Source organism: Streptomyces sp. NPDC003247 (genome assembly GCF_042888135.1).
In the GTDB taxonomy this organism is placed as follows: domain Bacteria; phylum Actinomycetota; class Actinomycetes; order Streptomycetales; family Streptomycetaceae; genus Streptomyces.
Genome location: NZ_JBIAPF010000003.1, coordinates 416,168 through 464,363, shown reverse-complemented (window position 1 = coordinate 464,363; position 48,196 = coordinate 416,168). Strand labels below are relative to the sequence as shown.

The following is a 48,196-nucleotide window of genomic DNA, read 5'->3' as shown; positions in this document are numbered from 1 at the left end:
CCGGGGGCCGTGACCGCCCCCACTGACCGCCCGGCGGCCGTGACCGCCGCCACTGACCGCCGCCGCGCCTATCCCGCCGCCAGCGTCCGCGCGATCGACGTGATCGCCTCCGGGCCCACCCGGCAGCAGCCGCCGATCAGCCGGGCGCCCGTGTCCCGCCACCCGAGGACCTCGTCCGGGGCGAAGGTGGAGCGGCCGTTCCAGGCGCGGGCCCCGGCGTCCCAGGTCTCGCCGCTGTTGGGGTAGACGACGACCGGTTTGCCGGTCACCCGGGCGGCGGTCCCGATCGCGCCGTCGACGTCCTCGGGCGCGCAGCAGTTCACGCCGACGGCGATGACCTCCTCCGCGTCCGCGGCCAGGGCGAACGCCTCCTCCAGGGGCTGCCCGGCACGGGTGCGGTCGCCCGCGACGGAGTACGACAGCCAGGCCGGCACGTCGAGCCCGCGCACCGCCCGCAGCAGCGCCTCCGCCTCGTCGGTGTCCGGGATCGTCTCCAGGGCCAGCACGTCGGGTCCGGCGGCGGCCAGCACCTCCAGGCGGGGCCGGTGGAAGGCCTCCAGCTCCGCGACGCCCAGCCCGTACCCGCCCCGGTACTCGGAGCCGTCCGCGAGCATCGCGCCGTACGGCCCGACCGAGGCGGCCACGTACAGCGGCCGCCGCACGCCCCGCGCCCACGCCTCCCGCGCGGCGTCCCGTGCCAGCCCGACGCTCAGGGCGATGAGTCCGGCCGCCTTCTCGCGCTCGATCCCGCGCCTGGCGAAGCCCTCGAAGGTGGCCTGGTAGCTGGCGGTGATCGCCACGTCCGCGCCGGCGAGGAAGTACGCGAGGTGCGCCTCGGTGATCGCCTCGGGCCGCTCCGCCAGCAGCCGCGCCGACCACAGCTCGTCACTCAGGTCGTGCCCCGCGGAGGCCAGCTGGTTGGACAGGCCGCCGTCCAGGACGACCGGCCCGGCCGCGAGGGCCTCGGTGAGAGGGGCGGAGAATTCGGGGATGTCGCTGGTCATATGACGACGCTAGTCGACGCGGCCGAGCGCGACCTGCGGCGTCCGTCGTACGAACAGGCCGCCCATCATGCGGACGGGGCGGCCGCCCGCGCGGCTCCCGCCCATCCCGCCCGTCCCGCGCACACGACCCCCGTCGTACCCGTTGACCCGCTCCCACCCCGCCCTTACGTTTTCGGCGTTCGTCATCCCACATGCCGTTCGCAGTACCGAACGGCACTTCGGCGAGAGGTCACCCCGTGCACCCCAACCCCCTCGTCCCGCACCGCGCCGACCCGCAGGTCCACCGCCACACCGACGGCCACTACTACTTCACGGCGACCCACCCGGACTACGACCGCATCGTCCTGCGCCGCTCCCGCACCCTGGCCGGTCTCGCCACCGCCGCCGAGTCGGTGATCTGGCGGGCCCACCCCACCGGCGACATGGGCGCGCACATCTGGGCGCCGGAGCTCCACCACATCGACGGCGCCTGGTACGTCTACTTCGCCGCCGCGCCCGCCGACGACGAGTGGGCGATCCGCGTCTGGGTGCTGGAGAACACCGCCGCCGACCCGTTCGAGGGCACCTGGACGGAGAAGGGCCGCGTCGAGACGGCCTGGGACACCTTCTCCCTGGACGCCACCACCTTCACCCACCGCGGCACCCGGTACCTGGCGTGGGCCCAGCAGGACCCCTCCCTCGGCGGCCACAACACCGTGATCCTCCTCTCGGCGATGGCCGACCCCTGGACGCTCACCGGACCCCAGGTGCGCCTGTCCGCGCCGGAGTACGACTGGGAGTGCGCGGGCCACCGGGTCAACGAGGGCCCGTACGTCCTGAAGCGCCACGGCCGGGTCTTCCTCACCTACTCGGCGAGCGCCACCGACCACCGCTACTGCCTCGGTCTGCTCACCGCCGACGCCGACGGCGACCTCCTCGACCCCGCCGCCTGGACCAAGTCCCCGGTCCCGGTGTTCAGCACCAGCGAGGCCAACGGCGTCTACGGCCCGGGCCACAACGCGTTCACGGTCGCCGAGGACGGCGAGACCGACGTCCTGATCTACCACGCCCGCTCGTACCGGGAGATCGACGGCGAACCCCTGGACGACCCCCATCGCCACACCCGGTTCCAGGCGCTCGGCTGGAACCCGGACGGCACCCCGCATTTCGGCGTCCCCGTGGCGGACACGGCCGCCGACACCGTGAAGGAGAGTGCGTGACATGAGACGTGCGTACGCGATCCTGCTCGCCCTCTGTCTGGCGCTGGCCGGCGCCCTCGCCACCGCCGGACCGGCCCAGGCCGCACCGCAGACGATCGCCAACGGCACGCAGTTCACCGACACGACCGGCAGCCCCGTGCACGCCCACGGCGGCGGCGTCCTCAAGTCCGGCTCGTACTACTACTGGTTCGGCGAGCACCGCAACGCCGACAACACCTTCCGGTACGTGGACGCCTACCGGTCCACCGACCTGAAGACCTGGGAGTTCCGCAACCACGTCCTGACCCAGGCGAGCGACCCGGAGCTGGCCACCGCCAACATCGAGCGCCCGAAGGTCGTGTACAACGCCTCCACCGGTAAGTACGTGATGTGGATGCACAAGGAGAACGGCACCGACTACAGCGAGGCCCGTGCCGCCGTCGCCGTCTCCGACACCGTCGACGGGGACTACACCTACCAGGGCAGCTTCCGGCCGTTCGGCACCTACATGTCCCGTGACATCACGACGTTCGTCGACACGGACGGCACCGGCTACATGGTCTCGGCGGCCAACGAGAACTACGACCTGCACCTGTACAAGCTGACCGCCGACTACCTCGGCGTCGACAGCCTGGTCGCCAACCCCTGGGCGGGCGGCCACCGGGAGGCCCCGGCCCTCTTCAAGCGGGGCGGTGTCTACTTCATGCTGACCTCGGGCGCCACCGGCTGGAGCGCCAACCAGCAGCAGTACGCCACCGCCACCTCCCTCGCCGGCCCGTGGAGCTCGATGACGAACGTCGGCGACTCGACGGCGTACGGGTCGCAGACCGCGTACGTGCTGCCGGTGACGGGATCCTCGGGCACCTCCTACCTCTACCTGGGCGACCGCTGGGGCAACTCCTTCGGCGGCACCGTCGACGACTCCCGGTACGTGTGGCTGCCGCTGGCCTTCCCGACCACGACCACGATGTCGATGTCCTGGTACCCGGAGGTCACGGTCGACGCCACCGCCGGGACGGTCGGCGGGACGAGCGCCACCTACAACACGCTGATCGCCCGGAACAGCTCCAAGTGCGCGGACGTGCCGAACCAGTCCCTGTGGCAGGCCGTCGCGATCAGCCAGTACACCTGCAACGGCGGCACCAACCAGAAGTGGTGGTTCAAGGACCTCGGCACCGGCTACTACCAGCTGGTCGGCCGCGGCAGTTCCCTGTGCCTCCAGGAGAATTCCACCGACGTCACCCAGGAGGACTGCGCCGCCGGCACCACCGCCCAGCAGTGGAGTCTGACCGCCTCCGGCAGCTACTGGCTGGTCAAGGCCCGCACCACCGGCGAGTGCCTGGACGTGAACGGCGCGTCCACCGCCAACTCCGCCGCGGTCATCACCTACACCTGCAACGGAGCGGCCAACCAGCAGTGGACGCGCGGTACATGACGCCCGTCCCGATCAGACCAGCAGGTCGATCGCGTCGATCGAGGTGCCCGCGCTGAGATAGGCCGTCGTCCCCGAACCGCTCACCACGTCGATCCTCAGCACGTTGTACTGGCTGGTGTCCGTGAGCCAGGCACTCGCCGGAACGCTGTAGGTGAACGTGTAGTTGTTGCCCCGGTAGGACCCGTTGGTCAGCGACCGGGTGCTCGGCTGCGTGGGCGGGGAGGGGATCGACGACGTCCAGGTGTCGTTGACGACGACCTGGGGACGGCCGTTGGCGTAGGCCGTCGTCACTCCGATGCGCAGCGTGTGCGCGGCGGCGGCCTGGGCCGCGGTCAGCTTGAAGTACACCAGCAGTCCGCTGTTGACGTCCTTCCAGAGGTAGCAGGGGAAGGCCGAGGTCTCGGTGCCGCTGCCGATGACGACGTTGCCGGTCCAGGCCGAGGCGCGCACGTCGGAGGGATGGGCGTACGTCATCAGGTCGGCGTTCTTGAAGCCGCTGGGCGTGCCGTTCCAGTCGTTGATCCGCCAGATGGCGCTCGCGTTGCTCGGATCGTTCGAGGAGGGGATCGCGATCGTGTTGAGGGTGGTCGTTCCGCCGGCGGACACCGTCACCGACGTGGTGTACACCGCCAGTTCGCCCTTGAAGACGGTCAGCGTGTACGTCCCCGGCAGGACGCCGGTGACCGAGAAGTAGCCGTCCGAGGAGCGTGCCGAACCCCAGTACTGCGCGGCGGAGTTGGCGAGCCCCACCGTGTACGCGTACGCCGTGTTCCGCCCGGTGATCCCGACGCCCGCGACCCGGCCGCGGCCGGCCGAGGCCACGTAGCCGGACAGGCCGAGCGAGTCGGCCCACGACGTGGTGAGGGTCCCCGGGTACAGCGAGGAGGAGGGCGCGCCGCCGTCCGTGAAGGCGATGACGTACGGGCCCTGGAGGCCGTAGCGCTCGGACTCGGTCTGGTTCTGGCCGTAGTACAGGATCTCGTACAGGCCGCCGCCGTCCGCGCTCTGGTGACGCAGCAGCGAGCGGTAGAAGGGCCCGCCGGACGCCTTCTCGTGGTTGCTGCGCACGATCCACAGGCCGACGCCGCCGGTCGTCCAGCCGATGTAGTCGTAGTCCATCACCCGCAGCTTCGAGTAGTGCTTCGAGCGGGTCTGGCCGTCGGACTTCGCGAACACGTCCGAGGCCTCGATGGTGGTGGGCGCGTAGGTGTAGGAGTCGGGCTCGTCGTTGAGGAACAGGCCCGCCTTGACGCGCACGATGTAACGGGTGGCGCTGACCGAGCTGTCGGCCTTGTTGGTCCACAGGTAGATGTTGTTCTCGCCGCTGCGGGCCGCGTAGTAGTGCTTGAGCGTGCCGTACGTGACGGAGATCAGGATCGTCGAGCCGGACTGGGTGATGGTCACCGTCGATGTGCCGAGGCCGGACTCGATGTGCGAGTTCTTGCCGTCGTAGCCCTGGTACTCGGTGCCCTTGTAGACCAGCGAGGTGAGGTCGCCGTTGGTCTTGCTGACCTTGAAGACGAGGCTGGCGCCGGTGTCGACGACGTAGTTCGAGCCGTCGTCGGTGTAGCCGAAGCTCGCCGCGGCGGCGGGGGCGGCGAGGGGACCGGCGAGCGCGGCCGAGCCGGCGGCGGCAGCGGCGCCGAGGACGAAGGCGCGACGTCGGACCGGCCGGTGGCTCTCGGATCCGGACATGGGGGTGCCTCCTTCGGGAGGTGTGGGGGTACGGGGGTGCGGGTGAGGGGTCAGCGTGGCAGTTGAATCGATTTCGCGAAAGGGCTTTCACGCGCGCGGAGTTGGCGATTGTTGGATTTGAGTCAAGGGTCTAGAAAGCGCTTGCCGAAGGCGGTACCGTCCAGCCGCCAGCCCTGTCACCCGTGACCGAGGAGCCGCAGTGAGACGTTTCACCCCAGCCGTGCTGGCGGCGCTGACCCTGACCACCGCCCTGACGGCCGTCCCCGCCGCCCAGGCCCATGACGGCGGCCCGGGCCTCGGCATCGAGAACTGCGCCGCCACCGCCTGCCACTTCGACGTCCCGCCCGGCACCTACGACGTGACCGTCCTCCTCGGCGGCGAGGCGGCGTCGAGCACCGCCGTCAGCGGGGAGACCCGGCGCTCCCTCCTGCCCGAGACCGCGGTCCCGGCCGGCGAACGCGTCGCCCGCAGCTTCACGGTGAACGTCCGCACCCCCGAGGGCGAACCCACCGGTGCCGACGGCACCGCCGGCCTGGACCTCGTCCTCGGCGGTTCGGCCCCCGCGCTCGCGGACATCCGCGTCACCCCGGCCCGCCTCGCCGGCGCCTCCCGCGGCGGGACCTCCGCCACCCGCCAGATCTTCCTGGTCGGCGACTCCACCGTCTGCGACCAGCCCGGCGACCCCTACTCCGGCTGGGGCCAGCAGCTGCCGCAGTACCTGCGCAAGGGCGTCTCGGTCGCCAACTACGCGGACTCCGGGGAGAGTACGGTCACCTACCTGGGGAACCCGCAGCTGTGGGCCACCGTGCAGCCCCAGATCCGCCGGGGCGACCTGGTGCTGATCCAGCTGGCCCACAACGACAAGACGACCGACGAGGCGACCTACCGGGCGAACCTGGAGGCACTGGTGGCGGGAGTCCGCGAGAAGGGCGGCGAGCCGGTCCTCGTCACCCCGATCGTGCGCCGCTGGTTCAACGCCGACGGCACGCTGAACAACGGCACGGCCCTGCTGGTCAACGGCCTCGGCGTCGACCACCCGGCGGTGATCCGCGAGGTCGCCGCCGCCCAGGACGTCCCGCTGATCGACCTCACCGCCCTGACGAAGGCGCTGGTCGAGTCCCTGGGCGTCGAGGGCTCCAAGGCGCTGTACCTCTACAACGAGAAACGGGACAACACCCACACCTCCGCGTACGGCGCCACCGTGTACGCGGGCCTGGTCCGCGACGCGCTCCTCGACCTGCGTCTGGTGCCCAGGGGCAAGGTGCGGGTGGGATGAGCCCCTGGGGGCGCCCCGACCGGAACCGGGACGCCCCCAGGCCCTGACCGCGCCGGGACCGGGATGTCTCCGGGCCCCGGCCCCGCCACGGCCCCCGCCCTGGCACCGGGCCGCCCCCCCCGCGGGGGGCCGGTCCGCCCCGGCCCCCGACGAAAAGAGCGCCGATGCACCTGCCCCCGCCCGACCACGTCCTCAGCCCCCGCACCGGCTACACCCGCGCCCACTGGGAGGCGGCCGCCGACGGCCTGCTCGCCGCCGTGGAGCCGTACGCCACCGCGGACCGCGCCCTCTACCACCTTCCCGGCGACCGCGAGAGCTGGTCCGGCCGGCTCTCCGACGGTCTGGAGGGCTACGCCCGCACCTTCCTCCTCGCCGCCTTCCGCCGTGACGAGACGGTCCTGGAACGCTACGCGGAGGGCCTCGAAGCCGGCGTGTCCGGCGTCTGGCCGCGCATCGAGGACCACGGCCAGCCGCTCGTCGAGGCGGCCTCGATCGCGCTCGCCCTGCGGCTGACCCGGCCCCTGCTGTGGGACCGCCTGGACGACCGCGTACGGCAGCGGGCGGCCGGCTGGCTCGCCGACGCGCTCACCGCCAAGCCGTACCCGTGCAACTGGGAGCTGTTCCCGGTGACGGTCGGCGGTTTCCTGGACGCGGCCGGCTGCGCGACGGACGCCGCGCGCGCGGCCGTCGAGCGCGGCCTGGACCGCATCGAGCAGTGGTACGTCGCCGACGGCTGGTACACGGACGGCGAGCGCCGCGCCTTCGACTACTACAACGGCTGGGCGATGCACCTCTACCCGGTCCTGCACGCCTGGCTCGCCGACGACCCCCGCCTGCTCGACCTCTACGGCGGCCGGCTCGCACGCCACCTCGCCGACCACGCCCGCCTGTTCGGCGGCGACGGCGCCCCGGTGCGCCAGGGCCGTTCCCTCACCTACCGGTTCGCCACGACGGCCCCCCTCTGGCTCGGCGCCCTGACCGGACACACCCCGCTGCCGCCCGGCGAGACCCGCCGGCTGGCCTCCGGCGCCCTGAAGTACTTCCTGGAGCGGGGCGCCGTCGACGGACGGGGCCTGCTGACCCTCGGCTGGCACGGCCCCGACCCCTCCGTGCTCCAGGGCTACTCGGGCCCGGCCTCCCCGTACTGGGCGAGCAAGGGCTTCCTCGGGCTGCTGCTCCCGCCCGAGCACCCCGTGTGGACGGCGCCGGAGACGCCGGGCCCGGCCGAGCGCGCGGACGCGTCCACCCCGATCGCCGCGCCCAACTGGCTGCTCCAGTCGACGCGTTCGGACGGCGTGGTGCGCCTCCACAACCACGGCAGCGAGGACGTCCGCTACGACCCGTACTACACGCGGCTCGCCTACTCGACGGTGACGGCGCCCTCCTCGTCGTACGACAACAGCGTGATCGTCGGGGACGACCCGAGCCGTACCGGCATCGAGCCGCTGGGGGTGGGCGAGGGCTGGGCGGCCTCCCGGCACACGGCGGGCGGCGGGGCGCGGGTGACGAGCGTGGTGCTCGTGCACGGGGCGGCCGAGGTGCGGGCCCATCTGGTGACGGGGGCCGCGCCGGGCACGCCGGTACGGGTGACCGGGTGGGCGGCGGAGGGGGAGGCGCGCGCCGAGATCCTGCCCGTCCTCGGGCTGGGGGAGTCGCCGGCCGGGACGACCGGCGACGGCGACAGCCTCTTCGTCGCCCTCGCCCGGCTGACCGCCGAGCCGGATCCCGTGCCGCTGGCGGAGACCGTGTCGGTGCGGGGGGAGGGGGCCCACGGGCTCCGGGTCCGCTGGAGCGGGGGCCCCGAGGTCCGGGTGGACCTCTCGGGGGACACCGTACGGGTGGTCGTCGAGAAGCCCTGATGCCGGTGCCGACGCCGCTGCCGAAGCCGTTCGAATCTTGTTGCCCGGCGTCGGGGCCTGCATGAGAATCCCCGCATGACTTCCACGATCCGCCATGTGACGATCGACAGTTCCGACGCCCACGCGCTCGCCGGTTTCTGGTCGCGGGTCCTCGACCGGCCCCTCCACACGGACGGCGAGCCCGGCGACGAGTGGGCGCTGATCGAGGGCGCGGGCCTGCTCTTCGTCACCGTCCCGGAGGGCAAGAAGGCCAAGAACCGCATCCACTTCGACCTCGAACCGCAGGACCGCACGCGCGACGCGGAGGTCGAACGGCTGATCGCCCTCGGCGCCACCCTGGCCGACGACCGCCGCAACCCCGACGGCACCGGCTGGGCGGTCCTCACCGACCCGGAGGGCAACGAGTTCTGCGTGGAGCGGAGCGCGGGGGAGCGGGGGGAGGACTGAGGGAGCCGGACTCAGAAGGGAAAGCCCGCACGTCCGCCACGGGGAACGATGCATGTGCGGGCTGCTCATACTCGGTGGCAGAGGGGCCAGGACTCGTTCGCCGGATCGTCCAGCCATGCGTGCTGGCCGTACGCGTCGACCGTGACACCGAAGCGGGTCACGCCGGGAGATCCCCGGTCCTTCCACCATCGAAAGGCGTCGGTTGCCTCGTCCCACAGACGCCGGGGTCCCGACTGCCAGACGGAGGCATGCCGCTCCCCGTCCCTGAACATCACGCACGCCCAGGACTTGTCCGTCAGACCGTAGAACCAGACGGGCCGCGCACCCTCCCGCTTCTCCGCCACGGCCTGGAGACACCGGAACATCCGGAGGCCGAGCACGAACGGCAGGTCCGTGAAACGGTCGGCGACGAACATCTCCTCCGTGACGTCCGTGGTGCTGTGCTCCGCCTCCTCCAGGGGACCCGCCGACATGTAGTCGCTGTGGCGGACGGTGGGACCTCGCTGTGCACGGAGCTTCATGAACTCCACGGAGCGGATGAAGGGTCCCGTGGCCACCTCCCCCTGGACCTCCAGACGGAGCACGGCGTCCGCGTTGCTGTAGGTCGTGCCCCACGGTGCGAGGATCACCCCGCCGGGCCGGGTCTGTTCGATCCACGCCGTGGGCACGCGTCGGATGCCGACGGTCGCCAGGATGCGGTCGTAGGGAGCCGTGTCCGGGTATCCCTCGACCCCGTCGCCTACGACCATGTGGGGGTGGAGGCCGTGTCGGCGCAGTCGCTCGCGGGCCGTCGCGGACACGATCCCGTCCACTTCGATGGTCGTCACGTTCTCGCGCCCCAGCCGATGGGTCAGCGCGCCGGCCGTCTCGCCCGTGCCCGTGCCGACGTCCAGCACACGCATTCCGTCCTCCACCGCCAGGTCCTGGAGCAGCGAGTAGACGACGGACGGCATGGACGATGAGCTGGTGGACAGCTCACCCGGGACCAGGCCGACGTGCGCTCCGTCGTCCCACTGGGTGACGATGGGGACGTTGCTGTCCGCCGCGGCGTACCAGGCGTCAGGGTTCTCCCGCCGGTCGATGAGGACACTCGCGCGGGCCTCCATGTCGTAGGGCCACATGAGCTCCGGGAGGAACGCGGCCCGGTCGACGGTCGCGAACGTCGGCGCCCAGTCGGAGGACAGCGCGCCGGATTCCATGAGGACCCGCCCCAGCTCCTTGCGGCCGGGGCGGTCCATACGCAGGGCGTCGCGCGTCACTTGCGGTGCTTCCCGTCGCCTTCCGGGCTGGAGCCGTCAGGGCTCGGGGGATCCTGCGGGGGTTGCCAGGGCTGGCCGGGGTGGCCGTCGTCGCCGTTTTGGGCGCACAGGTCGATACGTACCCTCATGCTCATCTCTCCTTGATGGCGGTGGGTGGTGCGTGACCGGCCCGGTGGTCCGCGGTCCGTGTGCCACCGGGCCGGGGCCTGGTTCGGGCGCCGTGACGTGAGTCAGGGCGCTTCCGGCGCTGTTACTGGTGGAGCTTGCCCAGGGGCTGGAGATCGTGGACCCGTTCGCCGGCGGGACGGAGCGGCGCCCTGTGCCCGGACCAGTCGACCGAGCTCCGGCGATCCGCCACCAGCCGTCGCTTCTCGGGCTCTCTCGGTAGTCGCCATGATGACAACGCTAGAAGCGCACGCGCTCCGGCTCCCAGTCGATTGCACGGGATTGCAGGCTGATCACCCGAGCGAGTCCATAGCCGCCGTGATCAGCGCGCGGGCCTTCGCGCCGTAGACCGCTGCCTCAGCCAGCATGGCGAACGTGTCGGCGTATGCCCCCACCTCGCTGGGCTGCGTGAGCGTGAGATAGCCGGAGACCAACTCGACGTTGACCTGTGCCTTGTCGTAAATCCAGAACCCCTCTACCGGCATGCGTGGACGACTCAGCTTCATGGGCACCACGCCCAGACTGACATGGGGCAGCGAACCGACCGCGAGCAAGTGCTCAAGCTGTTCGACCTGTGTCTCCGCCTCACCCAACGCGTTCCGCAGCACCGACTCCTCCATCAGGAACGCGAAACGCCGGTCTCCCTCGTAGAGCACGTGTTGACGCTCCATGCGCGCGGCCACCGCGTCCGCCACATCGTCGATCGCAACCCGCCTGCGCCGGACCGCGCGCAACACGTCTTCCGTGTAGCCGTATGTCTGGATGAGTCCGGGAACGAGCCCTGGCGAGTACGAGCGGAACCAGCGGGTTCGCTCGTACAGGGGCAAGCGGGCTTCTTGCGCCTGCCGGAGCCCGGCACGCTCCATCCGGCGCCATTCCACGAACATGCCCTCTACGGCCCGGAGAGAGGCGATCAGGTCATCTGTTCGGTCCTCCGCGCCGCAGGCCCGGCACCAGGCCCGAATGTCGTCGGCGGACGGTTGGGTCTTCGCAGTCGAGATCCGAGACACCTTGGACGGGTGCCAGCCACATGCCGCCGCGAGTCCCCTGCCGTCCAGCCCGGAGTCCTCACAGATCTCACGGAGACGATCGGCAAGGACTTGCCGGGCTGCCTGAACACTTGATGATCGTGATGCGGGCATGAGTCGGACCGGTCAGACCGGCTTGTACTCCTCGTGCGGCGTGGCCCGCTCCCAGACCGTTTCGAAGGCCGTGCTGACCATTTCCACGACGGCCGGTTCCGTGCGCCATTCCCGGTCGACCACTTCTCCGATTCCGGAGAAGTACGTGAACAGCACCGAGGAGTTGTCGAACATCCACAGGTCGGTGCCGGGGAGTGGGATGTCCCCCGCCTCGCGCCGGGGCAACCACCGGACCAGCTCGCCGACCGCGACGTTGGGGAACGTCATGTCGTACTCGTATCTGATGTAGTCCGTCACCGGCTCCGAGACGATCCGGGCCCGCCTCATCACGACTCTGCGCGCCGTCGTCGCGGTCACCACATCCAAGAACGGACGCCACCACGTCGATCGGTCCGCCGTGGGGTCGAGGCGCTTGCCGTTCTGCCACGCGATGAATTCGGGGTCGCTGGGCTGGTAGGCATCGCGCATTTCGAGGTGAACGGCTGAGCGCTCGGCCTTGGCCAGGCCCTCAAGGACGGGGTTCGTCACCGGCGCTGTCCTCCGGGCGTGGAATGAACTGCAACATGACTTCAGGGAGCCGGATGATGGTCTCGTGATCCGGCACGTCCGTCGAGTGGCCGGGAACAGAGCCGATCTGCTGGCACGCCTTCACCTCGGTGTCCGTGGCCCTGTACGACTGGATCAACAGGTCACCTGTTTCGTCGTCCAGCCAGATCGTCGGCGAGTCCGTGTCGGGCGTGTTCGGGATGATCCCGAGGAAGCGTAGCCGCATGCTCTCTCCCTGTGCGGAGGCGATTGCGTCCGATCGCATGACCTTCACCCGGACGACGGAAGGCGTCAAGAGGGCACATGTGTACGGCACTTGGCCGGTGTGATCACCTTGGTCGGACGGTCGGCTGAAGCGGTCCGCAACCGGCCCGGGTACGCGAGGTGGGCCGGGCGGAGGCGCTGCTCAAGCGCCGGTGCGGAGCTGGGACCCAGCAGTCCTCGGGCTCTGGTGTCGAGGGCGAGGAGACAGGCTCAGTCCTCCTCCTCGCGCGGCCAGTGGACGAGGGCCGTGTGCAGGGCGTCGATCGCCTTCTCCCATGAGCGCCGCACGTCCCGGGGTGCGCCGAAGGCGCCGCCGGCCTCCAGGGCGCAGTAGCCGTGGAAGGTGCTGCGCAGCAGGCGGACGGCGTCGGTGAGGTCGGGTTCCTCCAGGCCGTAGGCGCGGAGCATGCCGTAGGTGATCTCGGTGGTGCGACGGAAGGCGGGGGCGTCGGCGACGAGGTCCCGGTCGGCCTGGTCGACGGGGAGCTGCGTCGCGGCGTACCGTCCCGGATGCCGGAGCGCGTACTCCCGGTAGGCCCCGGCGAACCCGGCGAGCGCCTGCCGTCCGGCGCGTCCGGCGACGGCCTCGGCGATGGCGTCGATCATCTCGCCCCCGGCGAGGAGCGCGACGCGGGTGCGCAGGTCCTGGAGGTTCTTGACGTGCGAGTAGAGACTCGCGTCCTTGACGCCGAAGCGGCGGGCCAGCGCGGAGAGCGTGACGTTGTCGAACCCGACCTCGTCGGCGAGGTCGGCGGCGGCCGCGACCAGGCGGTCGACGGTGAGGCCGGCTCGGGGCATGGGGTCGCCTCACGGGTAGGGGAACGGGGTCTCTAGGCAGGTCAGGGGAATCCTAGAGGGTGCCGGGAAGCTGTCGCTTCGCGGCAGTTGTGACGTGATCATGCTCACTTCGTCTGGAGCGGACCTGTGAACGTCTTGTGCTTCCGCCGGGAGATCCCTTAGATCTTCCCCACTCGTGATCGTTTCGGGGTGGGCGGTTCTTCCCGGTCTCGCGCCCGGTCGCATGGAATCCGGCCGGAGGAAGCCGACCGGAGGAAGCCGACCGGTGGAATCCGGTCGCAGGAATCCGGCCGGAGGAACCCTGCCGGAGGAATCCGGCCCGAGGAAGGAAACCAGCAGCGTGGCCAGCAGATCCCCCGAAGAGCCCGAGGGCGGTTCGTCCCTGTCCGACGACGCGTTGCGCGCGTTCCTGGAGGAGAGCGAACACGGCGCGGCGTCCGCCCCGAAGGAGCCGTCGGCGCGCGCCCGGATGGTCACCGAGCGGCTGCGGCGGCAGGGTGAGCCGGAGGGATGGCGTACCGGGCCCGCCTGGCGGGAGCTGGACGGACGGGCCGCCCGGCGGCGGAGGGTCTGGTCCGTCCTCGGCATGGCCGCGGCGCTCGGTCTGCTCGCCGTGGCGCTGAAGCCGTCGTTGCTGCCCGGCGATCTCTTCGGCGCGGGGGAGCCGGAGGCCGTCGCGGCCTCGCCCCTGCCCCCGGAGACGGCCGCGCCGACCGGTGCGCCCGCCGAGGCCCCGGAGGAGACCCCCACCCTCGACCGGCCGTTCGCCGGCTCCCCGGCCCTCGACTGGGCCGACGGCGAGGCCGGTGTCGTCCTGCCGGCCGCGCGGGCGGTGGGCTCCGTCTCCGCGGAGCGGGTCGGACAGGCGCTGCGCCTGACCAGGCAACTGCTGGTCGGCGCCAACCTCGACGGGAAGACGCTGCGCGGCGGACGCCCCACGGCCGCGTTCGCGGTGCTCGACCCCTTGCAGCCGGAACTCGTCGAGCACCTGGACACCTCCCTGCGCGTCCCCGACGAGGAGCACGACCCGCTGGAGCTGTTCAGCCGCTTCGACCCCGAGGAGGTCCGGCTCGTCGGCGACGTGGTCAAGACCCGCGGCCGCATGACCTTCGCGAAGGGGGAGTACGGCGGCGTCGCCGTGCACGCCGACTACACCTTCGTCTATCCGGTCGTCCGCGCCGACGGCTCGACCGAGGTCACCCGCACGATCGTGCGCCGCGTGATCGACGCGGAACTCGCCGACCCGGCGCGCTACCGGGTGACGTCCGGCCGGCTGCTCGTCCGCCATTACGACCAGGAGCTCGCCAACTCGGCCTGTGAGGTCCACGACGGCTTCCTGCACCCGCAGTTCGCCACCGCCGAGCCGACGGGTCCCCAGCCCTCCGGCCCGGCCACCGACCCGTACGACCGCAGTAAGGAGGTCGGCGCCGACGCCTTCGAGGGCTGCGGAACGGTGTCCCGCGTCTGACCGCGGGCGCCCGTGCGGCGGGCTCCGTCCGGACGGCGCCCGCACCGGGGCGGTCCGGACGGAATGCCCGTGTACGCGCGCGGACGGGCTCAGCCGATCGGCGCGTACACCACGCCCAGCTTGTCCACCTCGTCGCCCGCGCGGCCCGTGAAGCCGACGATCTGCCGGCCCGCCGGAGCGGTGAAGGTCCTGGTGTCCGTGGTGGCCGTGCCGGCCGACAGGGTGCGGCCCCGGTCCGTGGTGAAGGACGCCGAGAAGATCCGTGTCCGGCCGTCCTTCTGGCCCTGGGTCAGCTGGACGCTCGTGAGGTGTTCACCCGCCCCGAGGGTGAGGGACGACGCCGTGCCGCCGGTGCCGCCGTGGGTCAGGGTGGTGCCGCCGTCGTGCGTCAGGGACACCGCGTCCAGGCGTGCGCCGCCCCTCAGGGTCAGGGTGCGGGGGGAGACGGCCGCCGGCAGGTCGTCCGCGTCGTTGAACGCCGTGCCGTACGGGCCGCCGAAGAAGTCGCTCGCGGTCAGCTCCGGGTCGAGCGTGTACGAGAAGCCGGCCGTGTGCGGGAAGTGGTCGGAGAGGTTGCCGCCCGCGGAGTCCAGGAAGGCCGCCCACTCGTTGTGGTAGCCGGTCGCCGTCAGGGAGAGCAGCGCACCGCTCCGGTAGAGGATCTTGTCCACGACCTCGCAGTCGTCCGGCGGCGCGGTGGCCGGGCAGAGCAGCGCGTCCGCGCCCTGGGCCGGCGCGGTGCCGCCCTTCACCAGGTCCACCCACGCGTCCGTCAGGCCGTTCTCGGTGACGAGGGTGCGGATGGTGTCGCCGGCGCGGGTGTAGCGGGTGTTCGTGTCCCCCATCACGATCACCGCGTTGCCGGCGGAGTTGTCCTGGACGAAGTCCGACAGCTGCTGGACGTTGGCGCGGCGGGCGGCCAGCGCCTCGTCCGTGTCACCGGCGTTGGTGTGGACGTTGTAGAGGTCCACGAACGCGCCCTCCGCCAGGCGGACCCGGGCCAGGGTGAAGCCCTTGGGGGTCAGGCAGTCGGTGCCGGTGCAGTCGTTCCAGCGGACGCGCTCGAAGTCCTCGAAGGGGAGGTCCGACAGGGTGTTCAGGCCGTCGCCGATGCCGGCGCCGCCGCTGGTGGCCGTACGGTACGGGTGGTCGTCGCCCGCGTACAGCGCCGCGTGGTAGTTGAAGTCCTCCTGGACGTTGACGAGGTCGTAGGCGCCCAACCGGGGCGATATCAGCGGGGTGTTGGTCGCCGGGTGACCGGAACTCAGGCCTTCGGGCAGGCCGGCCACGTTGTACGTCAGGACGGTGAACGTGCCGCCGGCGGCGGCCGCGGCGGGTGTCGCGCCGGTGCCGGCGAGGCCGGTGAGGGCCAGGGCGGCGGCCGCGAGGGTGCCGAGGAGTCGTCTCATGGGGGGAGCTCCGGGGGGGCGCGGGGAACGGACGGGAAGATGAACACTGCTCGCGTGTGATGGCCAACAGTGTGAGCGCCAGGGGCAGTTGAGGGAACAGTGGAGGACGGGGCGAGCCGGACGCGTCCGCGCCGGTCGCCGCTCACCCGAAAGCCGTTCCAGGTTCATCTTCTGGCTCGATCCTCCCCACGCGGCGCACTCGCGCCGCGCGGACACCGGCCGCGGACGGCAGCGGCAACCAGGAGGGCACCATGGGGCACGGTCACGGTCACGGCCACGCGCACGGGCATCACCATCACCACCACGGACACGACCACGGACACGGTCACGACCACGACAGCCCGGGCGCCTCGGCGCTGCCCGCCGCCTTCGACGCCTCCGTGCCCGACGACGCCCTCAGCCCGGAACAGCAGTCGCGCCGCACCCTGCTGCGCCGCGCCGGTCTGCTCGGCGCCGGCCTGACCGCCGCCGGCGTCCTCGGCCGCGCGGCCACGGCGCCCGCGTACGCCGCCACCGACGGCCGCCGCAGCAACGGCTTCCTCTGGCTGGCCGGCGACCACCACATCCACACCCAGTACAGCAGCGACGGCAAGTACCGCGTCGTGGACCAGGTCCGGCAGGGCGCCCGGCACGGCATGGACTGGCTGGTCATCACCGACCACGGCAGCGCCACGCACGCCAGGATCGGCGTGGAGAAGGTCAACCCGGACATCCAGGAGGCCCGTTCCGCCCACCAGGACACCCTCGTCTTCCAGGGCCTGGAGTGGAACATCCCGGGCGCCGAGCACGGCACCGTCTTCGTGCACCCCGGCAAGAACGAGGTCTCCGTCCTCAAGCAGTTCGAGACCGACTACGACGGCAGCGTGAAGAACGCCTCCGACTCCACGCCCGCCAACGAGGCCCTCGCCGTCGCGGGCCTGGCCTTCCTCGGCGAGCAGGTCCGCCGCCGCAAGGTCAAGGACGCGCTGATGCTCGCCAACCACCCGGCGCGGCGCGGTGTCGACTCCCCGCACGAGATCCGCGCCTGGCGGGACGCGACCGACCCGGGCCACCAGATCGCCGTCGGCTTCGAGGGCGCCCCCGGCCACCAGGCCGCCGGACTCCCCGCCCCCCTCGGCCCGGCCCGCGCCCGCGGCATCTACGACAACAGCCCCAGCGCCAACTCCTTCGCCGGCTACCCGCTGGAGAGCTACCGCACCTGGGGCGGCTTCGACTGGATGACCGCCACCGTCGGCGGCCTGTGGGACAGCCTCCTCGCCGAGGGCAAGCCCTGGTGGATCACCGCCAACTCCGACTCCCACCAGGTGTACGCCGACACCGCCGTGCGCGGCACGGGCGGCGACTTCACCACCGACGGCAGGTACGCGGACCCGGTCTACGGCGGCCGGATCGACATCACCCAGGGCGACTACTGGCCCGGCCAGTACAGCCGCACCCACGTCGGCGCCGACGGCTTCTCCTACGCCGCCGTCATGGACGGCATCCGCGCCGGCCGCGTCTGGGTCGACCACGGGCAGCTGGTCGGCGGCCTCGACGTCCGGGTGACCGGCGGCAGCCGCTGGGCCACGCTCGGCGGCGCCCTGCACGTCAAGAAGGGCACCGACGTGACGCTGACGGTCGACGTCGCCCTCGCCGGCGGCCCCAACTGGGCGGGCTTCGTCCCGCGGCTCGCGCGGGTCGACGTCATCCAGGGCGACGTCACGGGCACGGTCACCGACCGGGACACCTTCACCGCGCCGACGGCCAGGGTCGTGAAGTCCTACGAGGTGGACAGGTCCACCGGCACCGTCCGGCTCACCTACCGGCTCGGGCGCGTGGAGGAGCCGCTGTACGTCCGTCTGCGCGGCACCGACGGCAACCGCTCCGCCGTCGGCGCGATGGGCGCGGCCGTGGACCCGGCGGGCCCGGCGATGGACGTCGTCGGCGACGCCGACCCGTGGCGCGACCTGTGGTTCTACTCCAACCCCGTGTGGGTCCTGCCGTCGTGACCCGGTACGTGCTCACGGTGGACGCCGGTCCGCGCGACCTGCGCGCGGCCGATCACCTGCTCCACACGCTGGCAACCGAACTCGCCCTCGACGGGGGCGTGTTCGGCTGCACCCACCTCGTGCGGGGCGACCGGCCGCGCGTCTCCGTCTCCCTCGCGCTGCCGACGGAAGCGGCCGCGGCGACGGTGCGCGGGCAGCTCGCGGACCGCGGGTACGAGCCGGCGGACGGCGCCCCTGACCCCGTCGGCCGGGCGGTCCTCTACCCCGGGGCGGACGCCCTCCGGGGCACGATGACGGTCGCGGAGGTCCTGTCCGTCTCCGCGATCGACCGGGTGACGGTGCTCGGAGCCGCGGAACGGCCGGCGCCGGACGCCCGGCTGGTGACCCGGGACCATGTGCGGCCCCAGTGGCACGACGGGGAACTGGTCCTCACCGCCATGCCCGCCGTCGGCGGCACCCTCGTGCCCTTCGAGGTGCCCGACCCGACACCCTGCTGCGCGGACCACTGACCCTCACGGCCGCTCGCGTCGGCCCCCGCGCGGGCGGTGCGGCGCGTCCAGCCCGCCCACCGGGGCCCGCGCATGGGCCGGGTCCCGCTCGCCCCCCGCGCACCACCACACCGCGCGGTCCTCGTCCTGGCTCACGTGCAGGCCGAGGCGGTGTTCGGCGCAGACCGGCCAGACCTGCCACAGGACCTCCATGACCGTCTCCTGAGCGGCCTCCGCCACCTCGGCGCTCGCGGCCGTGACGGAGGCCGTGGAGCCGTGCCACAGGTCGTCGCCGTGCCACCGCCCGTCGGGCAGGGCCACGTACACGTGCTCGCGCGTGTCCTCCTCCTCCGCCCAGGGCGGCAGGGCCAGCAGGCGCAGCGGTCCGGCGTCCGGCAGCAGTGCGGCCAGGTCGCGGTTGACGAGGTCCAGCGCCCGGTCCCACAGCGGGTGTTCGCCGGGCCGTACCTCACGGGGGCGCGGGGCGCCGTCGTAGCCGTCCATGGCCGTCATCCTCCACCACCGGCGGAGGCCACCGCGTGGCCGGTCCACCCGCGCGGCCGGTCCACCCGCGCGGCCGGTCCGCCCGGTCGGTGCGGTCCCGCCCGTCCTACAGCCCGTGGACCGCCGAACGGGCCCGGGTGACGAAGTCCGTCAGCGACAGCCAGAAGGGGTCGTAGTACTGGTCGAACGAGGAGAGGGCGGTGGGGTCTCCGGTGATGGCCGCCTCGAGCGCCCGGTAGGGCGGCCGGGTCGCCAGCCGCAGGTTCTCCGCGGCCTCGGCCACGTCGTCGGGCCCTTCCAGGGTGATGACCCAGATGAAGTGCCGCAGCTTCGGGTACTCCACGCGCAGACCGGCCCGGACCTCCTTCAGGGCGGGCAGCTGTTCGCTCCGCGGGGCCGCCGACTTGTGGATGTCCGAAATTCTCCAGTACAACTCTGCCATTCTGTGGGCCTGTTCGATGAGGCTGACATAGGCGGTCCGGCGTGCCTCGCTCACCCGGACCGCACGCTGGGTCCGTTCGGCCGTGTGCGCCTGGATCTGTGCCGCGCGGGCGGTGCCACGGCTGGTGACCCAGCTCGCCAGCACGGCGGTACCCGCGGTCAACGAGGAGATCCACAGGGCGGAATCGGTCATGCGGTCGATCCTTCCCCGGACCGCCGGGCGTGATGGCTCCACCGGGGACCGGCGCACGGCGACCCCCATGGTTTCGGCCATCCCCCGACGGCCGGGACGGCGGGCGACGGCCGGGCGGGGAAGCCGGGGCCGGCCGGGCGGTGCGCGGCCGGCCCCGGGACCGGGTCAGGCGCGCACGTCCGGGCCGGTCTCCGAGAACACGAAGGAGAACGCGGCGGGCGCGACGTCCAGGAAGTACCGGGGCAGCGGGCCCGGACCGCAGGACTGCGAGCCGATGCCGTGCTGGCCGTGGTCGAGGTGGACCCACACCGTTTCGCCCGGCACCAGGTCGGTGAGGTGCCGCGCCGCGTCCAGCTGCTCGCTCGTCCAGCGCCGGGCGCTGAACCAGAACTCCGGCTCGCCCTCGATCCGCAGCCCGCCGAGCTCGGCCCAGCGCACGTCGGCGCGGGCGCCGTTCTCCTGCGGACGGACGTACGGCGTCTGGAGGCCGTCGACGGTCGACCGCCAGCGGCCGATCCGCGACGCCGACCGGGTGTCCGGGTACGCCTCGCCGGGGCCGCCGCCGAACCAGGTCACCGCGTCGGCCTCGGACAGCCCGAGGCGCACCCCCAGCCGGGGCAGGGGCACGGTCCAGCCGCCCTCGGGGGTCACGGAGACGTCCAGCCGCACCCGGGTGCCGTCCGTCGTCCACCGGTGGACCACCGACAGACCCACCTCCCACGCGGCGGGCGCCACCCGGGTCCGCACCGTCAGCGCGTCCTCGCCCGGCTCGACCGCGTCCACCCGGTGCCGCATGCGGTGCAGCCCCAGCTTGCGCCACAGCTCGCCGTACCGGACGTCGGACTGCCACGCCGCGCCCTCGTCGTTGTCGGTGAGCGCCCGCCACACGTCCAGCCGCAGTCCGGTCACCGCCACGGAGCCGATGGCGCGCGGCTCGCCCGTGCGGGCGTCGAAGACGGCCGGGCCCAGGGTGATCAGGCGGTCGCCGGCCACCGGTGCCCCGGTCGCGGCCACCGTCGGCCGGGCCCGCGGCGCGACCGGCACCTGGCCCCACGCCACCACGTGGCCGCGCGGCGCCCACGCCGTGTCCTCGGCCAGGACGGCCCGCACCGTCCACCCGGTCTCCGCTCCGGCCCGGACGTCCTCCGGCGGCTGACCCAGCTTCACCTCCGCCGACTCGCCCGCCGCGAGCGCCGGCACCGCCAGCGGGCCCGACGCCACCGTCTCGCCGTCCGCCTGGAACGCCCACTCGAAGGACAGCGCCGACAGGTCGGCGAAGTCGTGCCGGTTGGTGACGCGCACGGTGCCGCCCGCGCCGTCGCCCGCGATCGCGACCGGCTCGATCACCCTCTTGTACTCGACGAGGCCGGGGGAGGGGGTGCGGTCGGGGAAGAGCAGGCCGTCGCAGACGAAGTTCCCGTCGTGCAGCTCCTCGCCGAAGTCGCCGCCGTAGGCGTAGCCGTACCGCTCGTCCTCGATGCCGTGGTCGATCCACTCCCAGATGAAGCCGCCCTGGATCCGCTCGTGCGCCTCGAACAGCCGCTGGTAGTCGGCGAGGCCGCCGGGCCCGTTGCCCATGGCGTGGCCGTACTCGCACAGGAGGAAGGGCAGCGCGCGCCGCTTGAGGGTGCCGCCGTCGAGGCCGCGGCCGATCCGCTCGACCTCCTCGTGGAAGGCGTACATGCGGGAGTAGACGTCCGTGTCGCGGCAGTCGATGTCGCCCTCGTAGTGCACGAGGCGCGAGGTGTCACGGGCGTGGATCCACTCGGCCATCGCGGTCAGGCCGCGTCCGGTGCCGGCCTCGTTGCCCAGGGACCACATCACCACCGACGGGTGGTTCTTGTCCCGTTCGACCATGCGGGCGGCGCGGTCCAGCAGGGCCGGGGTCCAGCGGTCGTCGTCGACGGGGTTGTCCCGCCAGTCCTGCTCGACGAAGCCGTGCGTCTCCAGGTCGCACTCGTCGATCACCCACAGGCCGTACTCGTCGCACAGGTCCAGGAAGGCCGGGTGCGGCGGGTAGTGGGAGGTGCGGACGGCGTTGACGTTGTGCCGCTTCATCAGCAGCACGTCCTCGCGCATGGTCTCCAGGTCGAGCGCACGGCCCGTGCGGGGGTGCCACTCGTGCCGGTTGACCCCCTTGAACAGGACGGGCCTGCCGTTCACCTTGATCAGACCGTCCGCCAGGACGACCGTACGGAACCCGATCCGCAACGGGACCCGCTCGCCCGCCGTGACCAGCTCACCGTCGTACAGCCGGGGCGTCTCGGCGCTCCACGGTTCGACCGGCACCGTGACCGTCGCGCCCGTCACGACATCGATGTCCAGCGCGGGCACGGTCACCCGTCCGTCGACGTCGGAGTCGACGCGCAGGGTGCCCTCGCCCGTGACGTGGTCGTAGGAGGCGTGCACGAAGAAGTCGCGCACGCTGCCCGCGGGCCGGTGCAGCAGCGTCACGTCACGGAAGATGCCCGGCAGCCACCACTGGTCCTGGTCCTCCAGGTAGGAGCCGGCCGACCACTGGTGCACCCGGACCGCCAGCACGTTGCCCGAGGCCTTCAGCAGCTCGCCGACCGCGAGCTCGTGCGGCAGCCGCGAGCCCTTGAACTCGCCGATCTCCGTGCCGTTCAGCCACACCCGGGCACAGGACTCCACACCGTCGAAGCGCAGGACGGCGCCGCCGTCGGCGAGGTCGGGCCAGTCGTCGGGCAGGTCGAAGACCCGCAGGTGGTCGCCGGTCGGGTTCTCGGTGGGGACGCGGGGCGGGTCGACCGGGAAGGGGTAGAGGTGGTTGGTGTAGATCGGGGCGCCGTGCCCCTGGAGGACCCAGTGCCCGGGGACCGTGACCTCGGCCCAGCCGTCGGCGTCGTACCCCTCCGCGGCGAACGAGTCGTCCTCGGCGTCGGCCGTCGCCGACAGGCGGAACCGCCAGCTGCCGTTCAGGGACAGGGATTTGGCGTCCGACGAGGCGTACCAGGCGCGGGGCGCGAGGGCGCCGCGGCCCGGCGAGACGTCCTCGACGTAGCCGGCGGACGGGAAGGTGGTGCGCAAAGACATCGGTCTCCAGGTCGTGAGTCGTGAGGTGTCAGTGGTGAGGTGTGGGTCGGGGGGCTGTGTGGTGTGGGTCGTGGGCGGAGGGCGTCAGCCCTTGATGCCCGTCCGGGCGATCCCCTGCACCAGCCAGCGCTGGAGGAAGAGGAACACGAGCGGCAGGGGCAGGAGGGAGAGGGCCGTGGCCATGAAGATCAGGTGGTAGTTGACGGTCTGGTTGGTCATGTACGACGACAGCGCCACCTGCACCGTCCAGGCGCCGGGGTCCTGGCCGATGACCAGCGGCCACAGGAAGGAGTTCCAGCCGTTGATGAAGGTGATCGTCGCGATGGCCGCGAAGAAGTTGAGCGAGTTCGGGAACTGCGGGTCGTCGATCATACGGACGCCGTAGACCTTGCCGTCGACCGTGTGCGACCGGATGTCGGCCTGGTTGAAGTCGTCCCGGACCGGCTCGACGAGGTCGGTGAGGTCCGCCACCTGACCGCTCCTGACGAGCTGGATCTGCGGGTGGAACTCGAAGACGTCGGGCGCGTTGTCCGGGAGCAGGCTCGCGAAGAGCTTGCTCTCGAAGTTCGACCCGGTGATCCACTGGGTCGTCACCTTCGCCCCGTCGTACGCGGCCGCGTACTTCTTGATCGCCTGCTCGGTGCCCGCCTCGCCGTACGCGTGGAAGTACTGCACGAGTCCGCCGCCCGCACTCCCCGCCGCCCCGGCCGTTGTTGCTCCCGCAGGCGGCCAGCGCGCCGGCGGCGGCCAGGCCCGTGGCGGACCGGAGGAGTGATCGGCGGGACCGGTTGCTGTTGCTCGGTGCCGACATGGTGACGTCCTTGTCTCGAGTACGGCTGCGGCTCGCTACTACGGCATCAGCGCCAGGTGTCTCGGAAAGGCGTTGCGGTGCGGGACGTTAACCTTCGGCTAAGGCTTCGGCAAGGGGTTGGACGAAGCCCGTTCGAAGCGTTGTGTGACGTTCGGGATACCGGACGTGACGGGGTGGGGACGGGAGGCCGGACAACGGGACCCGGTGCCGGGGAACCGTCCGGGTCGCCGCTGCCGGGTCAGGGACCGGGCCTGCCGCGGCCCTTCGGGCCGGCGTCGGCGGTGCGCTGCGCGCTCCGCTGCCCGACGGACTGCAACGCCCCTTCGAGCGCGAACGTCGCCGCGCCCAGGCAGACCGGGTCGCCGGGGATCGGGGAGAGGACGATGGCGGTCGCGGCCAGCGGCCGGCGCAGCGCGTGCCGGGCGACGGCCTCGCGCACCTCGTCGAGCAGGGGCTCGCCGAGCCGGGCGGCGACCCAGCTGCTCAGTACGACGACCTCGGGGTTGAGCAGGTTGACCAGGTCGGCGATGCCCGCCGCCAGGTAACGGGCGGTGTCCCGGACCACCTTGACGGCCACCGGGTCCCCCGCGGCGACCGCACGGGCCAGCGCGTCCACCGTGGCGGTCTGGTCCTCGGGGTGCAGCAGCGGGCTGCGCGGGCCGATCTCGCGCAGGTTCTGCATGATGCCCGGCGCGCCGACGTACGTCTCCACGCAGCCGTGGTTGCCGCAGTGGCACAGCCGTCCGTCGAGGACGAGCGTGGTGTGCCCCCACTCGCCGGCGCTGTTGCTGACCCCCCGGTGCACCCCGCCGCTCAGCACCAGGCCCGCGCCGACCCCGGTCCCGAGGTTGACGACCACGGCGTCGCCGTGCCCGCGCGCGGCCCCGAACCACAGCTCGGCGACGGCGCAGGCGCGCAGCGGGTTGTCCAGGTGGAGCGGGTGGGCGATGTGCGCGGAGAGCAGGTCGAGCAGCGGCACATCGTGCCAGTCCCAGTTGGGCGCGTACTCGCAGACGCCGGTGTCGCGGTCCACCTGCCCCGGCACGCTCACCCCGACGCCCAGCACCCGGGCCGGCTCCACGCCGGCCCGCGCGGCCACAGCCCCGACGGCCGCCGCGACATGGCCGACCACCTGTTCCGGCCGGCTCTTCCCGGGGCGCATGTCCTCCTCGGCGCGGGCCAGGACGTTCAGCGCGAGGTCGAACAGCTCGACGTGGACGTACGTCTCCGCGATGTCCACGCCGATCAGCGTGCCCCCGGACGTGTCGACGGCGACGAGGCCCCGCGGGCGGCCGCCGGCCGAGTCCTCGAACCCGACCTCGGTGATCATGCGCAGGTCGAGCAGCTCGCCGACGAGGGTGGCGACGGTGGCGAGGCTGAGGCCGGTGGCGGCGGCCAGCTCCTGCCGGGAGGTGGGCGACCGGGCGATGATCTGGCGCAGCACCTCGTAGCGGTTCGCGGTGCGGATGTCGCGTGACGTGCGCTTCACCGGGGAGCCCCCCTCCCGTCCGTGCGGCCGCGCCGGGGCGGTCGGGCACCGGCGCGGCGTCAGGCTATGGCGTGCGACACGGTTCGACAAGGCCTTAGGAAAGGGGCTGTACGAAGTCCGGCGCGCCCGTTCCCCGGCAGCGTTCCCCAGCAGCGTTCCTCAGCCGCCGAGGACGTCCGCGACGAACGCGTTGGTGAAGGCCCCCGCCGGGTCCAGCTCCCGTACCAGGGACCGGAAGTCGCCGATCCGCGGATACCGCCCGCGCACCACGCCGGCCGGCACGGCGTAGACCTTGCCCCAGTGCGGGCGCGGCGCGAAGGGCTCCAGCGCGGCCTCCAGCTCCCGCACGACCGGCAGCACGGCCCGCGTGTCCTCGACCCAGGTGAAGTGCACGGCGACGCTGTCGTGTCCGTACGCCGGACTCAGCCACTGGTCGTCCGCGGCGACGGTGCGCACCTCACACGTCTGGAGCACGGGGGCGACCGCCGCCCGTATCCCGTCGATCGCGCGCAGCACGTCGACGGCGTGCTCCCGCGCCATCAGGTACTCGCTCTGCAACTCGCTGCCGCTGCTCGGGGTGAACTCGGCGCGGAAGTGCGGCAGCCGCTCGTGCCACGGCCCCGGCACCCCGAACTGCTCGGTGCAGTTGACCGCGGGCATCCCCGGCACCGGGTGCAGCGCCTCGGTGGCCGGCGCGGCCCACGGGAAGCCGGCGAGCGGCTGGTCGGTGCGCCGCTTCAGCCACACCTGCCGGAACCCGGGCGCCCGCCAGTCGGTGAACAGGCTGACGCTGTACGCGGCCGCCGCCACGGTCTCGAAGTCCAGCCCGGCCAGGGGCAGCTCCGTGAAGACGTGCTGCTCGACGTCGAAGGCCGGCTCCAGCTCCAGGGTCAGCGCGGTCACGACGCCCAGGGCGCCCAGCGAGGTCACGGCCCCGCCGAACCGCTCGTCCGCCCGCCCGATCGCGACCGTGGACCCGTCCGCCGTCACGATCTCCACCTCCCGCACGGCGGCCGCGAGGGACCCGTTGCGCACCCCCGACCCGTGGGTGCCGGTCGCCACCGACCCGGCCACCGAGATGTGCGGCAGCGAGGCCATGTTCGGCAGCGCGAGCCCGTGCGCGTGGACCCGCCGCGCCAGCTCGGCGTAGCGCACTCCGCCCCCGACCCGCACGGTCCGCGCCGCCGTGTCGACGTCGACCTCCACGGGCAGGGCGTCCAGCGACAGCAGCACCCCGCCGTCGCCCGGCTCGGCGATCTCGTTGAAGGAGTGCCCGCTGCCCAGCACCCGCACCCGCGCGCTCCCCGCGACGAGCGCGCGCAGCGCACCGAGCGTGGGCGGCCGGTGCAGTTCCTTGGCCGCGAAGGTGATGTTGCCCGCCCAGTTCGTCACGGTCTCGCCCATGCCGTCGCCCTTCCCCGAGGAGAACCAGAACCCGGTATCCGCAGGTGAACCTACCGTGTCGCCGACACGGGACCCCGCCCCCACCTCCCGCGGGGCGGGGGCATACCGTGAGGAGTCGTACGCCTGAGCCGGGAGGAGACACGGATGGGCAGCCGTACCGCGCTGGTCGAGGATCTGATGGAGCGCTTTCCGCACGTGCCGCGGGAGGCGGTCTTCAAGGAGGACCTGCTGCGCGGGGGAGTGGCCTTCGACCCCTCCGCCCTCAGCGACAACGAGTCGGGCGAGGTCAAGCCGAAGTCGTACTTCATCTTCTCCTTCGACCACGGCACCCTCCCCGAACTGGGCGAGGCCGCGCTGCGGCGCCCCCCGGAGGAGATCATCCTCACCGGCGGCCCCTACGACCTGCGCCGGACCGTCGTGTCGGTGCGCGTCAATCCCTCCTCGCCGTACCGGGTGGCCGCGGACGACGAGGGGCTCCTCGGGCTCTACCTCGACGGGAAGCGGATCGCCGACGTCGGTGTGCCGCCGATGCCCGAGTACTACCGGCACACCCTCTCCAACGGGAAGTCCGTGATGGAGGTCGCCCCCACCATCCAGTGGGGCTACCTGATCTACCTCACCGTCTTCCGGGTCTGCCAGTACTTCGGCGCCAAGGAGGAGTGCCAGTACTGCGACATCAACCACAACTGGCGCCAGCACAAGGCGGCCGGCCGGCCCTACACGGGCGTCAAGGACGTCGAGGAGGTCCTGGAGGCCCTCGAGATCATCGACCGGTACGACACCGCCAAGGCGTCCACCGCCTACACCCTCACCGGCGGCGCCATCACCAAGACGGTCGCCGGCCGCGACGAGGCCGACTTCTACGGCCACTACGCCAAGGCCATCGAGGAGCGCTTCCCGGGCCGCTGGATCGGCAAGGTCGTCGCCCAGGCGCTCCCGCGCGACGACGTGCAGCGCTTCAAGGACTACGGGGTGCAGATCTACCACCCCAACTACGAGGTGTGGGACGAGTACCTCTTCAAGATGTACTGCCCCGGCAAGGAGCGGTACGTCGGCCGCGACGAGTGGCACAAGCGGATCCTGGACTCGGCGGAGATCTTCGGCGCGCGCAACGTGATCCCCAACTTCGTCGCGGGCGTGGAGATGGCCGAGCCGTTCGGCTTCAAGACGGTCGACGAGGCGATCGCGTCGACGACGGAGGGCCTGCGCTTCTTCATGTCGCACGGCATCACCCCGCGCTTCACCACCTGGTGCCCGGAGCCGACCACCCCGCTCGGCAAGGCCAACCCGGCGGGTGCCCCGCTGGAGTACCACATCCGGCTGCTCCAGGCGTACCGGCAGACGATGGAGGACTTCGGCCTCTCCTCCCCGCCCGGCTACGGCCCGCCCGGCCCCGGCCACGCCGTCTTCTCGGTCAGCTCCTTCATGGACAGCCTGCCGGCGAAGGAGCCGTCGGAGCTCCGGTAGCGGGCCGGGAGCGGCCGGGGAGCGGCCCGGCTGCGGCCCGGGAGTGGCTTGGGGGCAGCTCTGCTGCGGCCCCCCGGTAGCGACTCGGCTGCGGCCCGGGAGCGGCCCGGGAGCGACCCGGGCGGGGGAGCCGCCCAGGCCCGTCCGGGCTGTCCTGACATCCGCACAGGGCGCTTGTCAGTTGTGCGGGAGATGTGAAAAGCTCTGGCCCTGCCGCGAGGTTCCCCCCAACTCCATTGCGTTCGAGGTGAGTTGACCTCGCCTGTGGATGCCGGAGACTCATGCCCGACCTGCCGATCCCGAAGGACGCCGCCGAGGCCGCGCTGTTCTCGGAGTGCTGGGACGCCGTGCTGTCGTACGCCGACCTGTGCACGTCCGGCTCGACCGCGGCCAACCAACTGGCCCGCGAGGCGTTCGCGCTCGGCATCCGCGAGGCCCGCGCCGCCGAGGACGGGTCCCGGCACAGCGTCGGCCGCCGCGCGTCCCGGCTGCCCCGGATCCCCCTGATGCTGACCGCCGTGCGCACCACGGCGGCCGCTTGGGAGGCTCAGGGCCAGGGCCACCGGCTCGACCCCGATCTGCGGCTGTGGCTGAACTCGGAGAAGGCCGCGCGCTACACCGGGCCGCCCCTGCGCCGCCCGGTCGCCCTGCGCGGGCTGCGCGACATGCAGGAACCGGACGCGGCGCTGCTGTGGCTGGCGGAGGTGGAGGCGCTGCCGCTGCGGGCCGTCGCCCGCCGGCAGGGGCTGGACCCGGCCGCCGCGACGGAGGAGCTGAACCAGGTCCGCGGCCTGTTCCGGGACCGCTGCCACCGCAACCACCTCGACACGCCGATGGACGCCGAGTGCCGCAGCTACGTCCGGCTGCTCGACGCCGTCACCCGCTCGCCCGTCGCCGACACCCCCGAGGACCTCTCCCGGCACCTCGCCACCTGCGTGGAGTGCGCGGAGGCCGCCGCCTGCCTGCGCCTGCACGGCGGCGGACTGCCCGCCGCCCTGGCCGGCGGCGTCATCGGCTGGGGCGGCCTCGCCTACCTGGAGCGCCGCCGCCGCGCCGCCGAGGTCCGCATGGCGGCCGGCCGCCCCGACACGCCCGACCCGGACGGCGACGCGCCGGACGCCGCCGCGAGCCGGGCCCGCGTCCGGCGGGGCGGGCTGCTGCTCGCCGCCGGCGTCGTCTCCGCGCTGGCCCTCGCCGTGACGCTGGTGCCGTCCGGCGGTGGCGGCGACAGCTCCGCCCAGGGCGGCGCGCCCACCGGCGGCAGCCCGGTCGCCGGCCCCGCCGTCTCCCTCTCCGCCTCGCCGTCGGCCGGCGTCCCCGGCCCGTCGGCCCCCTCCGCCTCCCCGGACCCGTCGACCGGCTCCCCGGCCCCCTCGGCCTCGTCGGACGCCGGATCGTCCACGACGACGGACCCCGACCCGGAACCCCAGGGCACCACCTCGTCCACCGCCGGCGGCACGGGAGAGGGGGTGGCCTGCACCGTCAGCTACGACCTGGTCAACCAGTGGCCCGACGGCTTCCAGGCCACGGTCACCGTCACCACCGACCGGGCCCTCAGCTCCTGGAGCGTGGCCTGGTCCTTCCGCGACGGCCAGCGGGTCGACCAGATGTGGGACGCGGGCTTCTCCCAGGACGGCTCCCGCGTCACCGCGACCGCCGCCGACTACAACCGGTCCGTCCCCGCCGGCGGCTCCCTCTCCTTCGGCTTCCTCGCCTCCTGGCAGGACCGCAACACGGCACCGTACGACTTCAGCCTCGACGGGCTCGGCTGCACGGCGTCCTGAACGGCACCCCCAGGCCCTACACCGGCATGAGCCCCGGGTTGCCCGCCTCCGTCACGAAGGAGGCGGCCGTCGAGACGGGGGCGTCCGGGACGGTCACCGCGGCCACCGTCCGGAAGTCGGCCCGGGCCAGGGCGCGGTCCAGCCGGACCCGCACATAGCCGCGGCGGCCGTCGTAGAACCTCAGGTGGGGGTTGGCGGTCAGGTACGTCTGCCAGTTCGCGGGGTGTTCGGCGCCGTCCCTGCCGCTGGCGATCGACGTGGCGACGATCTCGGTGCCCAGGGTCCGCGACGCCGGGTCGTCGAAGTCGGCCTTGATGTCGAAGGCGTACCCCACGTGGACGTCGCCCGTGAGGACCATCAGGTTCTCCACCCCCGCCGACCGCGCCCCGGCGAGGATCCGGCCGCGGGAGGCGCGGTAGCCGTCCCAGGCGTCCATCGACATCAGCGGCTGCGCGGTGAGGTCCAGCTTGCGCTGGGAGAAGCAGACCTGCTGCGGCATCACGTTCCACAGCGCCTGCGACGCCCGCCACCCGTCGATCAGCCACCGCTCCTGGGCCGCCCCGGTCATCGTGCGCGCCGGGTCGTCCGACTCGGGACCGGGGACGTGCTTGCCGTCGCCGTAGGCCTGGTCGGAGCGGTACTGCCGGGTGTCGAGGACGTCGAACTGGGCGAGGGTGCCCCAGTGCAGCCGGCGGTAGAGCCGCATGTCGGGCCCGACGGGCTGCTGTGCGGCGCGCAGCGGCTGGTGCTCCCAGTACGCGCGGTAGGCGGCGGCCCGGCGCAGCAGGAACTCGGCTGCCGGGCTGCCGTGTTCGTCGACGGCACCGGCGTAGTTGTTCTCGGTCTCGTGGTCGTCCCAGGCGACGACGAAGGGGTGGGCCGCGTGGACGGCCCGCAGATCGGGGTCGCTCTTGTAGAGGGCGTACCGCAGCCGGTACTCCTCCAGGGTGACGGTCTCCCTGTCGAACGCGTCGGGCAGCACCAGGTCGGTGTAGCCGCGGGCGCCACCGGCGGAGTTCACGGCGTACTCGTAGAGGTAGTCCCCCAGGTGGAAGACGACGTCCACGTCGTCCTGGGCGAGATGCCGGTGCGCCGTGTAGTACCCGTCGTGGTACGCCTGGCAGGAGACGGCGGCGAACGACAGCGACGCGACGTCGGAGGAGGGGTCGGGCGCCGTACGGGTGCGGCCGGTCTCGCTGATCCAGGCGCCCGTCCTGAACCGGTACCAGTACGTACGGCCGGGCTCCAGTCCGTCGACGTCGACGTGGACGGTGTGGTTGTACTCGGGCAACGCCAGGGTCGTACCGCTGCGCACGACCGTGGCGAACCGCTCGTCCCGCGCCACCTCCCACGCGACGGAGACGGACTGCCCCGCCAGCCCCCCGCCCGGCTCGTACGGGTCCGGTGCCACCCGCGTCCACAGGACCACGGCGTCCGGCAGCGGGTCCCCGGAGGCGACGCCCAGGGTGAACGGTTCCCCGGCGATCCGCGCCCCGTCGAGCTCACGGGCCGCCGCCGCGCCCGTCGCGGGCACCTGGGTGGCGAAGGCCAGGGCCGTGGCGGCGGCGCCGATCGTCAGGAAACGCCGGCGTCCGAAGTGCCCGACGGCGGCCCGCGGTCCGTGCGGGCCGCGGCGGCCACCGGTGCCGTGACTCCGCCTCGGCTCGTGACCGTCACCGTACGGGGTGAGGGACCGCTCGGGGGTCAGGAGCTGCCGCTCGGTCAGGGAGCGTGCGGGCAACGGGGTGTGACGGCCTGTCGGGCGCATCGGCCTGGGCTCCCGGGGGCAGGGGTGCGTCTGCGGCCCACGGGCCGGAGCCTGCGGACGGCAGGCATCTAGATGCTAAACAGACGAACTTCATAAATCGGGCAGGCGGGGCGGCGGGACTCCGGCCGAGTGCCGCGGGGACGGAACCGTGTCAGCGAGTGAGGTAGAAGCGGACGGTGGTGCCCTTCTCGGAGGTGTGCACGCGCACCAGGTCCGCCACGTAGTGGACCAGCATCAGGCCCCGGCCGCCGATCTGTCCGTGCTCGGGCGGCCTGCGTCCGGCGAGCGGATCGGTCAGCCGTCCCTCGTCGCGGACCTCGCAGACCACCTGGCCACCCTCGGCCCAGACCGCCAGCGTTCCGTATCCGCCGCCGTGCACCACGCTGTTGGTGGTCAGCTCCGCCACCGCCAGCTCGACGTCCTGCAACCGCTGCCCGGCCAGACCCAGCCGGGCGGCCCGCTCCACGGCGAAGTGACGGACCGCCGGCAGCTCCTCCGCCTCGAAGGCACGGACGGCGGCGTCGGCGGCGGGCACCAGCGCCTCGTTGTAGCGGGCGACGACGGCCCGCCAGTCGTAGACGTCACTCGGCCGTTCGCGGCCGCCGGCGATGACGGTGGGATGGGTGACCCGGGCGTCGGCCAGGACCTCCGCGTCCAGCCGGGACGCGTCGTACGGGCACAGGATCGTCACCGCGCGGCCTTCGAAGGCGGCGTTGATGAGCGCCTCGTGCTGCGCGCACGCCGGGTACTCCACCGTGCTGCGCCCCGCCCAGATCGGCTCGCCGATGATGCGCACCCGGCTCTGCCGATGGGCGTCGGCGAACGCCTTGAGGACGCCGGGGATGATGCGCCCCGGGTTGCGGCCGGCCTCGGTCATGTCCAGGAGGCGGACCTCCCGGGCGTCGGCCCCCAGCCCGGACCTGATCAGCTCCAGCCGGGGACCGGGCACCGCCACCGCCACGGGCTCGCCCGCGGCGAGGCCCTCCCGGACGAACGACACGGTCCGCTCGGCGTACTCCTGCGCGGTGCGGTAGAAGAGGGCCGGGTGGGCGAACACCCCGTCGCCTGCCATGGAGCTCATCGGGGCGCCACCTCGATCCCGCGCAGGGCCGGCCAGAACAGTGCCAGCACCCGTGGCACCTGGGGCGGCGGGTGCTCCACCACCATCCGTCCGCGCGGCAGGTTCATGGCCGTGACCGCGAGCGCCGACACCCCGGCCACGTCGACGAACCCGACGCGTGACAGCTCCACGTACGACACGTCCGTGTGCCGCCGGGCCAGTTCGGTGAGGGCCGCCTCCCAGGAGAGGCGGGTGGCGACACTGATCTCGCCGCTGACGCGTATCCCGGAACGACCGGGCAACGGGCTCACCTCCAGCACGGCCCCGCCCTGCACCGGAGCACGTTCCCCCGTGTCGTGTGCGGCCTCCACGCTCGGTCTCCTCAACGGTCCGCCGTCCGCCGTCCCGGCGGAGTCCGACGGAAGACGACCCATTCCGGACGGGCAGCCTACCGTGCCGTCCGGGCCCGCCAGGTACGACGTACGCCCGCGGCCGGGCGCCGTCGTCCGTCACCGGCGACTGGGGCGGAGGCGACCGGGTCGGAACAAGGCCAGGAGCGGGCGGTGGAGGATGCCGAGGAGAGCCGTGCCAGTGGTGAGGGGCTCGTGAGCAAGGGCTGGAAGGCCGGCGTCGGCGGCTGTGCGCGCGTGCCGGAAGCAGCGCGGCTTGCGCAGCGGTGGTCGGGGTGAGCCGGCGCGAGCTCGTCGGCGCGGCTGTGTCGGCCGCACTGCTCCGTACCGGCCCGAAACCGCGCTCGGCGACGTGTGAGCCGGGCTTGCGGCGTGGCCGTCCCCGCTGGCCGTCGTCCGCGGCGGGGACGGCATCGACCAGGGCCGGCCACGGGAGTCCCGGGGCTCGTCAGAGCTTCCCGCCGATCTCACAGGCCCGGCACGGGGGTCGGCCGCAGGTGCACTGCATGATGGCTTCGAGGACCTCGCGGTCGTGGTAGAGGCACTCGTCCTTGCAGGTGTGGCGCGGGATGAATCCGGCCGGGATCTCGCCGGGCCACGGCTCGTGGCCGTCCCGGCAGCGGACGAACCGCTCGGGGTCGGCGGAGTGCAGTTCGTGCATGCTCGACCGCGCCTCGTCCTCCAGCTCACGCACGCGCTCCACCAGGGCCTTGAGCTCGGTGGCGATGTGGGAGTACCGGTCGGCGCCGGTCCTCACGTGCGCGGCCCGCAGTGCCATCGCCGCGTTGCCCAGAAACCTGCCGGCGTCCTGAAGGTCGGTCACGTGGTGCATCTGAATTCCGGTCACGCCCCGGACCCACACTGCATCTATGCTCACTGATCCACCTTCCCGGCGTTCGCCTGGTCTTCATACGAGAGATTAGGCGCGGCGCCGGTATCTCCACAGATCGAAAACAATCTATTTATGGACGCTAAGGGCCTCGCCCGTGCCCGTCCAGCACATTGTGCGTGAATCGGCTCACAGCCGGAGCGGTGGATCTTCTATTGAATCTTGAGCTGAATCTTCGGCCGAATCTTCAGCCGAAGGTTCAGCTGATTTCTTGTCCGCCGGACTTCGTCCCCCGCCCGTGCCGGTCATCCGGCGACCGTGTAGGAGCTCGCTCCCGTCCCGGCGAGCCCCCCGCCCTCGACGATCAGGTACTCCGGACGGATGGGGCGCCCGTCGAGCCAGCACTCCAGGATCTCCCGCGTACCGGCCGCGTAGCGTGCCTGTGCCGAGAGGGTCGACCCGGACACGTGCGGTGTCATCGCCTCGTGAGGCATCGTGCGCCAGGGATGGTCGGGCGGTGGCGGCTGCGGGTACCAGACGTCACCGGCGTAACCGGCCAGCCGGCCGCTGTCGAGGGCCCGGACCACGGCGTCCCGGTCGACGATGAGCGCCCGTGCGGTGTTGACGATGTACGAACCGCGTTTCATGGCCCCGATCAGCTCGTCGTCGAAGAGGTTCTGCGTCTGTGGATGCAGCGGCGTGTGGATCGAGAGCACATCGACGGAGGAGGCCAGCGAACGGGCGTCGGGATGCCAGGTCAGCCCCAGCTCCTCCTCGACCTCCTCGGACAGCCGGTGCACGTCGCAGTAGTGCAGCCTGACGTCGAACGGCTTGAGGCGGCGCAGTACCGCCTGGCCGATCCGGCCGGAGCCGAGGACGCCTACGTCCATGCCTTCGAGGTCGTAGGCGCGCGAGACGCTGTCGGCGATGTTCCAGCCCTTCTTGGTGGTCACCCACTCGTGTGCCGGCATGTAGTTGTGCACCAGGGTGAGAATCTGCATCACGGCGTGCTCCGACACACTGATGCTGTTGCTGAACGTCACCTCGGCCACGGTCATGCCGTGCCCGATGGCGCTCGGCAGGTCGACGTGGTCCGACCCGATCCCCGCGGTGATCGCGAGCCTGAGCCGGGAAGCCGCGGCGATGCGTTCGGGGGTCAGATAGGCGGGCCAGAAGGGCTGCGAAACGACCACGTCGGCGTCGGGCAGCTCGCGGTCCAGGGTGGAGTCCGGCCCTTCCTTGTCGCTCGTGACGACGAAGGTGTGGCCCCGGTCCTCCAGGAACCGGCGCAGTCCCAGTTCTCCGGAGACGCAGCCGAGGAGGTGCCCCGGGGTGAAATCGATGGCTTGCGGGGTCGGCGCGGTCTGACCGCCCGGATAGCCGGTGATGGTGGGGATCTCGTCGCGGGCGTAGTCGGGAGGAAAACCGCCCACGGGGTCCGGATAGAGCACCGCGATGATTTTTGCCATGACCGTCCTCCATCGATGGGGCACTGCTCCGGTGAACGGGCAGGGCACCGGCATCCGGTCGAACATCGATGATCTTGAATTTTAGTCGACTGTGCGTCGGCACTGCAATCCCCAGGGATAATGGAGTGGTGTCGGGGCGGCCCGTTGCGCCGGGGATCGGGGCGTTCGGAGAAAGTCGAGGCCTGGCCCTCCTGTACTTGACACGGGGATATACGAGACGTCTCCTTGAAGGTAGGAAATGGGCTCTGGCGTGAGCTGGCCGGGTGCCCGCCACGGGCATTCGGGTGCGCTGACGTCCGCCGCCATCCGGAGGCTGCAGATGGCAACCTATGAATATCTATGCGGCCGATGCGGGCCGTTCGACGTGAAGTTGGCGATCGGGACGGCGCCCACAGCATACGGCTGCCCTGTTTGTGCAGGCGCCGCGAGACGTGTGTACTCCTCGCCCGGCCTCACGCGGACCTCGAACGCGGTCGCCGCCCTCCATGTCCGGGAGGAGCAGGCACGCGAGGCCCCGGCAGTGGTCTCCCAACTGCCGCCACGCGGAAGGGTGCACCCGCACCCCGCGCTCTCGCGGTTGCCGCGTCCCTGAGAGCGTCCACGCGGACTTAGGAGGTGTGTCCCCGTGGGAAACGTGGGACTGCTCTTCGTCGGTGCGGTGCTCTTCATCAACGGATTGCTGCTGCTCGGAAAGGTCGATGCCAAAGCAGCAGCGGTGTTCAACCTTTTCGTAGGTGCACTGCAAGTACTGACGCCGACTTACCTCATCTTCACCGCCGACGGTGACCCCATGAAGATCCTGGCGGCATCGGGCATCTACCTCTTCGGCTTTACCTACCTCTATGTGGGTATCGGCCTGCTCGCCGATCTCGACAGCACCGGCGTCGGCTACTACTCGCTGTTCGTGGCAGTTGCCGCCCTGGGATACTCGTACGTCAATTTCCGGCTCTTCAAGGATTACCCCTTCGGGGTCATCTGGCTCTACTGGGCCTTCCTGTGGTTCTTGTTCTTCCTGCTGCTAGGCCTCAAGAAGGACGACCTCAGGGTCTATACCGGTTGGGTCACGGCGATCGAAGGCTGGGTCACCGGTGTGATTCCTGCCGGGCTGCTGCTCTCCGGCTACTGGAAGCATCCCGACGAGATCGCCATCGCGCTGGCGGCCTTCGGCGTCGTGGTGTTCGCGGGGCTGTGGCCGCGCACCCACAGAACGCCCCGGCCGACCTCACCCGGCGCCCGGGTCGGAGGCGCGGGCGCCCCGACCTGACCGGATCAGAATCTAGGAGTTCGTTCTCATGCCTGAAATTCTCTTCAGTGTGGACCACAGCAAGTCGATGCGTGACCAGGGCGTTCCCGGTCACAACAGGTGGCACCCGGACGTCCCCACCGTCGCCATGGTGAAGCCGGGAGCGGAGTTCCGCATGGAATGCCGCGACTGGACCGACTGCCAGGTCGGCAACAACGACACCGCCGACGACGTACGCGACATCGACCTGACCATCCCTCACATGCTCAGCGGTCCGATAGGCGTGGAGGGCGCCGAACCCGGCGACCTGCTCGTCGTCGACATACTCGACCTCGGCCCCGTGCCGCAGCAGACCGGGGACGCGGCGGGCCAGGGCTGGGGTTACACCGGTATCTTCGCCAAGGCCAACGGCGGCGGCTTCCTGACCGACTACTTCCCGGACGCGTACAAGGCGATATGGGATTTCCACGGACAGCAGGCCGTCTCCCGCCACCTTCCCGGAATCCGCTTCACCGGAATCACCCACCCCGGGCTGTTCGGAACCGCCCCGTCCGCCGAGATGCTCGCCCGCTGGAACGCCCGCGAGCAGGCGCTGATCGAAACCGACCCGAACCGGGTCCCGCCACTGGCCGTACCACCGGACAGCACCAACGCACTCGCGGGCACCGCCACCGGAGACCTCGCCACCCGCATCGCCGAGGAAGGCGCACGCACGGTGCCGGCCCGTGAGAACGGAGGCAACCACGACATCAAGAACTTCACGCGCGGTTCGCGGGTCTTCTACCCCGTACACGTCAAGGACGCCAAGCTCTCCGGAGGCGACCTGCACTTCAGCCAGGGCGACGGAGAGATCACCTTCTGCGGCGCCATCGAGATGGGCGGGTTCATCGACTTCCACGTCGATCTGATCAAGGGCGGCATGGAGACGTACGGGATCTCCACCAACCCCGTGTTCATTCCGGGCAACGTCGAGCCGCGGTACACGGAGTTCCTCACCTTCATCGGGATCTCCGTCGACCACGACACGGACACGAACTACTACCTCGACGCGACACTGGCCTACCGCCGGGCCTGCCTCAACGCCGTCGAGTACTTCAAGAAGTTCGGCTACAGCGGAGAGCAGGCCTACCTGCTGCTCGGCTCCTCCCCCATAGAGGGACGTATCAGCGGCATCGTCGACATCCCCAACGCCTGCTGCTCGTTGTACGTACCCACCGCCATGTTCGACTTCGAGGTCCGCCCCAGCGCCGCCGGACCGATGAAGGCCGACCGAGGCCAGTGCGCGTTGACCACCGCCTGACCGGACCCCAACCGCGGCCCCGACGTCCCGGCCACGACTCGCCCCGGCACGGTTATCGCCGTTCGCCGGATCCGAGTCCGGGACGGCGGGCCGCGGCCTGAGCCGGCGGTTGCGGCCTCACGCCGCAACCGCACCGGCCGGGCAGACAAGTACCTGGTGAACGGCCGCGAAGGCGGGAGGAGACCTGGACGGCCGGGTCGCCGTCGCATCGCGACGTCCCCGAAAAGACGTAAGACGTGGCGCCGCGGCACTGCCTCCCGTACGCTCTGGACCGCAAGGCGGTACTCACGCACAGAGCGCCTGCATTCAGGCCGTTCGCGCAAGGATGAACGCGCAAGGATGAGCGCGCAAGGATGAGGAAGAAAGCAGGAGGTGTATGTCGATGATTGCCATCACGCAGGGCAGTGCCCGCTCTCAGTACGTCATCCACACTCCTGCGGTCTCCGGCTGACAGCCACCCGACATCCGCGCGCCTGACGCGCTGCCGGGGCCGCCCTTCGAAGGGTTCCCCTTGTCTTTCTCCTCTTCCGAGGTTTCTTCTTCGCGTGCGCTCGCCCCCTACGGCTGGGATGCGGAGTGGGAAGCCGTGTTCTCGCCCCACGCGGCTCAGGGGCTCCTGCCCGGCCGCGTCGTACGGGTCGATCGTGGTCGGTGCGATGTCGTCACAGCGGCCGGTACCATCCGCGCCGACACCGAGTTCGTCGTCCCTCGTGACCCGATGAAGGTCGTGTGCACGGGCGACTGGGTCGCCGTCGACCCGGAAGGCAGCGATCCGCGCTACGTGCGGACGCTCCTGCCGCGCCGTACCGCCTTCGTCCGCTCGACGTCGTCGAAGCGTTCCGAGGGCCAGGTACTGGCCACCAACATCGATCACGTCGTCATCTGTGTGTCGCTCGCGGTCGAACTCGACCTTGGGCGGATCGAGCGGTATCTGGCACTGGCCATGTCCTGTTCGAACGGTGAGGCCCTGCTGCACCAGTCGGCACTCGCCTGGGAAGCCGGCGCCCAGCCGGTCGTCGTCCTCACCAAGGCCGACCTCGTGCCCGACCCGGCCGTACGGGCCTACCTCGTCGAGGACGTCGAGCGCAGCGCGCCCGGGGTGCCCGTCCACACCGTCAGCGCCCTCGCCGGCGAGGGCGTCCGGGAGCTGACGGGCGCCCTCGGCGGGGGCACCTCCGCGCTGCTCGGGACCTCCGGCGCGGGAAAGTCGACGCTCGCCAACGCGCTCGTCGGCGAGGACGTCATGGACGTCCGGGCCACCCGTGACCTGGACGGCAAGGGCCGGCACACCACCACCACCCGCAACCTGCTGACGCTGCCCGGCGGCGGGGTGCTCATCGACACGCCGGGACTGCGCGGCGTCGGGCTCTGGGACGCCGGGCACGGCGTCGGCCAGGTCTTCTCGGAGATCGACGCACTCGCCCGCGGCTGCCGCTTCCACGACTGCGCCCACGAGTACGAGCCGGACTGCGCGGTCGTGGCCGCCCTCGACGCGGGCGACCTGTCCCCGCGCCGCCTGGACAGCTACCGCAAGCTCGTCCGCGAGAACCAGTGGATCACCGCCAAGTCCGACGCCCGGGTCCGCGCCGACGCCCGGCAGGACTGGAAGCGCAAGCAGGCCGACGGCCGGGCGGCCGGACGGGCCAAGCGCGGGCAGTGGCGGTGAGCGCACTGCGGCCGGCGGGGGTGCTGGGCGCACTGCGGCCGGTGGGGGTGCTGGGCGCACTGCGGCCGGTCGGGGTGGTGGGCGGCGACCGGCCGCCACCCACCACCCCGTCCGAATCCCGCTAGCGGCGCCCTCCGCACGGGCGAAGACTGGACCCGTGATGGACGAGGAGACCAGGTACGAGGCGGTGCGCAGCCGGGACGCCCGGTTCGACGGCGTGTTCTTCTTCGCCGTCGCGACGACCGGCATCTACTGCCGGCCCAGCTGCCCCGCCGTCACCCCGAAACGGCGCAACGTGCGGTTCTTCCCGACGGCCGCCGCCGCGCAGGGCGCGGGGTTCCGGGCCTGCCGGCGGTGCCGCCCGGACGCCGCGCCCGGCTCGGCCGACTGGAACGCGCGCGCCGACGTGGTCGGGCGGGCCATGCGGCTGATCGGCGACGGCGTCGTCGACCGGGAGGGTGTCGCCGGGCTCGCCGCGCGCCTCGGCTACAGCGCCCGCCAGGTGCAGCGGCAGCTCACCGCCGAGCTGGGGGCCGGGCCCGTCGCCCTCGCGCGGGCGCAGCGCGCGCACACCGCGCGGGTGCTGCTCCGCACCACCGACCTGCCGGTCACCGAGATCGCCTTCGCCTCGGGCTTCGCGAGCGTCCGGCAGTTCAACGACACCATCCGCGCCGTGTACGCGCTGACCCCGACCCGGCTGCGGGACGCCGCCCCCCGCCGGGGCCGTACGGCCGCCCCCGGCGGCGGGATCCCGCTGCGGCTCGCCCACCGCGGCCCGTACCACGCGGCCGCCGTCTTCGACCTGCTGCGACGCGAGGCCGTCACCGGCGTCGAGGAGGTCGACGGCCCTCCCGGCCACCGCACCTACCGCCGTACGCTCCGTCTGCCGTACGGCACCGGGATCGCCGCCGTCGAGGAACGGACGGGCTCCGCGCTCGCCTCCGCCGTCCACCCCGGTGGCTGGCTCCCCGCCCGGCTGCACCTCACAGACCCGCGCGACCTCACCACCGCCGTCCAGCGGCTGCGGCGGCTGTTCGACCTCGACGCCGACCCCTATGCCGTCGACGAGCGGCTCGGAGCGGACCCGCGGCTCGCCCCGCTCGTCGCCGCCCGGCCCGGACTGCGCGCGCCCGGCGCCGCCGACCCGGACGAGTACGCGGTGCGGGCGCTGGCGGGCCGGAGCGCCACCGCACACCTGGTGGCCGCCCACGGCAAGGCCCTGGACGCCCCCAGCGGAAGCCTCACCCACCTCTTCCCCGAACCGGCGGCGCTGGCGGGGGTCCCGGGCCCCGTGGGCACCCTCGCCACCGCCCTCGCCGACGGCACCGTGCGCCTCGACGCGGGCGCGGACCGGGACGACGCCCAGGCGGCGCTGCTCGCGCTGCCCGGCCTGGACGGGCGCACGGTCGCCGACGTCCGGGCCAGGGCCCTCGGCGACCCCGACGTCGCACCGCCCGGCACCGACGTGCCCGACACCTGGCGTCCCTGGCGGACGTACGCCCTCCACCACCTGCACGCAGCGAAGGAAACCCATGTACTGGACTAGCGTCGACAGCCCGCTCGGCCCCCTGCTCCTGACCGCCGCCCCGGACGGCGCGCTGACCTCGCTGTCCGTGCCCGGCCAGAAGGGGGCACGGCCCGTCCCGGACGGCCGGCGGCCCGACCGCGGACCCTTCCGCGCCGCCGAGGAACAGCTCGCCGCCTACTTCGCCGCCGAACTCAAGGAGTTCCACCTGGAGCTGCGGGCCGAGGGCACCGCCTTCCGTGAGCGGGTGTGGGCCGCCCTCGACACCGTCCCCTACGGCGCCACCACCACCTACGGCGAGATCGCCGCCCGGATCGGCGCCTCCCGGCCCGCCGTACGGGCCGTCGGGGGCGCGATCGGCGCCAACCCCCTGCTCATCGTGCGCCCCTGCCACCGCGTCATCGGCGCCGACGGCTCCCTCACCGGCTACGCGGGCGGCCTGGAACGCAAGGTGCGGCTGCTCGGGTTGGAGGGGGCGTGGTGAGGAGGCCGAGGCCGTGGCCACGCCGTCGCCCACACCCGTCCTCCCGCGGCGTTCGGCCCCTCCGCCGCGCACACCCCGTCACCCCCACAGCACCGCGCCCAGCCACGCCCCCATGACCAGCAGGCAGGTGAAGAGTTCCGCGAGGACGCTGGAGCCGCCGGCGCGCATCGCCGTGCGCAGGGACGCGCGGGCCGCGTCGGAGCGGCCGAGGCGCAGGCGCTCGGCCAGGTAGCCGCCGGCCAGGAATCCCGGGATCGCGCCGAACACGGGCAGCAGGAAGAAGCCGAGGAACGCCCCCGCGCCCGCGTACACCGCCATCCGCCGGGTGGTGCCGTCCACACGCAGCCGGCGGGGCGGCAGGGCCCAGCGCACCACCTGGGACAGGAACAGGGCGACCGTCGCCCCCACCAGCACCGCCCAGGCGACGGGCTGCGGGTCCTTCAGCGCCCACCACAGGACCGCGGCCCACACCAGCCACGACCCCGGAACACCGGGCACCATCACTCCGCACAGGCCGAGCAGGATGACCAGCCCGACCAGCAGGAGTTCCCACACGCCCATCTGCCCAGCCTGCCGGAGACCGGGCGAAGGCGCAGGTCAAGGCGGGCGCCCGGGGGGTTCGGGGGCTGGTAGGTGCGCGGGTTCGGGGGTTCGGGGGTTCTAGTGTTCCCGGGTCACCCATCCGCGTTCGTACGCGTGCCAGCCCAGCTGGAGACGGGTCGTCACGCCCGTCAGCTCCATCAGCCGCTTCACCCGGCGCTGTACGGTCCTCAGGCCCAGGTCGAGCTGTTTGGCGACGCTCGCGTCGGTCAGGCCGGCCAGCAGCAGGGACAGGACCTCCAGGTCGGCGGCGTCCGGGCCGTCGGGGCAGGCGGGGTCCCGGTCGACGACGCCGTCCGCGCCGAGCCGCAGCGGCAGTGCCTCCCGCCACACCGACTCGAACAGCCCCGACAACAGCTCCAGCAGCCCGCTGGCGTGCACCACCAGCGCGGCGGGCTCCGCCGAGCGGCCGGTGAGCGGCACCAGGGCGAGCGAGCGGTCCGCCACGACGAGCTTCGTCGGCACCCGGTCCACGACCCGCACCTCCTCGTCCCGGCCGAGCGCGGCCGTCAGCTCCGTCACGCCGTCCGGCTGGTCGAGGACCGCCCGTTCCAGCACCACGCGGTAGCGCACCCCGCGGGCCGCGGCCTGCTCCTCCGCGTCGTTCTCCACGCCGGTCACGGCCACGGGCGTCCCGGTGACCAGCGCGCACACCTCGTCGCTCGCGCCCAGCTGGATCTGGAGGAAGCGCTGCGCGACCGCCGCCGCGCCCGTCACCACCTCGACCAGATCGTGCACGGACGGCTCGGCCGCCGTCGCCCGGTACTCCTCCGCCAGCAGCGCCGCCGCCAGCTCCGCCTGCTCCAGCTCGTGCCGCCGCTGGGTGAGCAGCGCGGCCAGGGCCACACCGGGCGGCGCGGCGACCCAGCGGCCGGCCCGTCCCGAGGACTGCGCGACCAGCCCGTGCAGCTCCAGCCGGCGCAGCGCGCGTTCGGTGTCGTGCTCGCCCAGGGCCAGCCGGCGCGCGAGGTCCGGTACGTCGGCGGCGCCCACGGACACCAGCTCCCGGTACGCCGACTCGTGTGTCCCGTCGAGCCCGATCGCTCCCAGCATCCGCCGTTGCCCTCCCTGACCACCCCGTCGTCCATGGCGGGAAACCGCCACGGCGCCATCCCGCCGTCGCACATCATCGCCCTACCCGGGGGCGCTCTGCCATGGTGTGGCGGGGCGGCCGCCGGTGATCATCCGTGACTGTGAACTGTGACCGTGACTGCGGCCGCGACCGCGACCGCGATCATCCGTCACGGCGGATCCGATCTCGATCCACGACGTACACATGTGACCGTCGGCCGCATCGGCACGGCGTCGGCGGGCACCCGGAACGTGACGCGGGCTCATGACGCGCAGGGGCGCCTAGGGGATCTGAGCCCGGGTCACCCGAGGCCGCCGGTCGGTCCTCCCGTGGGGGGTGGGACCGCCCGGCGGCCTCTCCACCCACTCGTCGCACCCCCGTTCGGGCGGTCGCCCGCCGGGTCCCGGCAGCCCGGTCGCATTTTCCCGATGCCCCGTTCCCCCAGGGCCCGTGCCGTGGACAATCGGGGACATGAGCCAGCAGGGGGGTAGGCCCACCGGTCACGAGGACGACTGGTGGGGGCAGTTGTACGACGACTCCGCCGAGGACCACGGGCCGGCGGCGGCCGGCGACTCGCTCGACGACCGCTTCGCGTCGGCGGCGGGGGCGGTGCGTCCCGAGAGCGGGGTGCGTCCCGAGAGCGCGGGGCGCCCCGAGGGGACCGTACTTCCCGCAGGGACGGCGGCGGACGGGACGGACGCGGACACGGCGGCCGACCGGGAGCGGCGGGGCGAGGGCGCGGACGCGTCCGGGGCGGGGGCGGGGGCGGGGGCGGTGCCGGGAACCCGCTTCGCGCCGGCCGCCGAGCGTCCGGACCGTATCGACCCGGCCGGACGCCCTGGACGGTCCGGAAGCGACGGACCGCCCGAGGGACCTGAGGGGTCCCAGCGGCCGGAGGGACCGGAGTGGTCCGAGCGGTCGGAGGGACCGGAGTGGTCCGAGGGGGCCGCGCAGCCCGAACGGGCCGACCACGCACAGCAGGGCGATCGCGCCGGGCAGGAGGACTGGTGGGCGCGGGGTGAGGCGCCGCCGCCCGCCACCGCGCCGCCCCGGCCCGCCGCCCCTCCGAGGTCGACACCCGCCGTCCCGCCGCCGCGCAGCGGCACCGCCGCCGGGCCGACCTCCGGCCCGCCGCGCAGGCCGGACGTCGGGCCGGGTGCCCAGCCAGGTGCCGGGCCGGGTGCCGGTCCCGCCGCCGGGCCGGGTGCCGGGCACGTCGCCGAGTGGGGTGCCGGTCCCGCCGCCGAGCCGGGCGTCGGCCCTGTCACAGGGCCGGAAACCGGTCTCGCCGTCGGGCCGGAAGCCGGTCTCGCCGTCGGGCCGGAAGCCGGTGCCGCCGTCGGGCCGGAAGCCGGTGCCGCCGTCGGGCCGGAAAGCGGTGCCGCCGTCGGGCCGGAAAGCGGTCCCGTCACCGGGCCGGCCTCCGCTCCCGCCGAGCCCCCCGTTGCGCCCCCCGCTCCCGCCCAACCCCCCGTCGCACCCCCCGCCCCACCGCCACCTGGACGCCGACACGCCCCCTGGGAGCCCCCGTCGGCCATCCCGCCCGGCCCCACCACCTTCCCGCCCGGTCCGCTGCCCCCGGGCTTCGACCAGCGGGCGGCCCAGCGCCCCGCACCCTCCGCCTCCTCCGGCCGTACGCCCCCGGAGCCGCTGGCGGAGCCCGCCCCCCAGCCCCTGTCCGCCCCCTCCCCTCCCGCCCCCCAGCCCCTGTCCGCCCCCTCCCCTCCCGCCCCCCAGCCCCAGTCCGCCCCCGAGCCGGAGCCCAAGTCGATGCCGGAGACCGCCGCGTCCACCCCCTCCCAGCCGGCGCCCCCGGCACCCACCGCACCCCCCGGCACCCACCCCGCACGCCCTCCCGCCCCCGCGCAGCCCTACGCGCCCCCCGCACCCCCGCACGCCCCCACCGCCTCCGCCACCGGCGCGGCGACCCCCTTCCCGCCGGCCGTCGCCGCGCCGCGATCCGCCCCCCGGCACGCCGCGCGACCCGCCGTGCAGCCCTACGTCGGGTCCGGGCCGCCCACGTACGACGCCGAGCCGACCGCGCTGCCGCCCGCCGACCCGGACGCGCTCGACGACGTGGTGGCCGACACCGTGCTGGACGGTGCCCGGTACGGGGTCTGCACGCTGCGGGCCGCGTCCGTGCGGGGCGACTCGGCGCGCTACCGGGGCGAGCCGCGCCGCGACGCGCTGCTCACCGCGCGGTTCGGCACCGGCGAGCAGGCGCTGCTGCTGGTCGCGATGGCGACCGGCGCCCGGGCCACGCCGGGGGCGCACCGGGCGGCCGCCGAGGTGTGCCGGTGGATCGGGCGGGCCGTGGGCCGCAGTCACGTCCGCCTCGCGGAGGACATAAGGGCCGGCCGGCGCGGCGACCTGAAGTCGGGCCTGCACCGTCTCACGGACCGCAGCCTCGGCCGGCTCCGCGCCGGCGCCGCCGAACAGGGCCTGGAACCGCAGGAGTACGCGGCCACCCTGCGGTGCCTGCTGCTGCCCGCCGACCCGGCGTGCCGTACGCGGGTCTTCTTCGGTGTCGGACCGGGCGGGCTGTTCCGGCTGCGGGACGGCGCGTGGCAGGACATCGAACCGCGGGCCGGTGAGGTCACCGGCGAGCCGGTCGTCGGTTTCGGCTCCCCGCCGGCCGAGACCCCCGAGGGCGACCGCCTCACCATGGACCTGGGCATCCCGACCGCGCCGAACCCGTACGAGCCGTCCTCCGGCCCCTCCTCCGGCTCGGTCTCCGGCCCCTCCTCCGGTCCGTCCTCCGGACCGGTCTCCGGGCCGGCCCGTGAACCCTTCCGCTTCCGGGCCTCCGTAGCCCGCCCGGGTGACACGCTCCTGCTGTGCACCGGAGGCCTGGCCGACCCGCTGCGCGGTGAGCCCGCGCTCCTCGGCCACCTGGCGGAACGGTGGTCCGAGGCCGTCCCGCCCGGACTGGCCGCGTTCCTCGCCGACACCCAGGCGCGGGTCAAGGGGTACGCCGACGACCGTACGGCCGCCGCCGTCTGGGAGGCATGACGGCGGCCCCTGTGGATTCATGGAACCCGGAGGGTCCGAAGGGATCTACGGATACCGAAGGGGCACGAGAGCACCATGGCCAAACAGAACGTCGCCGAGCAGTTCGTCGACATCCTCGTCCGCGCCGGGGTCACCCGCCTGTACGGCGTCGTGGGGGACAGCCTGAACCCTGTCGTGGACGCCGTCCGCCGCCACGCCGGCATCGACTGGGTCCACGTCCGCCACGAGGAGACCGCCGCCTTCGCCGCGGGCGCCGAGGCCCAGATCACCGGGAAGCTCACCGCCTGCGCGGGCTCCTGCGGGCCGGGCAACCTGCACCTCGTCAACGGCCTGTACGACGCGCACCGCTCCATGGCACCCGTCCTCGCCCTCGCCTCCCACATCCCCTCCAGCGAGATCGGCCTCGGCTACTTCCAGGAGACGCACCCCGACCGCCTCTTCCAGGAGTGCAGCCACTACAGCGAACTCATCTCCAGCCCGCGGCAGATGCCGAGACTGCTGCACACCGCCATCCAGAACGCGGTCGGCCGCAGCGGCGTCAGCGTGGTCTCGCTCCCCGGCGACATCGCCGCCGAGCCCGCTCCCGAGCAGACCGCCGCGACCGCCCTCGTCACCAGCCGCCCCACCGTCCGCCCCGGCGACGAGGAGATCGACCGGCTGGTCGGGATGATCGACGCGGCCGACAAGGTCACCCTGTTCTGCGGCAGCGGCACCGCGGGCGCGCACGCCGAGGTGATGCGGTTCGCCGAGAAGATCAAGTCCCCGGTGGGGCACGCCCTGCGCGGCAAGGAGTGGATCCAGTACGACAACCCGTACGACGTCGGCATGAGCGGCCTCCTCGGCTACGGCGCCGCCTACGAGGCCACCCACGGGTGCGATCTGCTGATCCTGCTCGGCACCGACTTCCCGTACAGCGCCTTCCTGCCCGACGACGTCCGGATCGCCCAGGTCGACGTACGGCCCGAGCACCTCGGCCGGCGCTCCCGGCTGGACCTGGCCGTCTGGGGCGACGTGCGCGAGACCCTGCGCTGTCTCGTCCCGCGCGTGCGGGAGAAGAACGACCGGCGCTTCCTCGACAAGATGCTGAAGAAACACGCCGACGCGCTGGAGGGCGTCGTCAAGGCCTACACCCGGAAGGTGGACAAACACGTTCCGATCCACCCCGAGTACGTCGCCTCGGTCCTCGACGAACTCGCCGACGACGACGCGGTCTTCACGGTCGACACCGGCATGTGCAACGTCTGGGCGGCCCGCTACCTCTCACCCAACGGGCGCCGCCGCATCATCGGTTCCTTCTCCCACGGCCCGATGGCGAACGCGCTGCCCATGGCGATCGGAGCCCAGTTCACCGACCGGAAGCGGCAGGTCGTGTCGGTCTCCGGCGACGGCGGCTTCTCCATGCTCATGGGGGACTTCCTCACCCTCGTCCAGTACGACCTGCCGGTGAAGGTCGTCCTCTTCAACAACTCCTCGCTCAGCATGGTCGAACTGGAGATGCTGGTCGCCGGGCTGCCCTCGCACGGCACCGCCAACAAGAACCCCGACTTCGCCGCCGTCGCCCGCGCCTGCGGCGCCCACGGGGTGCGCGTCGAGAAGCCCAAGGACCTCGCCGGCGCGCTGAAGGACGCCTTCAGGCACCAGGGCCCGGCCCTGGTCGACGTCGTCACCGACCCCAACGCGCTGTCCATCCCGCCCAGGATCAGCGCCGAGATGGTGACCGGGTTCGCGCTGTCCGCGTCGAAGATCGTGCTGGACGGCGGAGTCGGCCGGATGCTCCAGATGGCCCGCTCCAACCTCCGCAACGTCCCGCGCCCGTGAGGGCGGACGCGCGACCTCGGCCGACCGGCCCCTACCCGTAGGGGACCCAGCGGCGGGCGGAGGTGTCGTACATATGGCGCGGCAGGCCCTCGAGGGAGCGGGTGCGGAACGGGCGGCCGCGGTCGTCGACGCGGACCGTTCCGGCGCGGCCCTGGGAGGACCAGTCGAGCTCCAGGTACCAGGAGCAGTCGCAGTCCCGTGTCGACGCGGTCACCAGCAGCACCTCGGGGTCCTCGGCGGACACCCGGTACGGCAGCCGGACCGCCGGGAGCGGTGTGCCGGAGTCGTCGCCGGTGACGGCGCGGGCGACCGGCCGGTCCTGGTCCAGGTCGACGGCGAAGTGACGGGGGCTGACCGCGCCGCCGCAGCCCT

Annotated in this window: 41 protein-coding genes and 2 pseudogenes (1 of these 43 only partly in view); 18 read left to right on the top strand and 25 right to left on the bottom strand. The window is 72.7% G+C overall.

Annotated features, from left to right (window positions below):
• Positions 1 to 68: 68 nt before the first annotated feature.
• Both mmuM and ACFYWQ_RS11450 read right to left on the bottom strand, forming a co-directional pair.
• Positions 69 to 1,004, bottom strand: a complete 936-nt coding sequence (gene mmuM, locus ACFYWQ_RS11455; protein WP_389515133.1) for a homocysteine S-methyltransferase — start codon at positions 1,002 to 1,004, stop codon at positions 69 to 71.
• Positions 1,005 to 1,013: 9 nt separating this feature from the next.
• Entirely contained in the window at positions 1,014 to 1,190 is a 177-nt protein-coding gene (locus ACFYWQ_RS11450; protein WP_389515132.1) for a hypothetical protein, read from the bottom strand.
• Positions 1,191 to 1,195: 5 nt separating this feature from the next.
• On the opposite strand from ACFYWQ_RS11450, the gene ACFYWQ_RS11445 reads away from it, so the two are divergent.
• Positions 1,196 to 2,203 carry a family 43 glycosylhydrolase gene (locus ACFYWQ_RS11445; protein ID WP_389515131.1) on the top strand — a complete coding sequence of 336 codons (1,008 nt, stop codon included), beginning with the start codon at positions 1,196 to 1,198 and terminating at the stop codon, positions 2,201 to 2,203.
• A gap of 1 nt (position 2,204) precedes the next feature.
• Entirely contained in the window at positions 2,205 to 3,617 is a 1,413-nt protein-coding gene (locus tag ACFYWQ_RS11440; protein WP_389515129.1) for an RICIN domain-containing protein, read from the top strand.
• A gap of 12 nt (positions 3,618 to 3,629) precedes the next feature.
• Here the strand turns inward: ACFYWQ_RS11440 and ACFYWQ_RS11435 are convergent, their stop codons facing one another.
• Positions 3,630 to 5,312: a rhamnogalacturonan lyase B N-terminal domain-containing protein gene (locus tag ACFYWQ_RS11435; RefSeq protein ID WP_389515126.1), complete on the bottom strand. Its 1,683-nt coding sequence runs from the start codon at positions 5,310 to 5,312 to the stop codon at positions 3,630 to 3,632.
• Positions 5,313 to 5,511: 199 nt separating this feature from the next.
• Here ACFYWQ_RS11435 and ACFYWQ_RS11430 point away from each other — a divergent pair, with 199 nt between their 5' ends.
• The 3 genes from ACFYWQ_RS11430 to ACFYWQ_RS11420 all read left to right on the top strand — a co-directional run bounded on the left by ACFYWQ_RS11430 (position 5,512) and on the right by ACFYWQ_RS11420 (position 8,894).
• Positions 5,512 to 6,588, top strand: a complete 1,077-nt coding sequence (locus ACFYWQ_RS11430; protein ID WP_389515124.1) for a rhamnogalacturonan acetylesterase — start codon at positions 5,512 to 5,514, stop codon at positions 6,586 to 6,588.
• 164 nt (positions 6,589 to 6,752) lie between these two features.
• Positions 6,753 to 8,447, top strand: coding sequence for a DUF2264 domain-containing protein (locus ACFYWQ_RS11425; RefSeq protein ID WP_389515122.1), 1,695 nt, complete (start codon positions 6,753 to 6,755; stop codon positions 8,445 to 8,447).
• A gap of 75 nt (positions 8,448 to 8,522) precedes the next feature.
• Positions 8,523 to 8,894 carry a VOC family protein gene (locus ACFYWQ_RS11420; protein WP_389515120.1) on the top strand — a complete coding sequence of 124 codons (372 nt, stop codon included), beginning with the start codon at positions 8,523 to 8,525 and terminating at the stop codon, positions 8,892 to 8,894.
• Positions 8,895 to 8,959: 65 nt separating this feature from the next.
• Here the strand turns inward: ACFYWQ_RS11420 and ACFYWQ_RS11415 are convergent, their stop codons facing one another.
• The 6 genes from ACFYWQ_RS11415 to ACFYWQ_RS11390 all read right to left on the bottom strand — a co-directional run bounded on the left by ACFYWQ_RS11415 (position 8,960) and on the right by ACFYWQ_RS11390 (position 13,068).
• Positions 8,960 to 10,153: a methyltransferase domain-containing protein gene (locus ACFYWQ_RS11415; protein ID WP_389515118.1), complete on the bottom strand. Its 1,194-nt coding sequence runs from the start codon at positions 10,151 to 10,153 to the stop codon at positions 8,960 to 8,962.
• Positions 10,150 to 10,281 carry a hypothetical protein gene (locus ACFYWQ_RS11410; protein WP_389515116.1) on the bottom strand — a complete coding sequence of 44 codons (132 nt, stop codon included), beginning with the start codon at positions 10,279 to 10,281 and terminating at the stop codon, positions 10,150 to 10,152. Before ACFYWQ_RS11410 ends, ACFYWQ_RS11415 begins: the two co-directional genes overlap by 4 nt.
• 330 nt (positions 10,282 to 10,611) lie before the next feature.
• Positions 10,612 to 11,460, bottom strand: a complete 849-nt coding sequence (locus ACFYWQ_RS11405; RefSeq protein ID WP_389515114.1) for a helix-turn-helix domain-containing protein — start codon at positions 11,458 to 11,460, stop codon at positions 10,612 to 10,614.
• A gap of 12 nt (positions 11,461 to 11,472) precedes the next feature.
• Entirely contained in the window at positions 11,473 to 11,988 is a 516-nt protein-coding gene (locus tag ACFYWQ_RS11400) for a DUF6879 family protein (RefSeq protein ID WP_389515112.1), read from the bottom strand.
• Positions 11,969 to 12,232, bottom strand: a complete 264-nt coding sequence (locus ACFYWQ_RS11395) for a hypothetical protein (RefSeq protein WP_389515110.1) — start codon at positions 12,230 to 12,232, stop codon at positions 11,969 to 11,971. Before ACFYWQ_RS11395 ends, ACFYWQ_RS11400 begins: the two co-directional genes overlap by 20 nt.
• 248 nt (positions 12,233 to 12,480) lie before the next feature.
• The gene (locus ACFYWQ_RS11390; RefSeq protein ID WP_389515108.1) at positions 12,481 to 13,068 is read right to left on the bottom strand and encodes a TetR-like C-terminal domain-containing protein; all 588 of its coding nucleotides are present in this window, start codon (positions 13,066 to 13,068) and stop codon (positions 12,481 to 12,483) included.
• Between the two features lie 340 nt (positions 13,069 to 13,408).
• Here ACFYWQ_RS11390 and ACFYWQ_RS11385 point away from each other — a divergent pair, with 340 nt between their 5' ends.
• A complete protein-coding gene (locus tag ACFYWQ_RS11385) occupies positions 13,409 to 14,536 on the top strand; it encodes a hypothetical protein (protein WP_389515106.1) in 1,128 nt (375 codons plus the stop codon).
• Between the two features lie 89 nt (positions 14,537 to 14,625).
• On the opposite strand, the gene ACFYWQ_RS11380 is transcribed toward ACFYWQ_RS11385, so the two are convergent.
• On the bottom strand, positions 14,626 to 15,945 hold the full coding sequence (locus tag ACFYWQ_RS11380; RefSeq protein WP_389515104.1) for a jacalin-like lectin: 1,320 nt from the start codon (positions 15,943 to 15,945) through the stop codon (positions 14,626 to 14,628).
• A gap of 251 nt (positions 15,946 to 16,196) precedes the next feature.
• On the opposite strand from ACFYWQ_RS11380, the gene ACFYWQ_RS11375 reads away from it, so the two are divergent.
• Positions 16,197 to 17,933 carry a PHP domain-containing protein gene (locus ACFYWQ_RS11375; protein ID WP_389515102.1) on the top strand — a complete coding sequence of 579 codons (1,737 nt, stop codon included), beginning with the start codon at positions 16,197 to 16,199 and terminating at the stop codon, positions 17,931 to 17,933.
• Positions 17,930 to 18,442: a hypothetical protein gene (locus ACFYWQ_RS11370; protein ID WP_389515100.1), complete on the top strand. Its 513-nt coding sequence runs from the start codon at positions 17,930 to 17,932 to the stop codon at positions 18,440 to 18,442. The genes ACFYWQ_RS11375 and ACFYWQ_RS11370 overlap by 4 nt, the downstream gene beginning before the upstream one ends.
• Before the next feature lie 3 nt (positions 18,443 to 18,445).
• Here ACFYWQ_RS11370 and ACFYWQ_RS11365 read toward each other — a convergent pair whose 3' ends face one another.
• The 7 genes and pseudogenes from ACFYWQ_RS11365 to ACFYWQ_RS11335 form a co-directional block, all read right to left on the bottom strand.
• Entirely contained in the window at positions 18,446 to 18,925 is a 480-nt protein-coding gene (locus ACFYWQ_RS11365) for a hypothetical protein (RefSeq protein ID WP_389515099.1), read from the bottom strand.
• A gap of 106 nt (positions 18,926 to 19,031) precedes the next feature.
• Positions 19,032 to 19,559, bottom strand: a complete 528-nt coding sequence (locus ACFYWQ_RS11360; RefSeq protein WP_389515097.1) for a hypothetical protein — start codon at positions 19,557 to 19,559, stop codon at positions 19,032 to 19,034.
• 165 nt (positions 19,560 to 19,724) lie between these two features.
• Positions 19,725 to 22,613 (bottom strand): glycoside hydrolase family 2 TIM barrel-domain containing protein, encoded by a 2,889-nt coding sequence (locus ACFYWQ_RS11355; RefSeq protein ID WP_389515095.1) that lies wholly within the window; start codon positions 22,611 to 22,613, stop codon positions 19,725 to 19,727.
• A gap of 84 nt (positions 22,614 to 22,697) precedes the next feature.
• Positions 22,698 to 22,964 (bottom strand): annotated as a pseudogene (locus ACFYWQ_RS11350) (ABC transporter permease subunit); the annotation flags it as partial.
• Positions 22,965 to 23,424, bottom strand: a pseudogene (locus tag ACFYWQ_RS11345) (sugar ABC transporter substrate-binding protein); the annotation flags it as partial.
• A gap of 238 nt (positions 23,425 to 23,662) precedes the next feature.
• The gene (locus tag ACFYWQ_RS11340) at positions 23,663 to 24,913 is read right to left on the bottom strand and encodes an ROK family transcriptional regulator (protein ID WP_389515093.1); all 1,251 of its coding nucleotides are present in this window, start codon (positions 24,911 to 24,913) and stop codon (positions 23,663 to 23,665) included.
• 159 nt (positions 24,914 to 25,072) lie between these two features.
• Positions 25,073 to 26,317: an FAD-binding protein gene (locus tag ACFYWQ_RS11335; RefSeq protein WP_389515091.1), complete on the bottom strand. Its 1,245-nt coding sequence runs from the start codon at positions 26,315 to 26,317 to the stop codon at positions 25,073 to 25,075.
• 144 nt (positions 26,318 to 26,461) lie between these two features.
• On the opposite strand from ACFYWQ_RS11335, the gene ACFYWQ_RS11330 reads away from it, so the two are divergent.
• Entirely contained in the window at positions 26,462 to 27,784 is a 1,323-nt protein-coding gene (locus ACFYWQ_RS11330; protein ID WP_389515089.1) for a radical SAM protein, read from the top strand.
• Positions 27,785 to 28,065: 281 nt separating this feature from the next.
• Positions 28,066 to 29,568 carry a cellulose binding domain-containing protein gene (locus ACFYWQ_RS11325; RefSeq protein WP_389515087.1) on the top strand — a complete coding sequence of 501 codons (1,503 nt, stop codon included), beginning with the start codon at positions 28,066 to 28,068 and terminating at the stop codon, positions 29,566 to 29,568.
• A 16-nt stretch (positions 29,569 to 29,584) separates the two neighbouring features.
• Here the strand turns inward: ACFYWQ_RS11325 and ACFYWQ_RS11320 are convergent, their stop codons facing one another.
• The 5 genes from ACFYWQ_RS11320 to ACFYWQ_RS11300 all read right to left on the bottom strand — a co-directional run bounded on the left by ACFYWQ_RS11320 (position 29,585) and on the right by ACFYWQ_RS11300 (position 35,104).
• Positions 29,585 to 31,336, bottom strand: a complete 1,752-nt coding sequence (locus ACFYWQ_RS11320) for an alkaline phosphatase D family protein (RefSeq protein WP_389515085.1) — start codon at positions 31,334 to 31,336, stop codon at positions 29,585 to 29,587.
• A gap of 151 nt (positions 31,337 to 31,487) precedes the next feature.
• On the bottom strand, positions 31,488 to 32,417 hold the full coding sequence (locus ACFYWQ_RS11315; protein WP_389515083.1) for an anti-sigma factor RsbA family regulatory protein: 930 nt from the start codon (positions 32,415 to 32,417) through the stop codon (positions 31,488 to 31,490).
• Entirely contained in the window at positions 32,414 to 32,767 is a 354-nt protein-coding gene (locus ACFYWQ_RS11310; protein WP_389515081.1) for an STAS domain-containing protein, read from the bottom strand. Before ACFYWQ_RS11310 ends, ACFYWQ_RS11315 begins: the two co-directional genes overlap by 4 nt.
• A gap of 487 nt (positions 32,768 to 33,254) precedes the next feature.
• The gene (locus ACFYWQ_RS11305; protein WP_389515931.1) at positions 33,255 to 33,638 is read right to left on the bottom strand and encodes a hypothetical protein; all 384 of its coding nucleotides are present in this window, start codon (positions 33,636 to 33,638) and stop codon (positions 33,255 to 33,257) included.
• A gap of 302 nt (positions 33,639 to 33,940) precedes the next feature.
• The gene (locus ACFYWQ_RS11300; RefSeq protein ID WP_389515079.1) at positions 33,941 to 35,104 is read right to left on the bottom strand and encodes an NAD-dependent formate dehydrogenase; all 1,164 of its coding nucleotides are present in this window, start codon (positions 35,102 to 35,104) and stop codon (positions 33,941 to 33,943) included.
• Positions 35,105 to 35,342: 238 nt separating this feature from the next.
• Here ACFYWQ_RS11300 and ACFYWQ_RS11295 point away from each other — a divergent pair, with 238 nt between their 5' ends.
• From ACFYWQ_RS11295 to ACFYWQ_RS11270, 6 genes are all read left to right on the top strand, one after another.
• Entirely contained in the window at positions 35,343 to 35,696 is a 354-nt protein-coding gene (locus ACFYWQ_RS11295) for an FmdB family zinc ribbon protein (protein WP_389515078.1), read from the top strand.
• Positions 35,697 to 35,729: 33 nt separating this feature from the next.
• Positions 35,730 to 36,368, top strand: coding sequence for an AmiS/UreI family transporter (locus tag ACFYWQ_RS11290; protein ID WP_389515076.1), 639 nt, complete (start codon positions 35,730 to 35,732; stop codon positions 36,366 to 36,368).
• A 28-nt stretch (positions 36,369 to 36,396) separates the two neighbouring features.
• Entirely contained in the window at positions 36,397 to 37,647 is a 1,251-nt protein-coding gene (gene fmdA, locus ACFYWQ_RS11285) for a formamidase (protein ID WP_389515074.1), read from the top strand.
• A 511-nt stretch (positions 37,648 to 38,158) separates the two neighbouring features.
• Positions 38,159 to 39,313, top strand: coding sequence for a ribosome small subunit-dependent GTPase A (gene rsgA, locus ACFYWQ_RS11280; protein ID WP_389515072.1), 1,155 nt, complete (start codon positions 38,159 to 38,161; stop codon positions 39,311 to 39,313).
• Between the two features lie 160 nt (positions 39,314 to 39,473).
• Positions 39,474 to 40,859: a bifunctional transcriptional activator/DNA repair enzyme AdaA gene (locus ACFYWQ_RS11275; protein ID WP_389515070.1), complete on the top strand. Its 1,386-nt coding sequence runs from the start codon at positions 39,474 to 39,476 to the stop codon at positions 40,857 to 40,859.
• Entirely contained in the window at positions 40,846 to 41,322 is a 477-nt protein-coding gene (locus tag ACFYWQ_RS11270; RefSeq protein ID WP_389515068.1) for a methylated-DNA--[protein]-cysteine S-methyltransferase, read from the top strand. Before ACFYWQ_RS11275 ends, ACFYWQ_RS11270 begins: the two co-directional genes overlap by 14 nt.
• Before the next feature lie 78 nt (positions 41,323 to 41,400).
• Here the strand turns inward: ACFYWQ_RS11270 and ACFYWQ_RS11265 are convergent, their stop codons facing one another.
• Complete coding sequence (locus ACFYWQ_RS11265) at positions 41,401 to 41,883, bottom strand: DUF456 domain-containing protein (RefSeq protein ID WP_389515066.1); 483 nt, start codon at positions 41,881 to 41,883, stop codon at positions 41,401 to 41,403.
• Positions 41,884 to 41,982: 99 nt separating this feature from the next.
• Positions 41,983 to 42,975: a helix-turn-helix transcriptional regulator gene (locus tag ACFYWQ_RS11260; protein WP_389515065.1), complete on the bottom strand. Its 993-nt coding sequence runs from the start codon at positions 42,973 to 42,975 to the stop codon at positions 41,983 to 41,985.
• Positions 42,976 to 43,465: 490 nt separating this feature from the next.
• Here ACFYWQ_RS11260 and ACFYWQ_RS11255 point away from each other — a divergent pair, with 490 nt between their 5' ends.
• Positions 43,466 to 46,006, top strand: coding sequence for a protein phosphatase 2C domain-containing protein (locus tag ACFYWQ_RS11255; RefSeq protein WP_389515063.1), 2,541 nt, complete (start codon positions 43,466 to 43,468; stop codon positions 46,004 to 46,006).
• 75 nt (positions 46,007 to 46,081) lie between these two features.
• Positions 46,082 to 47,824 (top strand): pyruvate dehydrogenase, encoded by a 1,743-nt coding sequence (locus ACFYWQ_RS11250; protein ID WP_389515060.1) that lies wholly within the window; start codon positions 46,082 to 46,084, stop codon positions 47,822 to 47,824.
• Positions 47,825 to 47,855: 31 nt separating this feature from the next.
• Here the strand turns inward: ACFYWQ_RS11250 and ACFYWQ_RS11245 are convergent, their stop codons facing one another.
• Positions 47,856 to 48,196 carry the end of a helix-turn-helix domain-containing protein gene (locus tag ACFYWQ_RS11245; protein WP_389515057.1) on the bottom strand. Its footprint extends 988 nt past the window's final position, so the window shows 341 of its 1,329 coding nt (coding positions 989-1,329); the start codon falls outside the window, past its right edge; its stop codon occupies positions 47,856 to 47,858.

What these genes read in the sequence shown, in the direction of transcription:
- mmuM (WP_389515133.1), bottom strand. Translation starts at nt 1,004, where the DNA reads ATGACCAGCGACATCCCCGAATTCTCCGCCCCTCTCACCGAGGCCCTC.
- ACFYWQ_RS11450 (WP_389515132.1), bottom strand. Translation starts at nt 1,190, where the DNA reads ATGACGAACGCCGAAAACGTAAGGGCGGGGTGGGAGCGGGTCAACGGG.
- ACFYWQ_RS11445 (WP_389515131.1), top strand. Translation starts at nt 1,196, where the DNA reads ATGCCGTTCGCAGTACCGAACGGCACTTCGGCGAGAGGTCACCCCGTG.
- ACFYWQ_RS11440 (WP_389515129.1), top strand. Translation starts at nt 2,205, where the DNA reads ATGAGACGTGCGTACGCGATCCTGCTCGCCCTCTGTCTGGCGCTGGCC.
- ACFYWQ_RS11435 (WP_389515126.1), bottom strand. Translation starts at nt 5,312, where the DNA reads ATGTCCGGATCCGAGAGCCACCGGCCGGTCCGACGTCGCGCCTTCGTC.
- ACFYWQ_RS11425 (WP_389515122.1), top strand. Translation starts at nt 6,753, where the DNA reads ATGCACCTGCCCCCGCCCGACCACGTCCTCAGCCCCCGCACCGGCTAC.
- ACFYWQ_RS11420 (WP_389515120.1), top strand. Translation starts at nt 8,523, where the DNA reads ATGACTTCCACGATCCGCCATGTGACGATCGACAGTTCCGACGCCCAC.
- ACFYWQ_RS11410 (WP_389515116.1), bottom strand. Translation starts at nt 10,281, where the DNA reads ATGAGGGTACGTATCGACCTGTGCGCCCAAAACGGCGACGACGGCCAC.
- ACFYWQ_RS11405 (WP_389515114.1), bottom strand. Translation starts at nt 11,460, where the DNA reads ATGCCCGCATCACGATCATCAAGTGTTCAGGCAGCCCGGCAAGTCCTT.
- ACFYWQ_RS11395 (WP_389515110.1), bottom strand. Translation starts at nt 12,232, where the DNA reads ATGCGGCTACGCTTCCTCGGGATCATCCCGAACACGCCCGACACGGAC.
- ACFYWQ_RS11390 (WP_389515108.1), bottom strand. Translation starts at nt 13,068, where the DNA reads ATGCCCCGAGCCGGCCTCACCGTCGACCGCCTGGTCGCGGCCGCCGCC.
- ACFYWQ_RS11380 (WP_389515104.1), bottom strand. Translation starts at nt 15,945, where the DNA reads ATGAGACGACTCCTCGGCACCCTCGCGGCCGCCGCCCTGGCCCTCACC.
- ACFYWQ_RS11375 (WP_389515102.1), top strand. Translation starts at nt 16,197, where the DNA reads ATGGGGCACGGTCACGGTCACGGCCACGCGCACGGGCATCACCATCAC.
- ACFYWQ_RS11365 (WP_389515099.1), bottom strand. Translation starts at nt 18,925, where the DNA reads ATGGACGGCTACGACGGCGCCCCGCGCCCCCGTGAGGTACGGCCCGGC.
- ACFYWQ_RS11360 (WP_389515097.1), bottom strand. Translation starts at nt 19,559, where the DNA reads ATGACCGATTCCGCCCTGTGGATCTCCTCGTTGACCGCGGGTACCGCC.
- ACFYWQ_RS11355 (WP_389515095.1), bottom strand. Translation starts at nt 22,613, where the DNA reads ATGTCTTTGCGCACCACCTTCCCGTCCGCCGGCTACGTCGAGGACGTC.
- ACFYWQ_RS11335 (WP_389515091.1), bottom strand. Translation starts at nt 26,317, where the DNA reads ATGGGCGAGACCGTGACGAACTGGGCGGGCAACATCACCTTCGCGGCC.
- ACFYWQ_RS11330 (WP_389515089.1), top strand. Translation starts at nt 26,462, where the DNA reads ATGGGCAGCCGTACCGCGCTGGTCGAGGATCTGATGGAGCGCTTTCCG.
- ACFYWQ_RS11325 (WP_389515087.1), top strand. Translation starts at nt 28,066, where the DNA reads ATGCCCGACCTGCCGATCCCGAAGGACGCCGCCGAGGCCGCGCTGTTC.
- ACFYWQ_RS11320 (WP_389515085.1), bottom strand. Translation starts at nt 31,336, where the DNA reads ATGCGCCCGACAGGCCGTCACACCCCGTTGCCCGCACGCTCCCTGACC.
- ACFYWQ_RS11315 (WP_389515083.1), bottom strand. Translation starts at nt 32,417, where the DNA reads ATGAGCTCCATGGCAGGCGACGGGGTGTTCGCCCACCCGGCCCTCTTC.
- ACFYWQ_RS11305 (WP_389515931.1), bottom strand. Translation starts at nt 33,638, where the DNA reads ATGCACCACGTGACCGACCTTCAGGACGCCGGCAGGTTTCTGGGCAAC.
- ACFYWQ_RS11300 (WP_389515079.1), bottom strand. Translation starts at nt 35,104, where the DNA reads ATGGCAAAAATCATCGCGGTGCTCTATCCGGACCCCGTGGGCGGTTTT.
- ACFYWQ_RS11295 (WP_389515078.1), top strand. Translation starts at nt 35,343, where the DNA reads ATGGGCTCTGGCGTGAGCTGGCCGGGTGCCCGCCACGGGCATTCGGGT.
- fmdA (WP_389515074.1), top strand. Translation starts at nt 36,397, where the DNA reads ATGCCTGAAATTCTCTTCAGTGTGGACCACAGCAAGTCGATGCGTGAC.
- ACFYWQ_RS11275 (WP_389515070.1), top strand. Translation starts at nt 39,474, where the DNA reads ATGGACGAGGAGACCAGGTACGAGGCGGTGCGCAGCCGGGACGCCCGG.
- ACFYWQ_RS11270 (WP_389515068.1), top strand. Translation starts at nt 40,846, where the DNA reads ATGTACTGGACTAGCGTCGACAGCCCGCTCGGCCCCCTGCTCCTGACC.
- ACFYWQ_RS11265 (WP_389515066.1), bottom strand. Translation starts at nt 41,883, where the DNA reads ATGGGCGTGTGGGAACTCCTGCTGGTCGGGCTGGTCATCCTGCTCGGC.
- ACFYWQ_RS11260 (WP_389515065.1), bottom strand. Translation starts at nt 42,975, where the DNA reads ATGCTGGGAGCGATCGGGCTCGACGGGACACACGAGTCGGCGTACCGG.
- ACFYWQ_RS11255 (WP_389515063.1), top strand. Translation starts at nt 43,466, where the DNA reads ATGAGCCAGCAGGGGGGTAGGCCCACCGGTCACGAGGACGACTGGTGG.
- ACFYWQ_RS11250 (WP_389515060.1), top strand. Translation starts at nt 46,082, where the DNA reads ATGGCCAAACAGAACGTCGCCGAGCAGTTCGTCGACATCCTCGTCCGC.